Below are 57,671 nucleotides of genomic sequence, written 5' to 3'. Positions count from 1 at the left end.
TAACTGCTAGCTCCATTCTCCGCACACTCGCAAGCGCGGGAAAAGATTCCAGCACCATCCCTGTATTCCATAACTTAACCAGCTGTCCAACCTGCAAATCCTTAAAGCTGATGGTCTCTCCAGCTTCATTAAACATTTCAGATTTCGCATTGAAAGTGAACCAGTAAGATGGATCTTCGTTACCAGGTTCAAGGATTAGAATCCGCTTCGCCTGTTTAGTGTCGATATCAACGATTGTACCTACTACATGCGGATCACCAATTTCTGAAATATCATAGGTCAACATCTTTGGATCGATCCACTTCTCAATTTCAAGCTTAGCTGCTTCCGCATCATCAGACGGAATGGTAATAGTTACTTTATTACCAATCGTATCTACACCAGAGCCGTAGAGATTCAGTTTCTGGTATAGTTCTTGTTCATGCAACAATTCTTGAGCAGCTAATAACTCTTGCATCGTATATTTCACATCATGAAGCTCATAAGTACCAGCAGTGAAAGTCTGAGCAAGGCTTTGCTCAATCTCCGAGTTCAAACCTACAATATTAATATGAACCTTGTTATCTTGCAGATAAATATCTCCGTTAGGAATCTTCTGAGCTGATAAGAAAGTCTTAACCGCGCCTGGATCATCCATTGCGGGGTTCGTAGAAGCTAAAATTTGTGGTTCTGAACTAATCACAGGAGTTGGAACCGGCTCCTTATTCGCTTGTTGAGCCTCTGAACAGCCACTGATTAACAAAATAACAACGGGAATCCATATCCAACCAATAATTATCTTACGCATCCTATTAACACCTCCACTCTTCATCTTCTCAAACGAAGACCGGAAGTGATAGGTTGCAGATTCAGGAAGAATTCTCTAATCCAAAGTGTAAGGAGCAAGACCGATTGGAAGTGCCGCAGGACGAGTGCAGGTGCTTTCCATTTCGTAGAATGAATGAGCATCAGAAGAATCATGGAAAGCCCACATTGCTTCTAATACGTGATAAGCCAGTTCTCCACTGGCACGATGCCCTCTACCCGTCCGAATGGCGTAAGCCATATCTGCTGGTCCAATCCCGCGGGTATTCTGATCATACCCTGACAACAACGGCTGTTCCGTCCACTCATTCTCACCCATAAGCCGGAGTTTCACGGGACCCCCAAAGTTATTCGGGTCTGGAACTTGAATCGTTCCTAGCGTTCCGTAGATTTCTATATGCGGCAGGTTGCTCCCGCCAAAGATATCAAAGCTTGTAATCAACGTTGCAATGGCACCATTTTCAAATCGTAAGGTTCCGGCTACGTGAGTTGGAATTTGGACAGGAATTATATTCCCAAATTTCTTCTCACTTGTAATCGTACGTTCTTCCAGCGCTTTCCCAGTCATTCCACTAACCGTATGAATAGGACCCAGCAGCTGCACCAAAGCCGTCAAATAGTAAGGACCCATATCGAACATTGGACCTCCACCAGCGGCATAATAAAATTCCGGATCTGGATGCCAATGCTCATGTCCACGGCCCATCATAAACGAAGTAGCTGCAACGGGTGCGCCAATTACTCCTTCATCTATCAGCTTCAATACCGTTTGAATTCCCGCTCCGAAGAACGTCTCCGGTGCACTGCCCACAAGTACTCCCTTTTCCCGCGCCGCAGTCAGAACTTTGCGTCCTTCTTCTCTCGTCACAGCTAGAGGTTTCTCAACGTATACATGTTTACCCGCTTCAATAGCTTTCAGGCATACTTCCGCATGAACAGCTGGTATCGTTAAGTTGATTACGATTTCTATCTCTGGATCGTTCAGTAATTGTTCTGTGGTATAGACGTTTGGAATATTGTATTTATCCGCTTGTTCTTGTGCTCTCACCAAATCCAAATCCGCACATGCAACTAGATCAAGGATCTCGAACTTTTTACAGTTCTCCATATAGATACTACTGATTTTACCGCATCCGATAATACCAACTTTAACTTTATCCATTCGCTGATCGCTCCCAGAATTTATTGACTGTCTGCCATTCCACTATAGCTATTCCTAACCCCCGAAACATTGGATAATGCTTGCGCTTTACCTTCAGCTGCCCATATTAATCCTCTGCGCATCATTTCACGCACTTGCGGCTGATCTACAATGTCCGCATGATGCCCCAGTGAATTATAATAAACTCTGCCCAAGCCCCAACGTTTTGTCCAAGCTACTGGCATATCAACAGCCTTATTATACGAATGAGGCCCTTCAACTACTGGAAAACGAGTCGTAGCAAGAACTTCAACAGCTGGATCTACATGCAGATAATATTGCTCTGAGCAAACGCTGAAATCTTCTAATCCTTCTACCAGAGGAGTTGAGCTTTGACAAATCTCTACGGTATAGTTAACGCCGTCATTACCAGGATGAGCTACCCATTGTCCACCCGTCATAAACTGCCAATCTACATTATTACGAAAAGAATCACACATCCCGCCATGGCAACCGGCAAGACCTGTTCCATGCTGTACAGCTGCTGAGACATTATTCACAAGTTCCTGCTCGATTGTGCCCATTGTCCATACCGGCACGATCAAATCTAGTCCAAGAAGCTTATCTGCATCAGCAAAAGCCTCCAGAGTATTTGATACTTCAACTTCAAACTGTTCCTCTTGCAACATTTTAGCGATTATATCAGCTACCTGCTCAGGCTCATGACCATCCCAACCGCCCCAAACAATCAATGCTTTTCTCATTTTCAGCACTCCTTCTAAGGTTAGATTACATTTCGGATAAATCGACCCAACGGCGTTCATCAATAGAACGTTCTACAGCCTCTAACACCGCTTGGCATTTCACTCCATCATTGAAATTTGGTTCTGGCTGACGACCTTCTTCAATTGCGTTAGAAAGCTCCAGCATTTCGTGAATAAACGTATGTTCAAAACCAATCGTATGACCAGGCGGCCACCAAGCCTCTGCATACTCATGAGCAGGATCGGTCGCCAACACACGACGAAAACCTTGTACATCCTCGGCATCCGAGGTCAAATAAACTTCTAATTCATTCATACGTTCGAAGTCGAATTTCACACTACCAAGACTCCCATTGATCTCAAAAGAATTGGTAGAGCGATGACCCGCTGCGAATCTTGTAGCTTCAAAGTTGCCCAGAGCACCATTATCAAAACGGGCTAAAAACAAGGTGGCATCGTCAACGGTAACCTTACCCTTGGGTGCATCTTTATCTCCTTTAGCGCTTAAACCAGTCATTTCAGCGGCAAGCGGACGCTCTTTTATGAAGGTCTCGCTCATGCCGATTACTTCCTTCATATCGCCTACTAAGAAATGAGCCAAATCTATAAGATGCGCCCCCAAATCTCCATGCGAACCTGAACCGGCGATATCCTTCTGCAGTCTCCATACTAAAGGGAAATCCGGATCTATTATCCAATCTTGTAGAAACCAAGCCCGAAAATGATAAATCTTTCCCAGACGCCCACTCTCTATGAGCTTCTTAGCCAGTCGAACTGCCGGAGAAAAGCGATAATTAAAACCAACCATATGTGTAACTCCCGCGTCTTCAGCAGCTTGCAGCATTTCACGGGAATCTGCCAAGGTCAGCGCAAGTGGTTTTTCACAAAAAATATGTTTACCTGCTTTGGCTGCTGCCAAAGCTATCTCCTTGTGCGCGTTGCTGGGAGCATTAATATCTATAAGATCAATATCCTCTCGAGCGATCAGATCCTTCCAATCCGTAACACAATCCGCCCAGCCTAACTGCGATGCAGCTTCTTCAAGCGCTTCACTATTACGTCCACAGATTACAGACATTTCCGGTTTAAGCGCCTTCGGGAAAAACATAGGCAAACTGCGATAAGCATTACTGTGGGCTTTACCCATAAATTTATAACCGATCATTCCAATGCGAAGCTGTTTCATCTTATTCCTCCTAAGTGTTGATAGATTTAGATGAAGCTCGTATAACTAGTTCTGTCGGTAATTTGATCTGTACGGCTGGTGCGGGTATATCTGCCAGATTGTTTCCCAGCAATTCAATGATTTGGGCTGCGGCAAGTTCACCTAGTTCGTAAAAGGGAACCCGCACACTGCTTAATGCAGGTGTGGTAAGCTCCGCAGCTTCCGAATCATCATAACCCACAATAGCTGGCAGGCGATCCCTTGGTATTCCTAGCTCCTGCAGCCCTTGCTGCAAACCAATGGCCATCCGATCATTGGCGACCATAATCGCATCAATCTCATCCAGCAGAGGCAACATTTCTTTGGCAGCTATAATCCCGCTTTTCCGGCTGAAGTTACCTTCGAACAAAAGTGAAGAATCTACAGAAAGATTCACCTCTGCCAAAGCGCGGGCATACCCCGTTAGACGATCTCGGCTGTTGGAATAAGATTCAGGCCCATTTAGAAAAGCAATCCTCGTAAAACCTTGTTCCAGTAAGTGTTTAGCCGCTTGCCAGCTTCCTTCGACATGATCGGCATCCACCTCGTGAAAAGCTTCCCCTGCAAAATGCTGATTAATCAGACAAAAAGGATGGTTTTCTTCCTTCAAACGGCGGAGTGAGGCTAGCTCACCTGGCTCTTCTTTAGCGCCAAGCACAATGCAAGCATCGATCTTCCGCATCTTAAACAACCCGCTATAATCCATTGGCTCTTCGGCATTTCGAAACAGCATTAACAGATCATAACCCTCTTCTCGCGCCTTGCTCCCTATTCCACTTAATATTTCTGAAAAATAATAAGTGGAGAACAAGCGGGCTTTAGGCAAATAAGGCATCACTACACCCAAGTTCCCGCTCCGTCTACGTGCAAAGCTCTGTGCGAGTGAACTAGGGGTATAGCCTAGCTTCAGTGCAGCTGCCAACACACGTTCCTTCGTTTCTTCCTTAATCGGACCAACGTTATTTAACACGCGAGATACTGTGGCTTCTGAGACACCTGCAAGCTCGGCAACCTCTTTACGGCTGGCGATATAAATTCCTCCTTCTCATAGGTTATGAACAGTGACATTTAGCCTCGTTCAATATACTATTCGAAAACGCATTCATTTAATGTACGCGCGTACATTTTCTCATGAACAAGGCTCTTCGTCAACCCTAAGATTGGATAAATTCAAAAGACGTTCATATACACTAAGAAGAAGAACGTCTTTCTATTTCTTTTCAACTATCCGCGAGGTACTAGCAATAGGACACCAAGTAAAATGATAATCAGAAATAAGTAACTCTCAAATTTCTTAGCAGGAATACGTTTATTCACATATACACCAAGCACTGTAGCTAAGATAATTGCTGGAATAGAATATCCATAAAGAACAAGAGCATCCGCAGTCCACAATCCCCCGATAGCATGACCAGTTACAACAAGTACACCAGAAATAAGAAAATGAGCTTGCAACGTACCCCGAAAGCGATCAGGATTCCACTGTCGTAAAGTACCATAGATCACGACCGGGACACCATTAAAGTTATAAGCACCGCCAAGTACACCCGAAGCGAATCCGAAGGGATACACCCAGCCTTTTGCCTTAAGCAAGGGATGATCGATCGTCTTAACTATTCTCTTCTTAATCACTGAATAAACTCCATAAACAATCAAAAATATACCAAGTCCAGTCATCATTACACTTGCAGGTGCTAAATAAAGCATGACTAGTCCTACAGGAATTCCTATCACTGTTGAGAGTGCTAATCGAATCAGAATAGGTCGTTCTATATGCCGCCACCCACTCACAACTGTAAGTGAGGCAACCGTGAGGCCTGCCAATCCAATCAAAGAAACTGAGGTATGTATAGGAATCGGGAGCAGTGCAAGCAGTGGCATGCTCACAATCGCTTCACCAAAACCAAACATGGTTCTCATCAAGGCACCTATAAATACTGCTAATACGACTAGTGTAATAATTGTAACGCAATCGTTTATCCCCCTCCTAATCTCATCCATCCGTAATTGTGTATAAAATCATCACATAGACAGATCATCTGGAATACATTTCTTTTTCCCACTCTTCTAATTATAACATATCATTCGCTAAAAAACAGATATCGTTAGAGAACAAACGCGCATTTTAACATCCATAGAATCCATCACATTGCCGTTATAACTACACAATAATGGATATATACATATATTTAATGAAAAACCTTTAAAATCGATTACAGAGGCCAGTGTGTATTTCCCTTTTTCTAAAAAACAACTAAGTATCTAAAAAAAAACTGATTCCCCTAACGTTGATGAGGTATCAGTTTCTTATTTTTTGACGTATTTATTTAGGCGTTATCTTTCAGCCACACTTGCACATGCTTTAGAAATTTTTTGGTGACGGGAGAAGCGTATTTCATAGAGTGGACAGCAATTCCTAACGATCTGAAACTTCGTTCCTCTAATTCTAACATGGCTACATTATAATTTTGCCGGGTTAAGACAAGCTCTGGCAAAATACTAATCCCAAGCCCCTTCTCCACCATAGACATAATGGCATAGTCATCACCTGCTGAGAATTTAACATTAGGTTTAATACCCGCCTTATCCAGCACACGTCTAACATCATAATCCGAACCTGCTTTCGGGATAATGAAATCCTCTTTAGCAATTTGCGATAAGGAAAGAAAGGGCTCCGTGCTTAGCGGATTCTCTTTAGATACAATCCCTAACATCCGGTCTTTTTTTAAAGGAATTACGTCAAACTTCTCACGTGTAGGCAGTGAAATAAAACCGCAGTCTACGACTCCAGCCTCTATCCATTGCTCAACCTCCAAATAACCGCCTTCCATCAGCTTGATTTCTATATAAGGGTATTCACTGCGAAATTGCTTAATCATCCCTGGCAGCCAATGCACAGACACACTGGTGAACGTACCGATGGTAATCGTGCCAATCTCTAGCCCGTGGATGTCCGCTACCTCCTGCTTCAATTTCTCGTTCCACTTCAAGATTTCACGGATAGGCTGCAGAACTTGTTCTCCGTTTACCGTCAATTTCACACCGGATCTATTTCTAATTAATAACGCGAACCCAAACTCCATCTCCAAGCTGCTAATGGTGTGACTAATTCCGGATTGCGTAAAACCCAGTACATCTGCTGCTTTTGTTAAGCTGCCTAGCTCCACAACTTTCAGAAAAATCTCATATTTATTAATGCTCAACCTCTGTTCCCACCCTTATAAATTGCATAAGTTTTACTCATGTATTCTATGATAAACATTCAGTTACCTTATGTATAGAGCCGTATTATACTATATTGAGTTGAAATTGAAGAAGGATGGATGAAGAGATGAAACCGCTCAAAGCTGAGCTGCTGCTGTTAGTTGTAACATTATTTTGGGGCTCCTCCTACATATTTATGAAAATGGGGTTAGGTACGTTAGGCGAATTCAATCTGATTGCACTGCGCTTCGGACTTGCTTTTATATTAGCCGCTATGATATTCCACAAACGATTAAGACGAGTAGACATCAAAACATTAAAATATGGCGCCCTACTCGGATTCCTCCTGCTCGGCGTATTCACATGTATAACCTTCGGACTTCAAACAACCACCACCTCAAACGCAGGATTCCTAGTTGCGTTGACGGTTATTTTTGTACCGATCTTGGATCGAGTTATTTTCAAAAAAAGAGTTGCACCTCCACAAGTGTTCGGCTCCATCCTCGCCATAGCCGGGATTGGACTCCTTACCTTAAATGCAACCTTAACTATTCAGCCGGGTGATTTCCTGTGTATCCTTTCGGCAGTGTTCTACGCGGTACAGATCTTATTTACAGGCAAGGCGGTAAAAGAATGTGATTCCCTGAATATCGGAATCTTGCAGTTAGGATTTGCCGGAGGGTTGGCCTTAGTGTTGTCCGCACTCTTCGAGACACCTGCGCTACCGTCTACTTTGCCAGGTTGGACTGCAATTCTTGCGCTTGGTATCTTATGCAGTGCCTGTGGCTTCATCCTGCAACCTATTGCTCAAAAATATACATCACCGACCCGCACCGGACTAATCTTCTCCCTTGAGCCGGTCTTCGCTGCGATGTTTGGTTATTGGTTCGCTGCTGAGAAGTTATCGATGCAGGGTTATGCTGGCGCAGCGCTTGTTCTGCTCGGAATCGTGGCTTCTGAATTGCTTGGTAAAGCAACACTCCCCGCATCGTGGGCTCAGAAGAAACCAGAGCATTTATAACAATAAAGGCGTCGTTCAACTATACAAGCTGAACGACGCCTTTTCTATGTTTATTGGTTCAATTAATGCCCCATCATCATCGCCGCATCTGCCTTCTGTCCCTCTCCAGAGGAAGGATCGCCAGCGGAAAGCTTAGGCTTGCGCAAAATAATACTCATTAATATACCTACCACACCTATGCAGCCAGACAGGAAGAACACATCATCAAAACCACTAACTGCGGCTGTCAAAGGATTACTTCCCGCTTTCAGTGCTCCCATATGAACAGCGATCTGACTAGTCAGGTAACCTGTCATTCCAGCTATAGCAAATGAAACAACGACTTGTTGAGCAGCAGCAGTAAGTGAAGTTACACTTCCCACCCATTCACGTGGAGCAGCATTCAAGACATGAGTATTCAAAGGCATCATCGTTAGACCCATACCAAAACCTAAGAAACCCAGGTATGTCATAATTAACGATAAATTTGTTGTAACACTAATTCCGGATAACAGGAACAAGGTGACCGTAATGATACTAAGTCCAACAAACGCCAGCGGACGAGCCCCGATCTTATCAAACAACCTGCCGCCAATCGGCATTCCGATTGCTGAAGCTAAAGCCTGCGGAAGTAGAATCAGGCCGGTCTCCAGCGGGGTATAGCTTCTAATCTGCTGCAGATAAAGGGGCACAAATAACATGGACCCAAACAAAGCGGCTTGCATAACCCAAGTTAAAATAATACCCCGAGTGAAATCCGACGAACGGAAAACTCGCAGTTGTAAAAGCGGATTTTTGTGAAGCAGCTCCACAATGACAAGAAGGATCAATGCAACCCCTCCAACAGATAAGCCAACAATAGCGGGAGTAGACGACCAGCTTGTTCCACCGCCTTCATTCACCCCATAAGCCAACATAGAGAAGGCAATTGGGGCAAGGATAATGCCTAGGATATCGAGTCTACCTTTGCTCTTTTTTTCAGACTTCGGCAAATATTTAACACCAAGAATAATGCCAACGATTCCAATAGGGACATTAATCAGAAAGATCCAGTGCCAGCTTACGTACTCCACCAGCCAACCGGATAAGACTGGACCGAGTGCCGGAGCTAAGAGCATTGGAATACCAAGCATCCCCATAATAGAACCTCGACGTTCTACTGGAGCTAATTTAAAAACCATCGCCATCCCAATGGGAGCAACCATCCCCCCGCCAAGACCTTGAATGACTCGAAAAATAATGAGCTGAGATGAGCTTTGTGCAACCGAACATAACATAGAGCCAAGAATAAACATCGTAAGAGTTGTCAGAAAAACTTGTTTCGATCCAAAACGATCGGTCATCCAGCCCGCGAGTGGGATTACAGCCGCTAAAGCTAAAGTATAACCCGTAATCGCCCACTGAATCGTTTTGAGATCGGAAGCAAAATAATCAACCAGCTTGGGAACGGCCACATTCACAACAGTACCATCCAGAATAACCATAATCATACCGACAATAATAGCAAGAAGCGGGGGGATGATTGCTTTTAACGAAAAGGGTTGATCTTCTGCAGTACTCATTCCAGTCATAGTTTTTGTCATCCAGTACTCCACTCATTTCTCTAATTTAATTAAATGCTTTATTGATTATTTCAAATTTTAATTTACATTCGATGAATCTGGAAGTCAACAAATAAAACCATTTTTTCCATTAAAAACACATCGAGTTTACGATACCCTTCAGAAATTATCTTGAAATGTATATTAGAACAGCAAAAAGACTATGCATAATCCCCTTAAATCTTCTCGCTTGGGAAATGTGCATAGTCATCATGGAATCATTTTCCGATTAGAGCGTTTCTCTTAATTCTATAATTTTGCCCGATGTGTTCAATATAATTTCAAGTGGAATCTCTATCTCTGCAAAATCCAATACACAGCGAATAGAAAATTGATCCTCGTTATAGCTACTTTTTGTAGATTTAATCCCATGATAATTCCCGGCTTTTACCGTAATTTGCTTCCAGTCTTCCAGTAATCCATTTGAGCTCGGCTTATTTACGACCACATCATAATGATATCGCTCCGATAATTCATTATATTTACCGCCGACCAGTAACCCCGCTATAACGCTCGCTGTCACTTCAGGGGTATACACTTCAACTTGATTGGAATCACCATCATATATGGTTACTAAACCAATAGTCTTAAAAAAAGAGATTGGAACGTAGATATGATCCTCTCTGAATTCGATATCATCTTTAAAAAACAACTCTTGTGCATCATTGATGCTAACCAAATGTTCGTTAAGCTTCCATTTAATTATTTCATTTATCCTTGTTAGTGTTATAGTTTCCGAACTTTTTTGATATGTTGTTTTATATTTCAATGCATTAGAAGCCTCTCTGAGCGGAATCATGACTGTGGAACCCTTGTTGAAGGCTGAATGGGGATCAGTATCCAGTACTTTCCCATTCAAAATTACGCTAACCTGGCCGGAGTCTGCCCATACTGTTGGAGCGGCAAATCCACCAAATCCATTAGTTAAAAATAGAACACCTAACACAACAACCGCTGCCATTTTGATCATCCGTTCGAAACCTCCCTTTTAGTTATTACAAATATTATGTGCGTTTCCAGCATGTGCTAATCCTAATGATAATCAAGACAAGCAAAAAAAAGAAGCCGTTCAACATTATGTTGGGCCGCTTCTTTTAAATAACTATTCCACTTTGAAGTCAAAATACTGCTTAGGAAAAGGTTCTTTTATCAGCGTAAAATGCCACCATTCCTTACTATAAGGTTTAAAGCCTTGCTTCACCATAACCTCTTTGAGAATTGCGCGATTTGCTTTCTGAGTCTTGGTGATTAACGATGTATCATAAAAAGAGATATCTCCGAAAAAATCAAACGGGCTGCCCATATCTACATCTACACCGGTCTCTTTATTGACGATCGTTAAATCGATGGTACTGCCACGGGAATGTCCTGATTTTTTCGCTATAAATCCGAGTTTGAATAAATTACGTTTATCCAGTAGCGGGTAATATTGCTGCTTCATCTTAGTATCCGCGGAATTCTGTGACCATCTTACAAAATGATTCACCGCGGTCTGCGGACGATAAGCATCATAGATTTTTAGGATATATCCTTTTTTGGCTAAATCCTCACTTACTGCCTTCAAGGCTGTAGCCGCAGTCCTTGAAAAGATCGCTAAAGGCGCTTTATATCCATCAATCCGCTCCCCTACAAAATTATTGTCTCCGTAATAACGAATTTCAAAATGGGCAGTAGGAATCACTTCATCCAAATAGACAAATCCTTGCGGCAGACGGTGTTTCTTCTCCAGCTGCATTTGCTGCAGTACATTGTCTGTAGATGATCCAACGTAAGCTGCATCTGCGCTGCCCATAACAATAGTGTTTGTCCATAACAACAGCACAAATGCGAAAACTATGATTTTTGTTCCTCTAAATCCGGTTCTCAATAGATCCCGCCTCTTCATTTCGAATTAACCGTTTGATTCAGAAATTTTTCCACTTCAGGTGTGAGTTTATTATTCGTGGAATCAAGTAACTGCAGTAATTTTTCTAAAATCATTAGGATTCTGGTGTCGCCTTTGTTTCCTTTTAATGCATTCTCATACGCCTTTTTCACTTCAGGTTTGATTATTTGCTCATCATAGTCATAAGCTGGTGTGTTGCTTGACCCATATAATAAGCGTGAAGTTGCATTAAGCAGCTCTTTTTGAAGAACGGTTGACCGATTGGAAGCTGGATATTTCGTCACAAAATCCTCCAGTGCTAGCGCCCTGTTCGTTAACTCTGTCCAACTAATCACAATAGCTGCATCAAATACACTTGGTTGATTCGATTCAGTGGCCATGATGTCAATGTAAGCTGCGATGTCCTTCGTGACATACGGCTTAAAGCTTTTGAAGCCCTCATAATGCATCACTGGATAGTACATGCCCTCACTAGTCTGCAGCTTATATCCCTTATCCCGTCCTTCAATTAACATATTGCGTACATTGGCATCTTTGATCGAATTAAGGAGTGTGCTGTAGGTTAGATTTTTGCTTTTGGATAAAGCATTATTTATCTCTTTCTGAACATTCTCCGGAAAAACCTTCTCAGAGTACACAGGTAAATATGCCTTCTGTGCATTTTCGAGCTGGAGTGTCATCTGAGTTGCTGTCCAGGTATCCACTTCTTTGATATGGTTAATCAAATAATTCCGTGCGTTAGCCAGAGATGCCGGCTTCTGTACATATTGCTGGAATTGATTATAGACTTTTGCAGATTCTTTCACAGTTGCGGCAGCTACAGTATCTGTTGTATGTATACTCCCAAACCCTCCCATAGAGCCTAGGGCAAAGGCAACACTTAACAAGCCTGTTTTTTTCCATCCCATTAAAAGACCTCCCTTAAGTATTCATACTTAATAATTAGACATACGAGAGGATCCTGAATCTAACTTAGTACAGTATTATTCTGGACGCCTCCAATGTCCTTCCTACGATAAATACCCATCAGAAGTCCAATAGCCGCATATTCAAACCACACATGACTCCCATAGCTCAGGAAAGGGAACGGGATAGAAGTCAGCATCATTCCACCGCTCAAAATAGCAAGACCATAGGTTAGTCTTATCGCTAGCAAAAATGCCAAACCCAACACTAGAGCTTGTCCATAGGTCTCACGAATCGCTCGTATCGTAGATAGAAGCTTGATGAAGAACCAGGAGATAACTGCCAGCAAAAGCAGTGCCCCCGCCCAACCAAAACAATGAATAAGATAGACAGGCAACATATCTGAGTAGACATACGGCAGCTTTTGTTCTACTGCTCCGAATCCGTGCCCCCACCAACCCGCTGAACTAATAACTTCACGCATTACTTGGTATATATAGCCATAACCGTCTGGATCTAAAGAGGGATTTATAGCACTAATGATTCTGACCATCAGGTAGTCGCTATTGAAGATGAACATTAGTCCAACTATTACAAAGAATCCTAATAATACTACACTCTTAATCCAATCGCGAGTAATCCATACATATAATACTAATGAAGAAATTAGATACACCACAAGCTCTGGAAGAGAGTTTAAAGAGATAAGAAGCAAGGCAGGTGCTAACAGAATGCTTATGTTGAACAAACCACTCCGCCAAGTTTTCTTTTTAGCCGATTCCTTACGATTCACTAAAATCCCTGCTAACGCGACTATCAATACATAAGGACGATAGGATGTCATATCAGGTAAGATCAAAAAAATCCTAGGACCATAATTCACTCCATTTATTGTTATCCCCCAGAATATACTCGACAGAATTCCGGCTATTGATGTTCCGTATAATACCCACGAGAAACTTTTCAGCTTTCTGAAATCGATAAAATACAATCCAAACATCAATACAATTCCAATGAGTATATTTATCGCTTGGCGTCTAAACGCATTATCCAAAAAAGAACCCTTAACGATATCACTGTAGCCTACATCCACAGAACTCATTCCGATCAGACTGATCGCGGATAACAAAGCTACAACTCCAAACAATCCCCAAGGTACATGTGGTTTATGTATTAGATGAAGTTCCTTCCCTAACGTTTGCGGGCTCCCCATTTGTTCGATCGCCCAAGCTATGGCTTCTTCCCGTGATACACCGTCGGCTTCTTTTTCACAAATTAAATCTTCTAGATGACTAGCTAATTCTTGACGTATCTCTGGGTGAGTTTTTTTCGCTTTAATCTCTGCACACACTACATCCAAAAATTGCTGCTGCCTCTCTTTCATCATACACCACCCTCTCCCAGAACGGAGTCAACTGCACCTTTGAACATAACCCATTCTGCTTTTTTCTCCTTGAGTTTCTCTTTACCTTCATCCAGGATTCTATAGTACTTACGCTTCCTTCCTTCTACCTCCATCCAGTAAGCCTCCACCCAGCGCTCACTTTCCATCGCATGCAGAATCGGATACAAGGTTCCTTCTTTTAATGAAAAAACACCCTGAGATCTCAGCTCCAGTGCTTTGATTAACTCATAACCATATAATGGCTTCTCCAGTAAAAGAGTCAGAATCAACGTACCCGTACTGCCCTTCAGCATCTCTTTACTTACTTTCAACGGCTAACACCTCCTAAATTCTAAACTTTACAATTGGCGTGGATGTATCTGATCCACTAAACAAATTTCACTCATCATAGTAGTTGATCTGCATCCTTGGACCGGATTCGGCTCATTCTACGGGATTTATACCGTTGATTTGCACCCCCGGGCCGGCGTGGGCTTAATCTACGGGATTTATACCGTTGATTTGCACCCCTGGGCCGGCGTGGGCTTAATCTACGGGATTTATACCGTTGATTTGCACCCCCGGGCCGGCGTGGGCTTAATCTACGGGATTTATACCGTTGATTTGCTTCCTCGGTCCGGATTCGGCTCATTCTACGGGATTTATACCGTTGATTTGCACCCCCGGGCCGGCGTGGGCTTAATCTACGGGATTTATACCGTTGATTTGCCTCCTCGGTCCGGATTCGGCTCATTCTACGGGATTTATACCGTTGATTTGCACCCCCGGGCCGGCGTGGACTTAATCTACGGGATTTATACCGTTGATTTGCTTCCTCGGTCCGGATTCGGCTCATTCTACGGGATTTATACCGTTGATTTGCTTCCTCCGTCCGGATTCGGCTCATTCTACGGGATTTATACCGTTGATTTGCTTCTTCGTCCAATGACTAATATCTGTATACATGAATATTATTTATCCTTTTATACCTAGGACAACTATACATCGTAAATCTATGTATGTAAAGTTCCTCTTATTCCCCCCCCCTTATTCCATCCCTATTCCCCACTCTCCCATGTATAATAATGGTAATACAAGCGACATTTTGAGGAGATCTACCATGCAAAAAACAACAATAGCCATCTGGAGTTTTTCGTTCTTTTCAAAGTTATTTTCGTTGGATATATGCTCCATAACAATTCTTTGACCTATTATGAGGCGTGGAAGATAAATTGGGGAATAGCGATCTCTAAACCTACAGAGTCAAAAGTGATATTTGAAAGTCCACCCAGTTTCCATGGGGATGGCGAAAGCTATTACGTATTAAATTACAACGAAAAGCAATTCATAGAAATCAAAGACGCAGCATTTTGGCATCCCCTCAATGTTGAATCCATTGACCCCTTAAAAGAGAGAATATCAAGCTTCAAAGATTCCGTGATGGCCATTTATCCAAATGAAAAAGCCAAATACGAAAAATTATTTTGGGCGAACCTTATAGAACTCGAAGAAAGTGGATTATATTACTATAAGAAAAAGATGATGATAGCTACTGTATCGTGATCCTTAACGTGGAATTAAAACGAGTATATATGATGGAATGGACACAATGATTGACGACAAAAAAGGAGTGCTAGAACTGTTGCCAGTTAGCACTCCTTTTAATCGAATTCCTCTAATTATTAATGCATTGGAGTATTCATTTTATGATTAACAACTACTCTTTTTATGAAGAAAGCAAGAATTAGTCCTACAATCGCCATACTCATTCCGAAAATAAAAGCATTTTGTACACCGTTCGTAAACGCAGGTAACATATTAGCTGGATCTGCTGGGTTCTCTACAGTTTTCATATAGCTTTTTGAACCCGCGGACATAATGCTGACTGCTAATGCAGTACCAATTGCACCAGCAACCTGCTGCAGTGTATTCATGATAGCTGTACCATCTGGATATAGCTCTAGTGGTAACTGGTTAATACCATTTGTTTGTGCCGGCATAAATACCATCGAAATACCAATCATAAGCGTACTGTGAAGTACGATTACGAACACAACCGTAGAAGCTACACTAATACTGGAGAAGAACCACAAGGCTACCGCTGCAATAATCAGACCTGGAATAACGAGCCATTTCGGACCGTATTTATCAAACATACGACCCATAATTGGGGACATCAATCCGTTTATAATTCCGCCTGGAAGCAGCAATAGACCCGCTTTGAAAGCTGTATAACCTTGTCCTTGTTGAAGGTACATCGGAAGAATCAGCATGGAGGACAGAATAACCATCATACAGATAAATACCATAGCTACACCAATAGCGAACATTGGATATTTAAAAGCACGCAGATTAATCATTGGCTCCTTCATCTTCATTTGACGAAGTCCAAACAATAACAATGCTACTACACCTACGATGATCGCAATGATCACTTTCGGACTTCCCCAGCCCGCTTCTTCACCCGCGCTGCTGAAACCAAACACGATACCGCCAAACCCGAGTGAAGATAACACAATGGAGAGGATATCAATTTTCGGTTTCGTCACCTTTGTTACATTCTGCATGAACAGAATCCCAAATATCAATGCAATCACTAAGAATGGCAATGACAACCAGAAAATCCAGTGCCAGCTGAGGCTTTCAATTAGAAGTCCAGCAATGGTAGGTCCAATCGCCGGAGCAACCATGATAACCAGTCCGATCATCCCCATTGCAGCCCCCCGTTTTTCAGGAGCAATGATGATAAGGATTGTATTAAACATCAGTGGCAACAGAAGAGCTGTTCCCATAGCTTGAACCACTCTTGCTGTAAGTAAGAACTCAAAGTTAGGTGAGACTGCTGCTAGGAATGTTCCTAGGATTGAAAAACATAAAGCCGCTATAAACAGCTGTCTCGTCGAGAACCATTGAAGCAGCATCCCCGAAATTGGTACTAATATACCCAGTGTAAGCAGATAAGCTGTTGTCAACCATTGTGCTGTTGCTGGGGTAATTTGTAAGACATTCATTAGATCGCTTAAAGCAACATTTAATGCCGTTTCACTGAACATTCCGATAAAACCTGCTAGTAATAAAGAGACAAGAATCGGAATAGTCTTAAACTTCTTGACCTCTTTTTGTTGATTCCCTTGCATAGTTGCTTCCACCCTTAATCCTCCTGATAATCTTGTCTATTTGTCTGTATCTAACCAAGTATTGCTGGGATAATCTTTGCCGCCGCGAGAAGCGGTTGTTCATCCCGAAAAGTCAGCGTCTGGAGAAGCGCCCCTTCAAATAAAGAGATTACCACTGAAGCCTTATCGGCCGCGGGCTTGTTCTCTACGCCTTCATCCAAAAGACGTTTCTTGATCACATCCTGCAAGTCCATAAACACAGATTTACATGCTGTCCGCAGCTCTTCACTAATACAGGATGTTTCCGCCGCCAACCAAAAACTAAACGGAACTATCCCCTCGTATGAGGATTCCACTGCATCTTTAGCCATTCCTAGAATGAAATCCTCCATTGCCTCAGACGCACTCTTGCTGTTCTCCATATGATGTCTAAGCTTCTGAGCGACAACTTCACTAGTCCGGTTAATACATGTTAAAGCCAGTTCTTCTTTGCCGTGGGGAAAGTAGTAATAAAGAGATCCCTTCGGCGAGTCGCTGTCTTTAATAATCTGATTCAGTCCTGTTGCATGATATCCCTGAGAAAAAAACAATTTTGAAGCTGTGTCCAAAATCGCCTCACGCGTATTCGGCTTGTTCGACAAGCTGACACTTCCTTTGCATTATAACAATTGGTCTACATAATAAAACCATATTTTAAAGAGATATGTCAACACATAAATTACTTAAATTCAAAGTAATTTTGGTGGAAGATCGTGGAGGTTGGTTTGGTTTAGCTCCATCCTCCCTATCGGACTCAGATGCAGCTATTTGTGATAAAACGGGCTTTTGGACACATTTTCGGACCTGAGCGACGCTATTCCGCTCATAGGGAGCTGATTTCCTCCCTTTTTGTGCTCATAGTTGCATTGGGGTCCGTTAATCTTTCAAAAGGTTACTTTTCGAGCAAATAAGGACTCTGGGGTCCGATCGCTCCTAACTTCGAGCATCCTTCTACATCACATTTACTTCCCATCGAGCTATTAGCTTCGTTAGTTCTTACACTTGTCCCACACTATTTCCGCGCGTGCATTTGTCCGTGTACTCCCTTGCTTCGCACTTACTCCCACACTTTTGTTTTCCATGTACTACACTTTGCTCTCAAGCTAACATTTCTATCGGACTCAGATGCAGCTATTTGCGCTAAATCAGGCTTTTGGACACATTTTCGGACCTCACCGTCGCTATTCCACTCAAACCGGGCTGTTTTCATTCCTTTTTGTGCTCATAGCTGCATTGGGGTCCGTTAATCATTCAGAAGGTTACTTTTCGAGCAAATAAGGACTCTGGAGTCCTATGGAGTGAAGGAGATGGAGTGGATCAGTTGGACTGAAGGAAATGGAGTGAACCAGATGCGGTAAAGGAGAGAAGGCCCAATGTGCTGTCGAGAGGAGATGAGGACGTAACATGCTAGGTGGGTGGGATGCTATTAATGTCCATCTGTATTTTCTCAATAAATTACCACCTGCCTCCATCCAGCCCATCTGCTCCATCTGCTCCATCTGCTCCATCCAGCCCATCTGCTCCATCAGCTCCATCAGCTCCATCTGCCCCCATTCGCTCCATCTGCTCCACCTACCTCCATCCGCCCCATCTTCCCCATCCGCTTCCAGCCATCTCCATACCTTCTCCATCCCTCACTAATCCACTCTCGCACGAAATTATCTACTTCCCATTCCCACAATCCCAGCGTATACTATAATTATTCCAATGAGAAAGGTGTGAATAAAATGCAAAACGTGCCCAAAGGAATCGCCCGGCCATTAGTAAAAACTAATCAGGCGTTTATCGTCATTTCTGTAATATTAACATGGCTAACAGGACAACACTGGATACTAGCGCTGCCCTTGTTTGCCGGATTGCTCGGTCTTTTGTTCGGTTATAATCCCATCATTAAGCTAGCTGCCAGGTTTCTGACAAAAGAGCGTTCCCACTATGTACTCGAAGACTGGTCACAACAACAGTTTAATCAAAGCATAGCTGTCTTCTGCCTCGCAGGGGGTCTGATCAGCTTCATCGTTGGCTGGACGATCGCAGCTTACATTTTCACAGCGCTCGTTGCAGTGGCTGCCACTGTGGCGATTTTTGGTTTTTGTATCGGATGTTTTATCCATTATCAATGGAGAATGTACAATTACAGACGTAAACAAAGCAGCACAAATTAAATTTGTTAATTCTTAATCTTTCTCTTCTCCAACAACATCCCAGCGATGGCGAAATTTTAGTAACCGTGGATGCAGTGATGAAGGTGCAGCTGGCAACAATAACCGAATCTTTACAATCCACTCTTCAAAAGAAGAATAAGACGCAAACTGATTCGCCACCTCAGGCGTTAAATACAGAAAAATCGGCGAAGGATAGATCTCCAAAAGATGCCGCAGCGCAGAATCAAGCGGAGTATACTTTTTTCGCTTCCCTTCCAAACTCTCTACCGTGATAAAGCTACGTCCTTGCTCTCTTTTCCATTCATGCAGCCGGTCCTCTCGCTTATAATAAGCACTCACCGGCTCTTTGGTCATCCGTCGCACCGTTTCCTCATGAAGTGGATATAACACCAGTTTAGTGAAACGCCGGTCTGCTGCAGTTTTTGCCGCCACTTCAAGCTCTTGATCTGTTATATGTTCAAAAGAATCGTAAAACACTAAAGTCCCTTTACGTTGCTCAACTGGTTGCTCATAGCCATAGGGTACATGCTGAATGTCTCTTTTCAATGAAATCCCTCCTGCTTGTTCTATTTATTAATCATATCATGTGACAACAGCAGGGCTATCATTCTTATCTTACAGCTGAAGATGAATGGTTAATGAAATCCTGAACTTTTGAAATCAAAGCTGGGTATATCAAGGGATACGTCAGCTCTTTTGGTATCTCAGTAAATCCTCTGATTTCTGCCATCTCATAAGGAGGAAGTTCTGCGAACTGTTCCACATTTGCAAAATATAACTTACCATAATTTTCTGGAGCGTCGATACTAGTGACCCTATAAATAGCTATTGGAAAAAGTGAGAATTGTTCCGCACCCGTTTCTTCATATAATTCTCTGGCAGCAGCCTGCTCCGGGATTTCGCCAACCTCTATATGCCCTCCGGCAAACTCCCACGTCGAACGGTCCTGATGTCTCGCTAAGATCCATTCTTCACCATGTTTAACCATAATAACAACGTACTTCAGCACAACTTCTTTTTCCTTATCCAACTCAAAAAAGTTTACCTGCAATTATATCCCTCGCCTTCCCACCAGCCTCAAACATTTTTTGCCGCATCCCAAGCCAATTTAAATTCTGCTACATTCCGATACCGCTGCTCCCTCACCGCACTGACGGCCCGTAAAGCTACCTCGTAGAGGGCTTGACTGGTTTCCCATTTTACAAACGATCGATCGGATGCTCCTCCTAATAAAACAAATGCTGTGGCGCCCATATTAAATACATTCGTAACTTCATCAATCGGCGCATCCAAGCTAAACTCTTCCGGTGACTTGAATCTGGATGAACCCCAGAAGTTCTCTCCCAGATCATTTACAGTAGGCTTTAGTCTATAATAATCAATATCACAAATTTTAGTTCCATCGTTTACAAAATCATATAAAATACTTCCGTCATAAAAATCCACAGCTACATACCCTCGATACTCAACATGTTCATGAAACAAAAAGATTACATCTAATGAAGACAGACGTTTTTCAACGGATAATTGCTTATAACGAAAAAAAGGCGACTCCGGATGACTCAGCTTCGCTTCTCCCGCAAATAGCCAATGCGAATGTAAACATTCACCTGCAAACCAATCAAAGACTGCTACATACCCTGACTCAACCTCATAATGCGACAGTAGCGTGATCAGTGCATCAGATCTAAGTTCGTTATATAACGGAATAGCTTCAATTAAACGGTTAACAGCATCCTGAGGATTGCCGGCATAAGTCAAAGGTCTCGCTCCAGCAAATTTCACAAAAAACTTCTTTCCATCCTGCTCCACACCAAAAGAAAAATTTCCGGAGTCTTGCTGATCGAACACTTTAAACACTTTTCCCAGCTTAGTTAACCAAGCAAAATCACAAGCTTCCTGCAATTGAAAAGTTACCGCATCGATTTCATATGTATAATTTTTTTCGCGCAAATTAACCTCCTGCATTCACTATCTAGATTAAATTTATAAGCTTCATTCATTGTCTTGTTCGATATTTAATCACTAGAATAATAACCAGCAATACAACACATAAAGACATCGTATTTGTAATCAAAAAAGCTAATCCAACCCCCGTAACCGCCAAACTAATCGCATAAGCTTCCATTAGACTAATCCCGAGCAGCATAAGTAAATACGATTTTAGATTTAAATCGGCTACGGATTTTGATTTGAGGATTTGAACAATCTGCGGGATCCATCCCAAAGAAAGAATCACTCCACCTATTAATTGCATGATTGCAAACATAAGAGCACCTCCACGGATTTTATACAGTTGTATTCCGGGCGGCTCAATCTGGTTCCATTTCATGTAAAAAAAACAAATAACACTAAGCAAAGTTTAATTTTCCTGCATCTTGCAGCTTATTATACGCATAAGAGGCCGCACCTATTGTTCCTGCCCGACTCCCAAGCTCTGCTTGAACAATTTTACACTTAATGCTTGATAGCTTCAACGCATGCTGATGCACAGTCTCTCTTACGGGTTGGAGCAATTTATCTCCCGCCGCTGCCATTCCCCCACCTACAATAATAAGATCCGGGTTGAGGATATTCACAACATTCGCTAATCCAAATCCAAGTATAGCTCCAGTCTCCTGCATTACTTCCATAGAGAGAGCGTCTCCAAGTTCGTAAGCTTCAGATATCATTAACGCGGTAATTTGCTCTTCTTGTTCCTTAGTCCAAGTCTGAATAATACTTGTTCGTCCTTCTTTCAGCTTCTCTTTAAAAGTATTCACCATGCCAATCGCGGACACATATCGCCCTAAACAACCGGAGCTTCCACATTTGCAGGGACGTCCGTTCCTGTACATATTCATATGCCCAATTTCACCAGCGCTATAAGACGTACCGTAGATCACTTTTCCGTCATTCACGATACCTGACCCTAATCCCGTTCCCAATGTAATCAGAACCAGATTGTTATACCCTCTTCCTGCACCTTGTTGCCATTCACCATAAAGATTAACCCTAACATCATTATCAATAAAAGTAGGAAAGTCATAGAATTTTTTCATCTCATCTACAACATGTACATGCTCCCAATCCGGAAAATTCGGTGAAAAAAAAGAAATTCCCGCTACCGGATCAAGTAATCCTGGCACTCCGATTCCCATTCCTTCTACCAAATCTAATGGAATATTCGCTTCATCCGTGATTAAACGTACGGCTTCTCTAATCCGTCCCAACACATGGGCTGGGCCCTTAGCAGCCTCTGTTGGTATAGATCTTTCTTTAACAGCTATAAAATCAGTATCGTAAATCCCTGCTTTAATATTGGTTCCGCCAAGATCAATGCCTAACATATACCGTTTCATAAAAACCTCCAGAATTAGATAATCTATCGCTTTCGATTAAGTTCTAGTACTAACTGCCGCTTCCGTTTCAGCTAACATCAAGCGGTTCACACCCACCTTAATCTGATTCTCGGTGAGATTAGAATAACCAAGTAGAAAGACAGGACCTTGAGGTTTACTGCCCACAAAATAAGAAGACGCAGGATAGACCCGAACTCCATATCGTAACGCCAATTCAGCTATACGATGCTCTTCGGCACCAGATTCCAGCTCAATTAATAAATGAAGACCCGCCTCTTCCCCATAATAGCGGACACGACTGCCAAATTCAGCATCCAAACTTTTTACTAGACAAGCCCTGCGGGCAGCATAAAGTTTCCCCATCTGCGTAACATGCCTCGCATAATGTCCATTCTGAATAAATTCCGCCAACGCTTCCTGATCCAAAGCAGAAGACATACGATCTGTTATCCATTTGACCGCCAAAAAAGGTTGAATCAAAGTCGGAGGCAATACAACATAACCTATGCGCAGAGAAGGAAATAACACTTTACTAAAACTGCCTACATAAATTACTCTACCGTCAACATCTAGTCCAGCAAGCGATGATAGCTTCGGACCCTCGTACCTGTATTCACTGTCATAATCATCTTCAATAATAAAAGCTTGATTGGCTTTGGCCCATTCCAGTAACTGCACTCTTCGTTTCATCGACAGGGTCACCCCGAAAGGAAACTGATGCGAAGGAGTGACATAAGCTAGTTTTGGTTTTTTATGAGGACCTTCTTTGATGTGATCACAGCTTGCTTGGAGCTCATCTACACAGATTCCCTCTAGGTCAACCCTGATGGGTGTAACCACCGCTCCAGCGAACGAAAAAATCTCCCGCACAACGTTATGTGATGGATCTTCAACAATAACATCATCACCTTTTGAAACAAAAATTCTCGATAATATATCCAATGCCTGCGTTGCCCCGGATGTAATCACAATTTGCTCCGGAACCACGGGCATCGAACGTGTGGACCGTAATAAACGTGCAATCTCTTGGCGTAGTCCCAAAGAGCCCTCGACCGGGCCGTAACCCAAAGTATCAGGAGATGCACGACGACAGGCATTCATTAATGCTTTTTGCCACTGATCCATTGGAAAAGCGTCCCATGCAGGTACACCGTGCCGAAAATTACATAATACTGTGTTCAAGTCGTTTTCTATAATAGAAGAAGGATTGAGTGTAAGGAAATCAGGACCCTTCGTTATAAAATTGTAAGGGTTATCAGAATCCTGGGGGTCTTTCTCCTCCACCGGCAGCCCCGCTATATAGGTACCTGCCCCTTTTCTCATCTCCAGATAACCCTCTGCTTGAAGTAGCTCGTAGGATTGAAGAATTACACTTCTGGATACTTCCAGTTGATTGGCCAAAGTTCTTGATGGAGGTAGCGAATCTCCCCCACTTAAAGCTCCTGAATGGATAGCATTACGAACCTGCTCATAAATTTGACGGCTTAATGGAATGGGTCTTTGTTTATCGAGAGTAATCAGCAATTCATGCTTCATAAGATTTCCTACCCTTCTAATCCGGGTTTTCTTAATGGTTCATAGTAAGGATTTTTACAATTATTGCTGCAGAAACAGCACCTAAGATCACGAGTAACAGCGGGATTTTCCTAATTAATACCAGTATAACAGCGACTATACCCGAAGCGATACCTACAAGATTGTCATCTGCGTCCACCTGAAATATCCCAGGAACCGTTAGAGCACTAAGAACCGCGATAGGCAAATATTCCAACAAAGCTTGGACTTTGGAAGAGCCATTCGTATGCTTTGTCAGCAGCAAAGGTACAAAACGAAATGAAAATGTAAGGATTGCCATCCCGATAATGATCAAAATAGTCATACGGATACCTCCTTTTCTACTTCAGCTTGCTCTGGAAATAAGGAGCCTACTGCCATACCAATTAACATAGCTGCAAGTATCGAGGAGTTTCCAAGTACGGGATGTAGGAGCCATGAAGAACCCGCCGCTGCTAAACATATGGCCAAATTCCGAATGCTTCCCTTTAGTTGTGGCACTATTAGTGCTATCAGTAAGGCATATAATGAGGTGTTCAAAGCAGGTAAGTATATAGCCGGAATGTAGGATGCCAGCGATATTCCCGCAGCTGTTGCCAGTAAATTTGCTATATACGGAGGAATTTGTAGACCCAGCAAATATGGAAGAGTTATATTTTCTTTTGAATGATTGCGGGGGATCATACTAACAGCGTACACTTCTTCTGTTAAACTAAACCCAATCCAGACTTTGGCCAGAGGATTGATTGTACGGTCAAGCTGACCCCCAAAAGATAGGCTGATAAACAAATATCTTAAATTAATGATCAACGTAAGCAGCAGGATCATTGGAGCGGCGGCCCCAGCAGCAAGCATTTTCACGCCAATAAATTGGCTGGCTCCCGCAAATACGAGCGCTGACAATAAGAACACTTCCAGACTCCCTAGGCCTAATCCCTTACCGACCAATCCAAACGTAAAACAAGCAGGAATAAATCCTGCAACAATAGCTACAGAATCCTTAAGACCCTTTCTAAACATCACTTTCTGATCACTCATAAGTTTCTCTCTCCCTTATCGTTGTCCCTAGAGAGAGCATACTTGGATACAATTCTTGTGGAAATAACCGCATGGGTGCGTATGTACCATACCAATTTCTTGACATAGAAAAAAGACCGCCCGCTAAGAGAGCGATCTTTAATGAAGGTTAAACCTCCTGAGGACTTTCCACAATCCCGCTGATTTCTTGTTGAATTTGGGATTTAATCTGATCTACATGGTCAAAATCTGTAGCGGCGGCATAGATTGTCTTTAACTCATCCAAAAATACTTTGGCATCTGTCAGATGTTGAATGGATCGTTTCATGGTGCTGGAATATCGCTCTTTAATACCTGCGATGGCTTCGGCAAAAGCTTCATCCGTACCTGACTGTATGCACCGTGAATACATATCAACAATCTCGTCGGTGGCACGGTCAGGGAAATACTCATGCGGAGCTGTGCTGTCAAAAATAGCAAACCCAAGCTCGCGTACGATAATCATATCAAGACTGTTCGGATCGAAACCACAGTGGTAAATCTCAACATTGACACCACGTTTTATTCCTTCAGCTGCCAATTTTTTTAAAAGTGTAGATTTACCGGATCCCGCGCGACCTTTTACAAGATATCTTTTTAGTCCTGCGGTTAAATTAGGTACAAAATCCACTGCACCCTTAGGCGTAGCTGCACCTAAAAAACGGTGATCCACCCGGCTTACTTTTTCGAAGTTCTGATCACCATACAGAAGTTGAATATACTCCTGAGTCAGCTCATCAGCGGCTTGGAAATTCATTGTCGCAATATAAATCGCTTCCCACTCGTCATGAATGCGGAGTGCTTCAGCAAAGCCTGAATAAGCGAGTTCATGCTCTTCCGTGTACTGATCAACTAAGCTGTCGATCTCAACACAACGCTGGCTTAACTGGAGCGTATCGACGGCCTGCTCCAAATTCACATGTACGATGGCCTCTTCAGGCAATTCTGGCTTAATGACCCGTGGAGCAGTACCATCTATAATTCCTACTTTTAATTCAGGAATAACCACTCCGTCGAGTGAATCATTATCTGACGCTGCGTGAATTAACCAGATCTCATAACCTTGTTGAGCCAGAAGATCTCCGATTTCTCGAATGATTCTAGTTTTCCCCGTACCGGGGCCTCCTTTTAAAACAAACAAACGCGTTAAATCTTGCAATGACGACTCATAGAGGTTAGAGAAGCCGTGAGCTGTGTTGCCGCCAGCAAAGAAATTCAGGATTGTTCCGTCCATAATCGCACACCTTTCCGGGCTGATGTCATGTTTCATTGTTCATCTTATTAATGTACCCAGGGAAAGGTGACGCTTTGAGTGAGATGTGGTTTCGTTAGCCGGTTCAGTTACAAACAAAACGATCCATAAACCTCTTAATGACGGGAACATCTGGAGGAGACAGCTCGCTTGGCAATTCTTCATAACTAAAAAAACGCAATTCTTGCACCTCAATTCCATCTACTTTTAGCGCCCCATCAAAGTCCGTGCATAGATACGCAGCTACAACATTATATACTTCATCACCGTGCGGGTATTTATAATAAAGATCTTTTCCAGAGAACATGTCGAACAAATCAAGAACTTTGGCTGTTAAGCCTGTTTCCTCAAAAAGCTCCCTCTTAGCGACCTCTTCTAAAGTCTCCCCAAGCTCCATTGAACCACCTGGCAAACCCCAGCACCCGTTGTCCGTTCTACGTTGCAATAATAATTGATGATTGCTGCACAATAAAACACAGGCTCCTGCCATTATAAGCGGTCTGGTACCTACCAGCTTTCTTAACTCCATAATATAATCGCTCAATAAACTATCCCCTGTCTTCTAATAGGCTCAAATACCCTACGTTAATAGAAGTTCATTTCTTTTTCTGCACATGAAAACCTTTGTCTTGCGCGTAATTTTCAATGCTCCAAATACCTATTCCCCGCTCTCGCGCCTTATCCTGAATCGCTCTAAATTGATCAACATATTTTGTGTTAGGTGCAAATACATAGGCTACACGTGCATAACCCTGCTCTAGCAGAATCTCATTGAACATTTTCCCATCTATATAGAGGTAACAAAGTAGGCGGCCATATTTGTCCCGCTCCGATACATCTAGTTCAATTTGTACATCTTTATCCGTAAGCATCTTTTTGGCGAAATCAGAAGCTTCTAGCGAAAATGGCTGTGGTTCGGGGATATTCGGATTCACTGACTCTGGAGTATCGACCAGCAATAAACGAATGGTTTCCTTTTTGCCGCCTATAGTCAGCTTCATGGTGTCACCATCGACTACTCGTGTTACCTTTGCATCTATTAAACGTTTGTTGTCCTCTGTTGTATTGTCTGGCGTAGAATCTAATCCAGAACTGGAATCGGCCGTAATCGTTGGAACTGGTTCTAAAGTAATCTGCTCGGCTAAGTTGCAGGCAGTTGTTGTTCCAAGTAAGAGTGTGATAGCTAGAAAGCTTTTTAATAGATAAATCTTATTCATTGATAACCTCTTTCTTATACACGTATGTAATTTCATGGGGTCTAATAAAAATAAATTAAAAAACTTAAAAACACAAGACTGTAATACTAATCATAGAAAACAGCGACAGCCATGTACCAGAAAAAAGATACTTGGCTATCGCTGTTTCGCCTTTACTCTACTTCCACCACGTTTAATTTGGAAATCTTTATTTTGATTATGATCGATAAGAAAGCAAGCAGGGAAAACATAATTCCGATCCAGATGAGTTGATGTATTCCTGCATGAGAAATAAACCAACCACCGATAGCAGTCCCTATAGTAATTCCAAGGTTAGAAAATGAGATAAACAAGCTGTTACCGAATTCGGGAGCTTCTTTCGCTTCGGTCGTTAACCATGCTTGACTGACAATCAGTCCGCCGGAATGCACTGCCCCCCAAATGATTATGATAACAACCATCGGAAGGAAATAAGAACCTAGATAATATACGAATAAGTAAGTTACCGCATATAACAATGGAAACATGATAACGGTCTTTGTAATGCCTTTATGCAAAAGGCTTCCAAATAAAAAATTCCCAAAAATCATGATTATCCCAAAGGCCATCAACATGATACTAATCCATGACCCGTTCATATGTGTTACCTGCCCAAGATATTCAGCAAAGTAACTGTACACAGAAAACATAGCTGCAAAGATAAAAATAACTGCCACAATATTTAACCACAATAGGGGTTTGCGTAAAATACCAAGTTGTTTACCATAAGACATTTTTTCTTTAACTGGCATGGAAGGAAGCCAAGCTAGTATTCCTAAAAAGGCAATTATACTTACGACAGCTCCAAAGAGAAAAGCGACTTCTAAAGAAATTTTGTCCGCGAGATAAGAAGTCAAAGGCACACCAAAAGCAAACCCGACCGTTATTCCGGCGAAAACCTTTGTAACTGCTTTGGTGCTCTTTTCCGGAGGGACAAGTTGGGCAGCGGTAACAAGTGCAACTGAAAAAAATACGGGATGAAAAATAGCAGGGATAATACGAAAAATCAGCATTACTTCAAACATGGTCGTATACGCATAAACAATATTTGAAATTGCAAAAATAAGTACAGCAGTTAATAGAATTACTTTACGATTAATTCCAGAAGCCAATAAGGTCAGAAATGGACCTGAAATAGCAACAACTAAAGCAAATATACTTACAAGCCATCCAGACTGAGAAGTTGATATATTAAATTTTTGAGTTACCTGTGGCAGAACACCTATAATCCCCATTTCCGTTGTAATAATGCCAAATACGCCTAAAGCCAAAATAATAATAAGTAAAGGGTTAACCTTTTTCATTTTAAAATAATCCTCCGTTTATATTTACATATTTAGATTTGTAGATATGTATTATCAAAAAAAAGCCCTTCCTCCTCTCTCCTATAGTTTCTCTTTAATATAATCGGAAAATTCTTGAATTATCTTTTCGTTTCGACGATAATACGTCCACTTCCCAATTCGCTCAGATTCCAGCAAACCAGCTTTTTGCATGGTCAATAGATAGCTCGAAATAACCGACTGTGCAAGCCCCGCTTTAGCTTGAATATCGCCCACGCAAATCCCGATTTGAAAATTTAGGCCTTGTTGTAAATAAGGCTTTTCATCAAAAAATTCCTCGGGAGTTTTTAGCCACATCATAATTTGACTACGAGTCTCGTTAGACAACGCTTTGAATATCATTAAAGGTTCCATGTGTTCCATTATATCTATTTTTATAGATTTGTAAATACAAAAGATGCCGATGTCTCGTTGTTGCAATAACATTATGTAGATTCATGTTTCGTATCGAATTGTTCGTTTAGTGAATTAAATATTTCCAAATCAACCAGCAAAGCAGTACGGATACCCACGAAATGAAACCGAAAATCATCACGATTTTGTTCTCACTCCATCCGTATTTTAAGCTAAAGTGGTAATGGATCGGAGCCATCCGGAATAGCCGCAGCTTCGTCCGTTTGTAGTACCAAACTTGTAAAATGACCGACAACTGCTCCGCAAAATAAACGAAAAACAAAATTGGAAACAAAAGCTCAACCTTTTCAATGACAGCCAGAACGGAAAGGGAGCCCCCGATCGCCAGTGATCCAGTATCGCCCATAAACGCTCTTGCAGGATAAATATTGTAAAGCAAAAGCCCTAGCAGACAACCGATCATAACAAGTGAAAATGTCTGCACTTCAGGTTTGTCCGAAATCATAAAAAAGAAAAAATACGACGGTATGGCAACATTGATCAGTAGCCCATCGAGACCATCTGTAAAATTGATGGCATTCGCGGAGCCGACCACAAACAGCAAAATGATGGCCACATAAAGGTACACAGGCAACTGCAGATTTTGCCCTTTAAATAACTCGATATCACTCGTCAGGCCGAACGAATGGAACAACACATATAATATAATTCCAGTAAAAAGAAATTGAAGCACTAGTTTTGAGCGGCCGCTGATGCCGGAAGGATTTTGCCAAAAAGCCTTTTTGAAATCATCCAAAAATCCGACTGAACTAAACAACAAAAACGTAACGCATAAGAGTAACATTAGAGGCCCGGGTTGAAACTGCAGCGAAATCGCTATCCCGATAAGCAGGATCAACCCTGCCATTAGTGGTGTACCCCGTTTGGCCTGATGATCTGCTGGAAGCTCGGCACGAATCGGCTGCGTTAACCTCAGTCTATGCAGCGTCCAGATTAATAGAGGTGTAAATACCGCCACCAGAAGAAAAGACAGGCCGGAAACAGCCAGAATTCCATACATACAACGAACTCCCCTCTTTGGAAAAGATCATTTATAATACTCACAAAATATTTCTAGAGTTAATGAGGTCGTCTGTAATTATGTACTCTTTTCATCTGTTGATAAAGAGAAATTATTCTATTTTTATTTCCTGTTTTCTGCTGTGTAACAGCTGAGAGTTTTCTATAAGCAGATCCCAAAGCATAAACTTGCCCAATGAGAAAGTTTGCACTTTGGGCAAGTTTACATTAGTATATAGTCAGTAATCCTAATCTTCACCACAAAAACAGCCGTATGGGAGGTGTATACATAAAGTTATGATTAAACAAACTTTGAGAGATTTCAAAAAAGAAGCCACTGAAAAAGCGCTAGCTGAAGCGGCATTCGAACTTGCACTTGAACATGGGTTGGACGGTTTTGTTGTTGAAGATATCGTGCAAAAAGCCGGCTACTCCAGAAGAACTTTCGCAAACTATTTCACATGCAAGGAAGAGGCAGTTGCGATGGGAGCAGTTACCGTACGGAACACGAATGAGTATGAAGAATTGCTCACCAAAATCCCTGAAAATGCCTCCCTGCTGGATACCTTATATCAACTAATTAAGATGCAACTTACAGCTGAGCTTATAGGGAGGTTGCGTGAGCTTTCATTACTTTCCCGAAAATTCCCAGCCCTCGAGCCCCATTATTTAAGAGCAATACACCTTACGCAAACTGGAGCACAAAAAACATTGTTGCACTTGTCAAATGGTAAGTATGACGAGGTTTATACTTATCTGCTTATAAATTCGGTTTACGGAACTGTACTTCCCTTAATTGACGGAAAACTTAATGTGCTGCTTCCGGGACAAACGACGAGCGACGATCCAAGTCCTGAAACTCTTACGTTCGATCAATTTTTGGAAACTATTTACGGATATTTACGCAACGGATTCTAATAGGCTAACAATCAGTTTTCATCATCGAGGGAGTGTAAAATAGATACATGTCAACATTATTATACAGAGTGGGAAAAACCGCTTATCGTAAACCTGGGTACTTCATTTTAGGTTGGATTTTAATTTTAGGAATTGTCATCTCTATGATCAGCATGAATGGTATTCATATCAGTTCGGAAATGAAGATTGAAGGCACGGAATCGCAAAAGATTTTGGATCAATTAGCAACAGAACTTCCGGCTGCATCTGGTGGACAAGGAAGTGTCGTGTTCAAAGCACCTCAAAGCGAGCGATTGGATACGCCAGAACGTTTGGCAGCGATCACTAAGGGTATTAATGAGGTTTACGGTATAAACGAAGTGATTAATCCTGCGGATTATGCAGCGGAAGCAAGTAGTTCAACTACTGAAGCAACTCAGGCTGCCAGTATGGATCAGTCTGCAACAGCCACAGCACCCCCTTCCTATGGTCCTCTGATGGCAGATGGTGTTCCGGTGCCTGGTGTTATTCTTTCCGCAGACGGTAGAATTGCATTGTTCCAATTCCAGTTTACCATTGAGCAATCAGCTATCTCTCAAGATATTTTTGATTCTGTAATTGATACCGTCATGAATGTCGAGAAAGATACCAACATTACTGTACTGCCGGGTGAGACACTCAAATCAGTATCTATCGGTGTAGGATCAGCTGAGATTGTCGGACTTGTCATTGCTGCAATTGTTTTGCTGGTGACGCTTGGCTCTGTCGTTGCAGCAGGGCTGCCCCTTATAACTGCACTGCTTGGAGTCGGCATCGGTGTGGGTGGAGCATTTTCTATTTCCAAATTCATTGAAATGCCTAGTGTCACTTCCGTCTTGGCGCTTATGATTGGATTAGCCGTCGGAATCGATTATGCTCTTTTCATTGTAAATCGCCAACGCCGGATGATTATTGATCAAGGATTAAGCGCACAAGAAGCTGCGGCTAGAGCAATTGGCACATCCGGCAGCGCCGTATTTTTCGCCGGTTTGACGGTTATTATCGCTCTCTGCGGTATGCTTGTAATCGGGCTTACTTTCTTATCTACGATGGCGTTAGTAGCAGCAGCTACCGTCCTCATCAACGTATTTGTTGCCTTAACCCTATTGCCGGCATTGCTCGGATTGGTGGGTGAACGCATCTGTTCGCCTAAAGCTCGCAAGAAAAACAAGGATCATCATAAAACGGGTAACCGCGGTATAGCTGATAGATGGGTTAAATTTATCATCAAGTATCGTTGGGTCACTATTGTTGCCATCGTCCTGGTACTTGGCGTAGCAGCAACCCCCATAGCGAAAATGGAAATGGGCATTCCCGGAGCTGCCTCAGCGAATTTGGACACGGTAGCAAGACAAAGTTATGATGCTATATCCGAGGGTTTTGGAGAGGGATTTAACGGACCGCTTATTCTGGTTGCAGAACCAAAGAATTCTTCCACTCCAGTCACCCCGGAACTCCTAGGAAATCTTGTAAAAGAGCTCCAAGCTCAAAAGAATGTCGCGCAGGTCACTCCTCTGGGCATGACTAAGGATTTAGCTATCTTCAGTCTGATTCCAGAAACGGGTCCTAGCGATATAACAACCAAAAATCTGGTGAATGATTTACGGGCTACGGAATCTAGTATCGCTCAAAGTAATGATGTTAAACTCGGGGTTACCGGCTTTACCGCTGTTAACATCGATATGTCGGCCAAACTGGCAGATGTATTTCCCATTTATGTAGGAATCATCATTCTCCTATCGCTCATTATTCTTCTGTTGGTATTTCGTTCGATTATCGTTCCTATCAAAGCTACGATCGGTTTTCTGCTTAGCATTCTCGCTACCTTCGGGATCACCACAGCCGTGTTCCAATGGGGCTGGCTCCATACTCTCTTCGGTTTCGACACCGGTGGCCCATTGCTAAGCTTTATGCCAATCATCGTTACGGGTATCCTATATGGGCTCGCGATGGACTATCAGGTTTTCCTTGTCAGTTCCATGCGTGAATCGTACGTTCATGGTCATGAGGGATCAGAGTCCGTTGTTCATGGATACAACCAGGTGAGTCGTGTCGTAGTAGGCGCTGCTATAATTATGATCTCCGTTTTTGCAGGGTTTATTTTTACGGATGATGTCATGATTAAACAAATCGGCTTTACACTGGCCGTAGGGATCTTAATCGATGCTTTCATTATTCGAATGGGATTAGTTCCTGCTGTAATGTCTATTTTCGGCAACAAAGCTTGGGCACTTCCAAAATGGCTCGACCGTATTCTGCCAAACCTGGATGTCGAAGGCGAGAAACTGATTGCTACACTCAATGCTAAAGACAAATCTAATTCCATGAAATAGAAACAATAATAAACAGCCTGAGCCATGTATTCCTAGGGGTTCAGGCTGTTTTGTTTCTGTGGTAAGATTCGCTTCCCATGAAACGATGTTGGAGAAAGAGCTTAATAATTAAGGATTATAGCGGGGCGCACACCGTAACAAGCTAAGTTTACATGTCCGTAACTGCGAATACTGCTACGGGTACCTACAAAATACGCACGTGAAGAAATCGCAGGTTGAGTTCTCAGCCACCACCATGAGCAGCCAAACTCTTCATCCTTCTCAAGGATATAATCAGCTTTGACTTTTTTATCATACACATACAATTTACATCCATCGTTCTTTTTCACTTTGGAGAATCCCGTTCCTATCGCCCTACGCTTCGCACGTAAAGTATCTTCACCAAGTTTAAAGGTCAATTCATTCGCCTCCGAAACACTGAGCAGAAAAATCTTATCTTCCGTGTTTATACTTCCCTCTCCGTTATCTGTGCATTGTGTAGTCTTGATGAGCCTGTGCTCGGAGTCATTAAAAGCGGCATTATAAAAATCATCGTTCAACCACTTTCGCAAATCGGAGTCATGCCATGTAACATCAACATATTCACTGTGATACCGCCTGCAGTCCAAAATGTACTCGCTTAAAATGAACAGCTCTCTACCTGAATTTTGCAGCACCCGCCACTTTATCGGCATTTTTTCTGCTCCGTCCGCCATTTGCGGATAAGAGCCAAAAGTAATTATTTCGCCGGGTTTTGCCCGCTCATACATGGGAGTAAGATTATCATTTTCATTACAAATCATAATAATAAATTCTGTAGTTCCTTTAACGATTTCAGCTTCCCGGCTAAATCCTAGTTTTTCATACAAGCGTATCGCTCTATCGTTGAACTTCGCCACTGTCAGCCGCTTTGGTTTTTCCTCGAATCTCTCATTAATATAGTTAAGGACTGTTGTGAAAAATAGAGTCCCATTCCCCTGTCCGGTTAACTCTGGCTTCATTCCTAAACCCACATCTATAAAATCCTGAGAATATGTATATTTATCATTTGGAACCTGTGCCGGACTTCCTACACAGAAGAATCCGATCAATTGTTTATTTGCATCAAGTACAGAAAAAAATGCTTCCTCTAGCATTTCACTTATAGCTTCAGGAGTTGTTTCATTATTGTAAAAATCATAGGGTGGATCATATTGCCAGCTTAAAATATCCCTAGCAGCATCAGCATTCAGCTTTTCCACGTAAAGTTCCATTTCGCATCCCCCTTTGTTTTCAAAATCGATAAGTCCCTAAGAGTCTAGCTTTGCTAACTCCTGAAGAATTGTCTCTACATCACCATCAGGATTTAACGCTTTGATCATCTCTTTGGTAATGACTGCACCCTCATAAACTTGTGCAACGACCTCTAAAGGGAGTGTGAGTTCAAAATAACCTTCGGCAAATTCCACAAAATCCTCAGCTGTGCGGAAAATAGTCCCTAGCAAAAAGTCCGAACCATCTTCTGCCCCCGCTGGAATCTCTACCTCTCCCTTCTGCCACGCCATGTCGTTATTTTCACGCCAAAAACAAAAAGTAACATCATCCTTAGCTATCGCCTCATCTTCCAGTAAAGACAATAGCGAGGTTGGGACCTCTTCATAGATTCCTGGCCAAACTTCATGTTCGTCACGCGCATATGGACTTACTTCGGACTCATGATCAAAACCTTTAATTATCGTTCCTTGAGGTGTAAAAATAATAAACAAATTATCACCTGAGCCATTATCGATCGATGCTAGAGAAACATTCTTATCAAATATAGAATCAAAACTATGATAGCGAAGCCAGTCCTCTGGACATAAGACAATATTTAGAGAAGCAAGTATTTTCATAAGTTTTTTTAAGTTTTCGGGTGCTGGTAAAATATCTAACACATTCATCTATGATTCCTCCCCAATGTAGATATTAATGATTTTAGCATATTCATGAATTCCGGGTAAAAAAAAGACTACCCGAAGGTAGCCTTTCCAACTTAACAAAACACTAGCCTAACTTAAGACCCCGCACCCTTATATCTTCGTACGCCATAACTCCAGGCTAACAAACCAATCCCCAGGAATATAGCGCCTACTACAGGTGTCATCAGAGCAAGGCTGGTCATCTCCTCCCGCTGCAGAAAAAGCGCGGCTGGATACACTCCGACGAATGCAAATGGAATGATCCAAGTAAGCAATACCTGTATAGCACGATTGTAAATCGTTACCGGGTAACGGCCATAAGTCTGAATGTTGTACATTAACGGAAGAATCCCAGTAGGAGCATCCGAATAGAAAGACAATGAAGTCAACGTTGTATAAATCCCCGTATAGATGGCGACCGCACTTAACGTCAGAATGATCAGAGCCGGTATCGTCCACCATTCAAAGGGAAGACCCAGATTGCTGCCACTGATGGCCATAATAATAATACCTATGAATGAGCCCATAAGTGCTGGTGGATCAACATTTTCCAAAAAGATCTGGAACAAATTATGAGCTGGGCGTGTCAAAATACGGTCCATCTCACCTTTAACGATGTAACGTTCACTAAATCCCCATAGATTCACAAAACAACTAAACACCCCAAAAGGCACCATAAAGAATCCATAAACGAACACTACTTCATTCTGATTCCAACCGCCCAGGCTATCTGTATGCATAAAAATTACGAGAATAAAGATAAAGTTGGTAGCTTGAAAAAGCAAGTCTGAAATGACCTCTACCCAAAAGTCAGCGCGATAGGTGAGCCGGCTCTTCATATAGTTTTTGATATATTCAATTAATAATCCCAGGTAATACATGTTTCCTCAACCTCCCTGCACGAAGAGACGCTGCCGCGCCGCATGATATAACCAGACAATTGGAATCAGCAATACCAGGAACCAAATAATTTGTATCCCTAATACATTCCATATTCCAACCCCTTGCACCCGTCCCGTAAACACTGAACCTGGCAAGTAGGTAATCGCCTGAAACGGCAGCACCTCAAGTACGGAAGATAACCAGTTAGGAAACAGACTGATCGGTACGATTAAGCCGGAGAATAAGTCTACAATTACCCGCTTCATTCGCATCATGCCTTCATTATTTTCCACGAAAAAAGCCGAGAGCCCTGTAATGATATTGATCTGTGAATTAATTAAAAAGCTGAAAAAGAGCATCACCAGGAACCCCGCCCAAGCAGATGGCGCTGTTGGCAATTGTACTGGGAACAGCAGCATCGCTATGGCCATGCCGGGAATCATAAATAAGAGGAAGCGGAACATTCCCTCTCCAAGACCTTGCATCATTTTGACTAAGACATAGTTATAGGGCCTTATAAACTGGATAGCGATACTTCCATCACGGATATCCGTAGAGATCTCGCGGTCTAGGTTATTAAAATAAAAGGCTCTAGCCATCCACGACACAGCAACATATGATGTCATTTGCGTTGCAGTAAATCCACCCAATGAATCCCCATTACCATAGATGGCCATCCAAGTGAAATAGTTAACCCCAATATTCAGTGAATAGATAAGAATACCTGAGTAGTAGTTAATTCGATAAGCAAGCATGGTAAGGAAACGGATGCGTATAAAATCTAAGTAAGCCCCGAATAGTAATTTACGGCTATTCTCCTGAGGACCACCAGAAGACGCGCCTCCTGAGGAGGAGGACATAGCCGTTGCAGGATTAAGCTTATCAGACATGTAAAGCCTCTCTTTCATCCTTCAGAGCGGCAGCCATTTCATCAGGCTTGTCTGCAGACCCGGATTGATAAATACTGCGAACAATATCGTCCGTATTGGTCTCTATGATTTTGATATCAGTAATGTCTGCTTTTCCCACTACTCTGCTTAATACATCCGATACATTTATATCTAGCGGTATCCAGACAGATGCCCCTAGATCGTTCTCCGCAGACCAAGTAACAGGCAACCCCTCAGTCCATAACTCAAGTTGCTGACGTTTCGTTGCATTTCCAAATTGAAATTGAACCTCACGTCCGGTTCCCCAACGCTGCTTCAGGTCTTCCAGTCCTCCGTCATAAATGATACGGCCATCATCAAGCATTATCACTCGGGAGCAAAGCGCCTCAATATCTTGCAGGTCATGTGTAGTCAGCAGTATGGTTGTCCCATGCTCGCGGTTCATATCTTTTAGGAATTCACGGATCTCTGACTTCACCACAATATCTAAGCCAATGGTCGGTTCATCCAGAAATACAATCGACGGATTATGAAGCAATGCTGCTACTAATTCACAACGCATCCGCTGACCTAGACTAAGCTTACGAACCGGACGATTCAGCAGTTCTTGCAGCTGCAGCCGTTCGACCAATTCATCCAGCCGTTTCTTGAAATCTTGTTCAGACACCCGGTAAACCTTGCGCAGGAGCTGGAACGACTCAATCACCCCAATGTCCCACCATAGCTGACTGCGTTGCCCGAATACCACGCCGATATTTTTCACGAATTTCTCGCGCTCCAAATACGGAACATAACCACCTACTGTCAGATTTCCGGAAGTCGGCACGAGAATACCTGTGAGCATTTTGATCGTGGTCGATTTCCCAGCACCGTTCTCGCCGATATAACCACAGATCTCCCCTTCAGGAATGGAAAAGGAAATGTCCTTCACTGCAGTCACTTCCGTATATTCCCTTTTAAACAAATCAGCGAAGGCCCCTTTGAGACCCTCGCGGTTTTTTTGTACTTTAAATGTTTTGCGTAAGTCTTGTACTTGAATAGCAGTCATATTGTACCTCACTAAGCTTAGAGTTGGTTCCCAGTACCCCATTATAATAGAAGAAGCGCAAAAGCACTACTTCAATCTTTACTTAGCCAGTCTTTCATTTAGCGAATGGGTGTCCTTCACAGCTTCTAAATGCCCTGAGCGAGCGACTTTAGTCCGCAAATATTTCTCGTTAAAAGAAGATACATCTCCCCATAACGCTACTCTTTTCACGGCATTCATCCCTGCAGCCTTGAGCGCATCCAATTTCTTCGGATTATTCGTGATCAGCGTCACTGGTTTGTGACGTAAAGTTTGCAGAACACTGATTGCTTCTTCGTAGTTTCTTGAATCATCAGCAAATCCCAACTCTAAATTAGCCTCAACTGTATCGTATCCTTCTTCCTGTAAAAGATACGCTAAAGATTTGCTGAACAGGCCAATGCCTCTTCCTTCATGATTCGCGAGATAAAATAATGCCCCAGAGCCATGCTCAACAATCATTTTCATGGATTGATGCAGCTGGAATCCGCAATCGCAACGTTTACTGCCAAAAATATCGCCAGTATGGCAGATGCTATGCATCCGGATCAATGCATCCTCAGACCCTTCGAAATCGCCATATACCAACACACTGGATTGTTGTCCTTCTGCTAAGTTCATGGATGGCAAACGTGAAATTAAAGCTGCCGTTGCTTTACTGCTATCCTCTTGAAGAAGCTCTGCATCAGTTGTATTCAGCCAGTTGTACCATTTAAAAACAACGGTCTCGCCGTCTAAATTCACGGGTAACGTGATGGGTCCAACCAATATATTTGTGGAATTTGCTAAAGGAATTCGCGTGATTTTATTCTGTAAAATAGAAGTGATTTCTGGTTTAATCATAATTACACCTTCCTCATTGTTCATCAATGCTTAGATAGAGCTAAGCATAAGGATAAAATATTAGTTAAATTATAAGTAACTATTTGTAAGTAAGTTTATCATTGTAATATAACTTCGTCAAGTTATAATATATATTTAAATATTTATAATTACTTTATGTAAGTTTATGATATAATGAATGTCGAGGTGATATTATGAATGATTTCAACATGTGTCCTCGCTTTGAAAAAGCGGTAGACTTGCTAAGTAAACGTTGGGTCGCGCTGATCGTTTTCGTGCTTATGCCAGGGCCACGCCGTTTTGGTGAAATTGAGAGCTGTCTGTCCAATCTCAGTGGCAAGGTGTTATCTGACCGATTGAAGGAAATGGAAACCGAAGGCATTATAGAGCGAACTGTATATCCTGAAATGCCAGTACGTATTGAGTACTCTCTGACTCCAAAAGGCACAGCGCTTGCTCCTATACTTGGTGAAATTGGAAACTGGTCTACCGAATGGATTGAGCTTGGTATTAAGAAATGATTCCCGCTACACAACACAAAGAGCCCTAATTGTCCCGATCATAAGACAAGAGGGCTCTTTTTGGATTAACATCCCCTTTATAAGTCTTTTCGCTCGAAGCGAAGGAGACCTATAACAAAAGCTAACAGGGTATATCCTAGCGCATAAAAAATAAACATATTTGACGGAACCGTATTAAAATCCAGCAATCCATTCATGCTGCCGAACAATCCCATCATTCCACTCATTTCATTAGCGCTGAACAGGACGGCGGTCATTTTCCGCTGTAAACCATCCACTGGCATAAGCAGTGCCATCATTCCTGACAGATTATTTAATGTGTCAAGAACATCGGGTTCTAATCTAAGCGATCCTCCGATCTTATCAATCATCCCACCTAACCAGCCCGCTCCATATAACATTGTCATAAAGACGCCATTCCCCACTGCTGAGAAGAATCCAGAACCCAGCATAGAAATCGTAATTAGCAAAGGCACTATAGAGGAGAATAACAAAAATGATTTCAATAGGACTACGGCATCTCTAGGAACGGTTGCATGGATCTCAGTAATCCATAAAATAGAAATAAATAAAATCAGGGCATAACCAATCCCAAGCGTCACATATCCAAGCCAGCGACCTATGTACCATTTCCACCGCGGCAGCGGTCTTGGCAGTAAAGCCTGCATAACCCCTTGTTCCGCTTCACCTGCAATAGCTGAGAAGGAACTGAAGATCGCCAAAAAGGCGATTACAAAAGCGCCAAAAAAGAATCCAAGTGATAATATAAAAGCACCATTTGTAAAATTAGCTAAGAGATGCTCGCCACTGCTAATATCTGTTCTATTCGGTATTCCACTTTGTCCAATCGTATTTGCCACAAACCAAAATCCTATAAGAAAGACAATGGTCATAAGCAGTGTTAATATCATCACTCGTTTTCGCAGCAATTCCTTCCAGGTCATTCCCATGATTATTCTCATTCGTGTTCACCTCTGTGACTTAGGCCGGATACAGCACTCATAAACCAGTCTTCCAGACGTTCTTGCTTTCGTGAGACTTCATATAAGGTCATTCCTTGTTCAATAATTAACGTGTTCAGCCAGCCTACTTGCTCCTCATTCTCCAGTTCCGCTTCCAGCCAAACTGTGCTACTTTCCAATGTAGCTGGGATTGAAGCTCCTTTTTCAGATTGAGATCCAATATCCGCTGAAACTTTGATCTTAAGATCAGTACTATCCTGTAGCCAAGACAACAAAATAGGCGTAAAACCGCCCACTTTAAAATGCCAGCTTGTTCGCTTATTTAAGATCTCAGATACTTTCCCATGCCGCAGTATAACTCCGTTATTCAGCAGTGCCATACGGTCGCAGATGAGTTCAACATCCTCCAGTAGATGAGAGTTAAGAAATATCGTAACTCCCTTCTCTTTTAGCCTCTGCAAAATATTCCGAACTTCCTGACGTCCAATCGGGTCTAGCGCCGATGAGGGCTCATCCAGAAAAACGATGGCCGGATTGTTTACAAGAGCACAAGCAAGCCCTAATCTCTGCTGCATCCCTTTGGAATAATGTTTCACACGATCCCGTCCACGGTTTCCAATTCCAACTTCCGCTAGAAGCTCTGGAACTCTTTTATCGGCTACAGATCGCTCTACACGGCACAGCTTGGCATGCAGTCTTACTACTTCTTCCCCGGTAAGCCATTCTTGATAGCGATATAATTCCGGTAAATATCCGATTTGAGACTTGGCTTCAAGTGAACCGATCTTATGGCCTAATAGAGTAGCACTACCACTCGATGGACGAATGAGACCTACCAACATTTTGACAAAGGTACTTTTCCCCGCACCATTAGGGCCGAGGAAGCCAAAGGCTTCCCCTTTCCCAACAGTAATCGTTACATCACGGCAACCACGTCCGTTATCATATTCTTTGGTCAAAGACTTCGCTTCTATTGCAGCAACCGTCATTATTCAATCAACTCCTCTAGCTTCTCTAAGAATACAGCTTTATCTGTATACACGCTTCCCCCGTTGAAATCGAACAATTGCCCGTTCTGTACCCAAATGGCCGAGTATACAATCCCTTGACTATATTCATTCTGATTCAGTAGAACCGTAGTATCTTTAATCTTTATTTGATCGGTATTCAGGCCTTTTACCAGTGGCAGAGGAATTTCACCTGATAAAATGCGGCTCTGCTTTAAGCTGGATTTCAGATAATCTGGCAGCAATGGAAAATCGATTATAGCTTCCAAAGCTTCATCAACCTTTATAGTTGGATCTACAGTAATTAAAGGAGTCTTCGTCTGTGTAAGATTAGCCCATTTATCATTATCCATCGAAAGATCATAATTCACGATCTCCGAAAGATCTAATTTAATTTCTTTCCCATCTATGGCCTCTGGAAGAAGCTGTTTTGCACCCAATCTTTTCATTGCTTTATTAACCGCTTCAATATTAAGCTTCAAGGTTATTTCTTGTGAATTGGTTATATATGCGCTCTTCACATTCTTGAGCAAAGTTCCGCTTGGAAGTGTAAAACCTAGAGTCTCTTCCACCTGATTTAGCGGAATAATCCCTTTATTTGAACCAAAAGTACTTGTAAACACACCAAATTTGTTCATAGCTTCATTCATGGATTGACTTTCATTTACCTGATAAAAAATATCCCGAATATCATTTTCATTCACAACTGTAACTTCTTCCATCCGAAACTGATTCAGCAGCGATGCCATAGCCGTATTTCCTACTGGAGTTCCAAGTATAACCGCAACGATCGCGGCACCTGCCACTGCTACTCCCCACTTACGCCGACGATTCATGCGAGGTCGCTTGGATCGGCGATTAGTTATCGGATTGTCATCTGTAGATTGAGGCTGGCCCATTTCTGGGTGTGGTATATCATCATCTTTCATAACATCCACTGCCAACTGCTGACTCCACACAGCCCATTTAGGACTTGCAGGCTCAGACGCTAACTTGTTTTGCAATTTGGCCCAGGCTTCATCTGTATATTGCTTATTATGATCTTGATTTAGCGGTTGTTTAGTCATTAGTAAACCCTCCTAAATAATTTGGAGCTTCGTTTATCTCGGTTTGTTAATCTGACTGAGATAGTGATTTTGCTGCATTTTGTCTTAACCTCTGGGTCGCACGGTGCAGTAATGTCCCTACTACGGGAGGTCTTAGACCAAGCTCGCCTGCTATTTCCGCATAACTATAACCAGAGTATCTAAGCAGAAGCGCTTGTCTATCCCTGTCAGGCAGCTCGTTCAACCATTCATGAACATCCTCCTGATCCAGCTTACTGATTAAGACTTCCTCTCCTGAAGGAGGTGATTCCCCAACTTCGTATAACTGTTCTTGTTTATTTTGCAGCCGCCGTTCCCTTGCTTTTTTGTCCAGATAATCATATCCAATACGAGTAAGGACTCTATGAAGCCAGGCACCCAGCGCTGCTGGATCATCTGGGGGGTTACGATACAATCTCAGAAAAACTTCTTGTGCCAAATCATCTGCTGCCGACTCATCACGAACCAAAGCGGTCAGCTTACGTCTGACAATAGGATAATGTTCATAGAATATTGCTTTAAAAATTTCAGATTCCGGAATTTCCATCTTGTAAATCCTCCTTATCAGCTGCAGCTATAAGTAAGACGACTATCAATGCATTTTTGTATCAAGATTACGTAAAAAAAGACAGCCCCTAAATTAATAAGGAAACTGTCTTTTAGTGTTTACCTAATTCGAATGTAACGATTAAGAATCTTTTTTGATAAAATACTTCGTTCCAGCCTAAGCTCCCAGAGCTGCTCTTTCCACTGAAACTGTTGCTCTGAATGTTCATTCTCACGTAGCTTCTCAAACAGCTTCATGATCATTATGTTAATGGCGTCAAATCTTGACCATAATTCTATTACACTTTCTTCTTGAATCTGAGGACTTTCCTCTGCTGCACTAAGATTCTTTAAGCGCTCAATGATGTCAGCCTGCCACTGTCCATCTTTAATCGCCTTGGCGTAATTTAAAAGATCCAAATAATCATCGACTGACATGTGTACCGACTCCTTTGCCTACTTATACCAAGTATTATACTAGGCATTATCTATAAAGCAACCCTTTATCTCTGGACACAGCAAAAAAACAGGTCTGGTATAAGAACCAGCCCTGTTTAATGAATTTAACATGATCAATTTAGTTATAACAGCTTTTGAATATCATCTTTAATTTGCTCTGATTTTGGACCAAATACGATCTGCACAGCTCCTTGACCCAGTCTCATGACACCGGAAGCTCCGAGCTGTTTCAATGCGGAATCTTTAACGGCTTTTTCGTCATTAACAATCAGACGAAGGCGTGTGATACATGCATCGATATTGCGGATGTTCGATGGACCGCCGATGTTCTCAAGAATTTGAGCAGCTTTAGAAGACGATGAAGGCGTTCCATTACCTCCAGGTGGTGCTAACAGACTTTCTTCATCATCATCTTCACGTCCAGGTGTTTTTAGCTTGAACAATGAGATAATAAAGCGGAATAGTACATAATACAAGACGAAGAATCCAAGACCCACAGGAATAAGTATCCATGCATTAGTAGACAGTTTCAGGTTTACAAGATAATCGATCAAACCTGCGGAGAAACCAAAACCAAGCTTAACATCTAAAATGTACATCAAGGCCATGGAGAATCCTGTTAATAAAGCATGAACTCCGTACAAGAGTGGTGCTACGAACATAAAGGAGAACTCAAGTGGTTCAGTGATCCCTGTTAAGAAAGAAGCAATGGCAGAACCGATGAAGATGGAAGCAACCATTTTACGTTTTTCCGGTTTAGCTGTATGAATAAATGCAAGTGCTGCACCTGGAAGCGCAAACATCATAATTGGGAAGAATCCAGTCATAAACATCCCAGCAGTTTTATCTCCAGCGAAGAAGCGGTACAAGTCACCATGCACCAGTTCACCAGCTGCATTCGTAAAATCACCAATTTGGAACCAAGCAATCGTATTAAGCACGTGGTGAAGACCGAACGGAATCAGCAAGCGGTTAGCTGTACCGAAGATGAATGCTCCAACAGCCCCCAGTGACACAACCCAGTTCCCGAAGTCACTAATAACATCTTGTATCGGACTCCAGATCATACCCACAAATACAGCAAGAACCATCATAGAAGCTGCCGTAATGATTGGGACAAAACGTTTACCTGCAAAAAATCCGAGCCAATCAGGCATTTTTATATTGTGATATCTCTTGTATAAGAACGCTGCCCAAGCACCGGCAAAAATACCACCAAGCACACCCATGTTCAATACAACATCATCATTGATGAAAGAGAATTGAAGCGGTACGATAAGCAGAATCTTAGTCAGTACCATGTAAGAAATTACTGCTGACAAAGCTGCTACGGCGTCACCGGCAAATCCAATGGCAACCCCTACCGCGAAGATTAAGGCTAGGTTACCGAAGATCGCATTCGCTCCGGCGTTTAGAAATGGAGCAAAGTATTGATTCAGAAATCCACCAATGGTCGCTCCTAGCGGAATATCTTTTTCGTAGTTAAGCAAACCAAACCCTTGAAGAATAGCTGCCGCCGGCATGGTTGCAACAGGAAGCATTAACGACTTACCTAGTTTTTGTAGAAAAGCCAACATTAAAAATCATCCTTTCGGTTCAATAGTAGTAGTGCTCTATAAACCATTTACTTTGAAGCCACGGTAAGAATCAGATCCTGTCCTGCTGTAACCTGACCAAAATGTCCGCTTACTTGAGGTGGATTCTCCTCTGTACTGGTCACGATTACAGGCGAAATTGTGTCACAACCTGCCGCGCGAATTACGTCCAGATCAAATTCGATTAGGGTTTGACCTGCTTTTACTTGATCTCCAGAGGTTATATGACTGACAAAACCGTTGCCCTTGAGGCTGACAGTATCGATTCCGATATGTAATAGCAATTGCATACCGGAGGAATGTTCCAGAATGACTGCATGACTCGATTTCACGATATGAGCAACCTTACCGTCAAAAGGCGCTTTCAAAATTCCCTCAGATGGTTTTATTGCAATTCCGTTACCCATATGACCGCCAGCAAAGGTTTCATCCGGAACCTGTGCTAGTGGAACTGACTCCCCGCTGATTGGTGCCATGATTTCGATGGTATGTTCAGTATGTTTCTCTTCTTTTTTTGATTTCCATTTGGAAAACATATGCTCCACTCCTCTTAAGATGTTAATTTGATTTCACTAAGGTCTGAAATAACCGGTGCAAATGCATGGCTAGAAAACATAGTTCTTCTTCCGGGATTTCGACTTCAAGCGACCTTTGCATTACTTTACCGAGCTTTTGAGCCAGCTTGTATTCCTCTTTGTATTCTTTCTTAATATGTTTCACAAAGGGATTATCTATTAGTGATCCTTTTAAAATACGTTCCAGCGAAAAACGCAAGTGGATCATTAATCGGATATGATTCATACTGCCATGCTCAAAAGTTATCTTTCGTTCTTGCTGAATCATGTCTAGAAGCTCATTGACAATATTAGAGGCCTTGACTAACTGACCAACCGATACATTATTGACTGCTGAATACACATGATAAGTAAGAAATCCAATCTCATCTTCGGGGATTTGCACTTGAAATTCAGCATTGATTTTCTCCGATGCCTTGTAAGCGATCTCAAATTCCTTCGGAAATGACATTTTGGTTTCTTGCAAAAACGGATTAATAATATCCATCCCGTTGCGCAGACGGTAGATGGTGAACTGTATGTGGCTCGGGAGTGCCAGATAAATCTTGTCGTTTAACTTGTCAGGAAATTGACTTTGGATATCTGCAATTATCTCATCAGTTATTTTCATTACCTTAGGATCTATATCTTCCAGCAAAACTTGATATTGGCTCCAGGCTTCGCGATCTTCTAGACGAAACAATTTCTCAATCCGAGCATCATTTCCTTCGATCACACCAGAACCCTTCACTGCAAATCCAATACCTTTGCCAATGATGACATATTCCTTCCCGTTTTTGCTTCCCTGAACCATTACAACGTTATTCCCTATTACACGCTGTACTTGAAATTGCTCGATCTCTCGCGACAAGCTCATCACTCCTCTCCCTAATTATCGTCAAATTGGAACAAAAAAAGCCAAGAATTGTCTAATGGAAATAAAGACAATTCTTGGCTCATGCCCTTAACGGTAACACGCCACTAAAATATAAATGATCATTTATGAACATATCATAATTCATGAACTGCTAACTCGTCAATGGTAAATTTAGAAATGTCAAGCGGAACTCCCTTTACACCAAACAACTCCTTATAAAAACTCTTCCACGCGAGGAAGCTTATCTTTAAGCTGGCGGACGTTAGTCTCAAGCCTCAGAATAACCTCTTCCAATTCTTTTGGATCAATGCCTCGGGAAACAGGTACCTGGATTACCTCTGTTTTGGTTTCTGCCTTTAATTCCCGCATTTCCAGCTGCTGCTCTTGCCATTTATCCATCAGATCAGCGATCGTCGCATAGAAACGTTCGTAATCCTTGATTACGCTGTCCAGAAATGTATCTACTTCCTCCGCATCGTAGCCACGCAGCTTCATGCTGAATTCTTTTTCATGTATGGTTAGAGCGTCTAATGTGATGCCGAGTTGACTGAACAGCTTCCGCTGTTTGTCTAACCGACGTTTCATATGTTCATCCATCTTTTGCTACCTCCAAGTATATACTGCAATCATCCGGCAGTAACCATTATAACAGGGTGAGAGCATCCTGAAAATATTACTATAGTTGCAGTTCTAATAGTTGTCCACAACAGCTTTATTCAAAATGCCTAAGCAGCGGTCAAGATCTGTCTTTACCTGCTTTTTATATAACTTTGCTTTCTCTTCTCCATCTGAAGTGAAATGGTAAAGTACGATTTCTTGAAAATCCACTTTAGGGTCATTGCCTTTCAGCTGCTTGGTACGATATAAAATCCCTTGCTGCACCAGCTCATGCAGGGCGCGATAGATTTCACTCTGTGGAGGGGAATAACCATGGGCTTTGAAATCCCGACGTAAATCCTCCAGCATTTGATATCCGTAACCGCGGTGTTGTTCTACCATTGTTATAAGATACACCTTGATAAACGCTCGTTGAGCAATCATAAACGCCATATAAACCCTCCTCATGTTGTAAATGTTGTTGGCTAATCTTTCCTTCTATTACTCTAGTATAAGCACTATTTTCCAACTTTCACAACCTGAAATTTGATAGAGGGTTCACTTATTCCGTTGTTTATAGAGATTTGGTGGTATGTAGGATGATTTATGTGGATGTGAGCAGGGAGAGTGTAGTTTTTTCTGGTCTTCTATTGTGAATTTTTCATATGATGAAAGTATGGAATAAATGGCTGTACATCGTTGATTGCGTTGAATGATTCCTCGAAGAAGTAGGTCCGCATACTTCAGCACGCCCCCCCTCCCATTCTTTGTTTGGTTTGATCAGTTTTGCTCGTTCGAGCTACTGTTTTTGCTTGTTGGAGCTACTTTCGGACCCAGTTGACCCTATTTGCTGCTTTTCCCCACTTTTGCTGTGCTATCGGACCCCATGGGCGCTATTGGCATAAAAAGTAACATTAATACAGCTATTCTTGGGGAATAGCTGCACTGGTGTCCGATACTACTCTGAAAAAGCTTAATATTTGCAAATAGCGTCTTCTGAGTCCGCAAGCTTCAGCGAGAACCAAACTCTATCTGAATCCACATGCTTCAGCACGCCCCCCCTCCCATTCTTTGTTGGTTTGATCAGTTGCTCGTTCGAGCTACTATCGGACCCCATTGACTCTATTCGCTGCTTTTCCCCACTTTTGGTGTGTTATCGGACCCCATGGGCACTATTGGCATAAAAAGTAACATATATACAGCTAAACTAGAGGAATAGCTGCACTGGAGTCCGATACTACTCTGTAAAAGCTTAATATTTGCAAATAGCGTCTTCTGAGTCCGCAAGCTTCAATAGAACATCGATCCACAAAACGAAACGCAAAAAAGCGATCCTCCAGTTATTGAAGAATCGCATTCCAAGTAGCCTCTCCTAATCACTATTTCATAGCGTTTTTCTCCATAAATTCATCCTTCGTCAATCCAAACAACAGTAAGTCTAAATACTGTCCATTTGTATAAATTACTTTCCGGCGCACGCCTTCTTGGACACAGCCCACTTTTCTGAGCATAGCTGCTGAGGGTTCGTTACCTTCGAGCGCACATTCGTTAAACTTGTTGAGTCTTAGCTCCAAAAAAGCATACTTCAACAGGATGTTGATAGCTCTTGTCCCATACCCCTTACCTCGATGATCTCTATCCACTTGCACGCCTATACTGAACGTACCATTTTTCTCGTCTATGCTATTAAGATTTACTCCACCCACATATTCGCCATTTAGATTCTCGATCGTAAACATCAGCCGCTGTGATGAGAATTCTGCAAATGTATCTACAAATTTTCGGGATTCAGCTATGGTAGGTGGTAGTTCAACAGTACACTCTAAAAGTCGCCGCGCTGGTGTATCGAAACGGTTGATGTAATGACCTTCCCAATCCTCTTCCTGAACGGATCTTAGTCTTATTTTCTCATCCTGCCAAAAATAATGACTGTAATCTACCTCTCTCATCTTGTACCTCCGAGTTTAATAATTTAGAGATTATGATAACACATCTACAGGATTATATTGGTATAGTATTTTTAAAATCAACTTTACGGTTTAAAAGCATAGTATTATATATTCATAAAACGCGATTCCCGAAATCATCTGAAATAGAGGTATATACTATGAATGAATATCAATTGATTAGCGATTATAAACACATCGATAAATATAAGCTTAGCTTCAATTCTTTAGCCCAATCAATCTTTGGTATTGATTTTAAACCTTGGTATGAACAAGGGGGCTGGAATGACAAATATATTTGTTATTCCTTTATCGATGAAGATCACGTCATTGCGAATGCATCTATTAATAAAATGACTATTCTCATCAACAAAAAAGAATACAACGCCATCCAAATTGGGACGGTGATGACACATCCTGATTATCGTATGCAAGGTTTATCCAGAAAATTAATAGACCACATTATCGCTAAGTACGAACATGAATACGACTTCCTCTACTTATTTGCTAATGAGCGCGCTTTGGATTTTTATCCTAAATTCGGGTTTGAACGCATGCAAGAAAGCAGCTTTTCACTTAACGTTGCTCATCTTAGCAATCAGCCAACTACAACCTACTCTGTGCGGCCTTTATCTATAGGTAACCCCGTTGATTTTAGCATGATCAAAAATTTTGCAGTCAAAAGAACACCGGTATCCTCCGCGCTAAGTGTGATAAATAATGAACATCAGCTGCTGTTTTATTTTATTCTTCCTTTTCATGATTCCTTTTATTATATTGAAGAGGCTGACGTTATTGTGATCTTTAAACATGAGGATCATCAGCTTCATATTTTTGATATTATCAGTACAACAAGTTTTGATATCAACACAGTATTGAAAAGCATTATTTCTCCGGAAACTGAGGTTATACATTTTTATTTCACACCAGATTATCCAATCGATCAAGTTAAGGCAGAATTAATTTTCCAAAGTGAAGATACCTTATTTATACGTCCGCTATTAAAAGAACTCCCTCAACATTTCATGTTTCCTATTACCTCTCATGCCTAGTTAACGAAAAGAAAGGCTGCCACATGGCAGCCTTTCTTAATCGTGCATAGGAATATACATACTCTGTATCTCTTGTACTCCAGGGACAAATCCTAGATTTAAATAAACAGACTCCGCGTCATTACCTTCCATGACATATAACCTTAGGATCGGATACTTATCTTTCAGGAGATTAAGTCCTCTTTTCAACATCCGTGTAGCAATCCCTTTTCCTCTGTAAGCAGGTATTACACCAATACTGTAAACTGCTGCGTAATCATCTTGTAAACCCAAGAGACAATTCGCAATTAGCTGTCCCGATTTCTTATCATACACAAGCGTGGACGCTGTAAGTAATACTTCATTTGTATAATTAGGTTCTTCACTTGGGATAAAATCTTCATAAGAGAATTTCTTTCTTCTTGTTGCCTCAAGACTTCCATCAAAGCTCGCATAGTTACATTCGGCGATCTGCTCTTCAAGAATAAATCGTTTAGCGCCCATACCATTATCTTCGATCTGAGGACTTTCAATCCTTAACTCTTCGTTCCATTCGACCTCAAAATGATCTGTAGGACGGTGCATCCAACGGCATCTGAACTCATCAGGCCAAAACCCTGCCCGCGCAAATAATTGAACCTGGTCTGGCAGAACCTCGAAGGTTTTTATAGGTTTTGTGCTATCTGACCAATAAATCAAAAGCTTTTTTAATAGCTTCAGCACCACAAATGTATCGTTAAAAGGTGGAATAACAAATAAATGATATATCCGATTAGGCGACATCCTTACTCCACCTATTTTTGACTCCCCTCTATAGATCCAAAAAGCGTTTCTTTGGGCAGAATTGAACCCTTCTTCTTTAAAAAAACCATTATATTGCATATTATAATAAATGGAACAGTACAGTCCCCATTCTTCCGAGTCTGCCATACGAATAGAATAATCATTATTTAAGTCATATGAAATCTCGTATTCAGACCATGCCATTAATTGCATTTACATTTCCTCCTCGCTAGTCCTATCACCTTCTGTATTCCATAGTATCACTTCTTAAAGTAAATGTTTGGTAATAAACTGTTATATTAATCTTTTGCCGATTTAAAGCAAATGCTTTTCTTTTATCATAGAAACGGCTTGTACCCGGTTTTTAACCTCAACGATTAGCATAGGGCTGAAAGATTCTCTCAATTGCGGTATGCAAACTTAACCAGAACCGTACAAGATGGTTATCTGCAAGTTCCAGTGACAACCATGCAACCTCATCGGAATGAGTGCGAGCCCATTCAGCCGCAAGTGTCGTTTTTCCAAATCCAGCTGAGGCGGCAATAAGCGTTACTTTAGCACGGTTTTCATCCATGAGTTTGGACATTAATCTTATGCGCTGAACATAATAAGGAGCTTGCTTTGGAATGGTGACTCGTGAGGCAATTATAGATTGTTGAGAATAAGTGAGCGCACGTTGGTTCGGTGTAGGAGAATTCATTGGAACCTTCCTCTTTTTAAAAAAATTCAATTTTTAACCATCTATTAAGTACTAACATTACATTGTAGCTTTCTGACGTCCAATATCCAAAAAAAAGACCGCCAATTGGCAGTCTTTTTTCTAATATATTCTCGAGCATAACCAAAAAGCAGAACCCACTGCGAGAATGCCTGCCATAGTTACAAACAGGACATACCCTTTCTTTGTTCTAGTAACGGCGTGCTTATCATAAAACTCTGGTTTTCGAACAATTCCAAACCATAGATCAGCAATTAAATTCACGACTACTAAAGAAAAATTCTTTAATTTACTCATGTCATCTCTCCTTCTACATGTAAGGATTCATCTCTCTAACCCTTCAAACTCTGAGCAAAACCTGACCTCCATGACGGGTAAGATGGGCTCCATCCGTAATCCATTCGAGCTTTTGTATTGGACGCCCCCCGTTCCCAGCCTTCTCTGCCCATTTGCGAAGCAGGTCCAGGAGCTCCCAAGAGTTCTGAAAAAACAGGCATCCAATCTATTCCTCGCGCAGGTTCATTATCCACAATATTGACTGGACCAGAAGGCCAGTTCAGAGCAAGCGCCGCCGCGTTAGCTGCATCCTCCACATGAAGGAATGACGTAACTGCTTCTGTTGCTGTCAGTCTTCCATGCCGAATTTCTTCTGTCATTAATCCTGCAGAATCATACCAAGTCCCTTGGCCGTACAACATTCCGTACCGCAAAATCACATGATTAGGAATCTCAGCGACTGCTTTTTCAAGGGAGCGGATACCCTCAATGGTTCTCATCCGTGATTCAGAAGCATTAGTATCTAATGGAGTATTCTCCGTGGCAGGTCCCTCACCAGCTTCATATGCCCAAGAGATACTTTGGGCAATGATCTGTTCAACCCCGGATGCCAATGAAGCATCGACAATATTTCGTGTTCCTTCTATTCTTATCCTTGAATTATCTGCAAAATTCCGCTGACTTAGTGAAGTCAGCTGATGAATCACCACTTCAGGTTGAGCTGCGCGAATAGCCGCAAATATAGACTCACGCTCATACACATCCGCGATTACCGCTTGTGCCCCAATGCTCTCAAGGATTGTTTTGTTTTCTTCTTTATGGGTCAGACCGATAACCTCATGCCCCGCTTGAAGTAACTTAGGAAGCAATAGCCGTCCAATCACACCTGCAGCACCTGCAACAAAGATTTTCATCTATTCCCTCCTTTTTGCTGTACCGTATCTTATGGCATAGCTAGAGTTAAAGCATAATTTGAATGATTATCCATATGATACCACATATGCAAAAAAGACTGCACCTCACAGCATGCTAAGAGGTGCAATCTTTGAGTTGAATCATTATCATAAAGTGTTTTTATCCAAAAATAGCAGCTTGTCTTTTATAAAGATCTTCCAATACCAAGCAAGCCATTGCTTCAACAACCGGCACGATTCTCGGACAGATACATGGATCATGTCTGCCCTCCGTTTTAATCTCTACTTCTTCACCATTCGTGTTTATGGTCTGTTGAGTAACAGAAATCGATGATGTAGGCTTTACACTTATTCGAAAAATAATTTCTTCTCCTGTGCTAATTCCGCCTATAATCCCACCGGAATGGTTACTAAGAAATCCATCCTTATTCATCGCGTCATTATGTTCACTTCCAAGCATAGAGGCCGCTTCGAATCCAGCTCCAAACTCTATTCCTTTTACAGCACCGATAGATAACATCGCTTTAGCTAACTCTGCATCCAATTTATCAAATACGGGTTCTCCAAGACCCGGAATAACCCCTCTAATCCGACACTCCACGATACCTCCACAGCTGTCTCCAATCGAAGCTAAGTGTTCAATTTTTTTAATCATTTCAGCTCCTGCCTTAGCATCACAGGCGCGGACTGCATTTTGTTCAATGACATCTTCATCAAAGGTTTGGCACTTAATCCCTCCGACCTCTTGCGTGTAGGCCAGTACCTCAACTCCTCTTCTTTCAAGCAGTTTCCGAGCGATCGCTCCGCCAGCTACTCTTGCCGCTGTTTCCCTGCCTGATGCCCGCCCACTGCCTCTATGATCGCGAATTCCGTATTTCTGCAAAAAAGTATAATCCGCATGGCCGGGTCTAAATGAATGCTGAATATCGTTATAGGCCTCCGGTTTCATATCTTTGTTGTACAGGACCACAAAGAGTGGAGTTCCGGTTGTTTTCCCTTCGAATACTCCTGATTGTATTTGCACAACATCATATTCCTTACGCGGTGAAGTTACTGAGGACTGGCCTGGTTTCCTTCTATCCATCTGTTTCTGGATATATGCTTCATCAATTTCAACATTAGGTGTAACTCCATCCACTATGACCCCAACCGCTGCACCATGTGACTCTCCAAAGGTAGTAATTTTAAATACTTCCCCAAATGTGTTACCTGCCATAATATTCAAACCTCCATTGCCGACTCTTTTATTATTTATCTATCCAAATTATAATAAGATTGTTGCAATTAATGAAATCACATTTTCAATAGACTGTCATAGAGGTGATCTATATCAAATTCTTTAATCTTGAATGGTATCGCATTTTTTTATATACGGCTCGTTACAAAAATCTAACAAAGGCTGCAAATGAATTGCATATTACACAGCCATCCGTAAGTTATGCCATTAAACAAATGGAGGATTCTTTAGGACTCAAATTATTTCATCGTTTATCTAAAGGTGTAGAGCTAACTGAGGAAGGACTGGCGTTATTGGAATATGTTGAGCCCTCACTAGTCATGCTGGATTCTGCACAAAAGCATCTTCACAATCTAAAGCAGTTAAACGAAGGAGAAGTTCGGATTGGAGCGAGTGATTCCCTTATTAAAAATCTTTTGCTTCCGCAATTGAACGCATTCCACAAACAATATCCCGGTATACGAATTCGGCTATCACACGGAAAAACGCATGAGATCACCAAACGTTTGAAAGAAGGCGAAATAGACTGTGCGCTCGTCCATATGCCTATTGACGATCCACAATTAAATATTCAGACGCTTGCCACCCTTGAAGATTGTTTTGTAGTGGGACGAGCCTTTCAGCAACTGGCAAACCGTTCGCTTACGGCAAAAGAACTTGCAGAGTTACCTTTTATTTTATTATCCCCAGAAAGCAGCACCAGACTGTTTGTTGATCATTGGTTTGCTGGTAAGAGTTTGTCCGTTAAACCAGATATAGAGCTGGGCAGCATCGATTTACTCTCTGAATTCGCAAGACTTGGTTACGGGGTAGCGTTTATTAGCCGTTCTTTTGTAATTGAGGAGATTCAAAAAGGAGAACTTTTCGAGCTGCAATTAGATGATCCGCCTCCACCCCGGAATATAGGATTCGCAATCCATCGCGATATGAGGTTATCCGTAGCAGCTGATTCTTTCGTCCGCATGCTTCGTATCCTTGATTAAGATCGTGCACGTAGCAGCACATATGGACACTGCGGAACGGGGCATATGCTTAGCAACCATAAGGACGCTGCGGAACGGGGCGATTTCGTAGCTGCAAACCGGGGGCGTATGCTCAGTAGGATAAGGACACAGAGTCCGGGTGCGCTTACGTAGCAATATAAGGACACAGTGGAACGATGCACGTATGTATAGCAAAAGGACACAGTGATCGGGTGCGCATACATAGCAGTACAAAGACAACACGTGCGTAGCAGCATAAGGACTCTAGGGAACCCTGCATGTACGTAACAGCATTAGGACACAGCGGAACGATGCACCTCCAGCATAAGGACACAGTGATCGGGTACGCATACATAGCAGTACAATGACAGCACGTGCGTAGCAGTATAGGGACACTGCGAAATGGGGCACGTTCGGAGTTGCAATCCGATGCGAATACTCTGTAGCATAAGGACACGTGACCGGGTGCGCTTACGTAGCAATACAAGGACAGCACGTGCGTAGCAGCATAAGGACACTCCGAAACGATGCAGGTACGTAGTGGGAAAGGACACAGTGATCGGGCGTGTACGTAGCAGTACAAAGACAGCACGTGGCGTAGCAGCATAGGGACACTCCGAAACGATGCAGGTACGTATTAGCAAAGGACACAGGGGACCTTAAACGCAATATTATTCAATATTTGGAGCCCTATCGGACCCCATTGCAGCTATTGGCAAAAAAAACAGCAAATAAGAGCCTCATTCTATAGAATAGCGTCCATGGAGTCCGAAATCCTGCTGCAAAGGCTAAAAATTAGCCAATAGCGTCCTCTGGGTCCCTATGCCTCAAAAGTGGATGAGTTATGGGTGATTCCATGAGACGCGATGGACTAAAAACGCAAAGGAGCGATTCTCCATTAATCGGAGAATCGCTCCTTGTAACCTTTTACCGCTTTTAAAGCAGGTTATTATAATGATTATATTTTATCGCGGTTGTAGACTTCAGCCGTCCGATCCGCTCTGTTAGCCATCGAATTTCCTAGTCTAGTGTCTTCGTTATAGACGCCTTCGTAACGCTGAGTATTCAGCGAACGGTTGCCGCGGAACACATCATGCGCTTGATAGCCGCGTCCATTATCATCGACTAGTACAAGGATTTTGCCGCTTTCCACATAACCTTCGTACTCTTTAGCCTCATCCTCAGGAATACCGAGTCCGATCAAGCCGCCGACTAATCCACCTGCGCCTGCACCAACTGCTGCACCTGTAAGGGTAGCAACTATTGGCCCTGCCGCCAGGATCGGTCCAATCCCCGGAATCGCCAATGCTCCGATCCCTGCTAATAATCCGGCAACGCCGCCAACTACACCACCTGTAGCAGCGCCTGTCGCCACTCCTTCTGGAGCTTTTGTGCCTGTATCCTCTGAGATGTTTCTAAGCTCATCACGATCACGTGTGATTACTGATATTTCATCATTACTAAATCCTTGATTGTGAAGTCCTTCAATTGCTCTGGTTGCTTCTTGTTCTGTGTCGAAAATACCTACGATTTTTTTAGTCACTTGAAGCCCTCCTTAGTAATTGTCTTCGCTAGTAATTACCCTTTAAACGGGAGACCAAACATCTAAGGGAAAATTTCAAGAGCATATGTACCATAAATTATTTTACGGGACGTGTACGATTAGTCGGAATGGCCTGTAATGGGTCATCTGGCCAATAGTGCTTCGGGTACCGTCCTTTCAAATCTTTTCTGACCTCAAAATAGGTCCCCCGCCAAAAACTTGCTAGATCAGAGGTTACCTGCACAGGTCGTCTAGCTGGTGACAAAAGATGCAGCAATACCGGCACCTTCCCCCCTCCAATTCGAGGTGTGTCCAGCTGTCCAAACATCTCTTGCAATCTTACTGCCAATACCGGGGCAGCAGGATTAGTATAATCTACGGGCACACGCGAGCCACTAGGAACAGATATATGTGTAGGTGCTTCCTTTTCCAGCATCTGCCGCTGATTCCAGTCCAACATCCCCTCAAGCGCCCGTGCTAACGGTACACGCTGAAGGTCGCGGAGGTTCTTCATACCCTGAAGATATGGCAAAAGCCATTCATCCAACGTAGCAATTAAAGCAACATCTGAGACATCCGGCCAATCTGAACGTAAGGTATGCATAAACATCAAACGTTCGCGAAGCTGTAAGGTTCCCTTCTCCCACGGTAGTATTTCAATGCCATCAGTAGCGATGACACTTAACAGTACATTTGCCGTTTCTTCCGCGGAGGGTCTTTCATGTGAAGTTTCTTTTAAGACCAACGCGCCGAGCATTGTGCGACGA

Annotated in this window: 63 protein-coding genes (2 of these 63 cut by a window edge); 9 read left to right on the top strand and 54 right to left on the bottom strand. The window is 42.3% G+C overall.

The annotated features are described in order from the left end of the window. The 7 genes from NSQ50_RS13815 to NSQ50_RS13785 form a co-directional block, all read right to left on the bottom strand. On the bottom strand, window positions 1-787 hold the 5' portion of the coding sequence (locus NSQ50_RS13815; RefSeq protein ID WP_076222654.1) for a hypothetical protein. It extends 8 nt beyond the left edge of the window; only the first 787 of its 795 coding nucleotides appear in the window; it begins with the start codon at window positions 785-787; its stop codon lies off the left edge, out of view. A gap of 75 nt (window positions 788-862) precedes the next feature. Next, window positions 863-1,966 (bottom strand): Gfo/Idh/MocA family protein, encoded by a 1,104-nt coding sequence (locus tag NSQ50_RS13810; RefSeq protein WP_076222657.1) that lies wholly within the window; start codon window positions 1,964-1,966, stop codon window positions 863-865. A gap of 20 nt (window positions 1,967-1,986) precedes the next feature. Then, on the bottom strand, window positions 1,987-2,709 hold the full coding sequence (locus NSQ50_RS13805; protein WP_036678300.1) for a ThuA domain-containing protein: 723 nt from the start codon (window positions 2,707-2,709) through the stop codon (window positions 1,987-1,989). A gap of 25 nt (window positions 2,710-2,734) precedes the next feature. Beyond that, window positions 2,735-3,895: a Gfo/Idh/MocA family protein gene (locus NSQ50_RS13800; protein WP_036678303.1), complete on the bottom strand. Its 1,161-nt coding sequence runs from the start codon at window positions 3,893-3,895 to the stop codon at window positions 2,735-2,737. 10 nt (window positions 3,896-3,905) lie between these two features. Then, the gene (locus tag NSQ50_RS13795; RefSeq protein ID WP_036678305.1) at window positions 3,906-4,949 is read right to left on the bottom strand and encodes a LacI family DNA-binding transcriptional regulator; all 1,044 of its coding nucleotides are present in this window, start codon (window positions 4,947-4,949) and stop codon (window positions 3,906-3,908) included. Between the two features lie 188 nt (window positions 4,950-5,137). Further along, window positions 5,138-5,914: a sulfite exporter TauE/SafE family protein gene (locus NSQ50_RS13790; RefSeq protein WP_076222659.1), complete on the bottom strand. Its 777-nt coding sequence runs from the start codon at window positions 5,912-5,914 to the stop codon at window positions 5,138-5,140. Window positions 5,915-6,240: 326 nt separating this feature from the next. Next, complete coding sequence (locus NSQ50_RS13785) at window positions 6,241-7,116, bottom strand: LysR family transcriptional regulator (protein WP_038570683.1); 876 nt, start codon at window positions 7,114-7,116, stop codon at window positions 6,241-6,243. Window positions 7,117-7,244: 128 nt separating this feature from the next. Between NSQ50_RS13785 and NSQ50_RS13780 the strand changes: the two genes are divergently transcribed. Further along, window positions 7,245-8,138 (top strand): DMT family transporter, encoded by an 894-nt coding sequence (locus tag NSQ50_RS13780; RefSeq protein ID WP_076213250.1) that lies wholly within the window; start codon window positions 7,245-7,247, stop codon window positions 8,136-8,138. 62 nt (window positions 8,139-8,200) lie between these two features. Here the strand turns inward: NSQ50_RS13780 and NSQ50_RS13775 are convergent, their stop codons facing one another. From NSQ50_RS13775 to NSQ50_RS13750, 6 genes are all read right to left on the bottom strand, one after another. Further along, window positions 8,201-9,700, bottom strand: a complete 1,500-nt coding sequence (locus NSQ50_RS13775; protein WP_081386838.1) for an MDR family MFS transporter — start codon at window positions 9,698-9,700, stop codon at window positions 8,201-8,203. Between the two features lie 247 nt (window positions 9,701-9,947). Continuing rightward, window positions 9,948-10,688: a copper amine oxidase N-terminal domain-containing protein gene (locus NSQ50_RS13770; protein WP_036678314.1), complete on the bottom strand. Its 741-nt coding sequence runs from the start codon at window positions 10,686-10,688 to the stop codon at window positions 9,948-9,950. 132 nt (window positions 10,689-10,820) lie between these two features. After that, the gene (locus NSQ50_RS13765) at window positions 10,821-11,585 is read right to left on the bottom strand and encodes a M15 family metallopeptidase (protein ID WP_200870206.1); all 765 of its coding nucleotides are present in this window, start codon (window positions 11,583-11,585) and stop codon (window positions 10,821-10,823) included. Window positions 11,586-11,599: 14 nt separating this feature from the next. Further along, window positions 11,600-12,511 (bottom strand): hypothetical protein, encoded by a 912-nt coding sequence (locus NSQ50_RS13760; RefSeq protein ID WP_076222661.1) that lies wholly within the window; start codon window positions 12,509-12,511, stop codon window positions 11,600-11,602. Window positions 12,512-12,570: 59 nt separating this feature from the next. Then, on the bottom strand, window positions 12,571-13,896 hold the full coding sequence (locus tag NSQ50_RS13755; protein ID WP_076222663.1) for an FtsW/RodA/SpoVE family cell cycle protein: 1,326 nt from the start codon (window positions 13,894-13,896) through the stop codon (window positions 12,571-12,573). Continuing rightward, complete coding sequence (locus tag NSQ50_RS13750) at window positions 13,893-14,225, bottom strand: PadR family transcriptional regulator (RefSeq protein ID WP_076141697.1); 333 nt, start codon at window positions 14,223-14,225, stop codon at window positions 13,893-13,895. The genes NSQ50_RS13755 and NSQ50_RS13750 overlap by 4 nt, the downstream gene beginning before the upstream one ends. A gap of 157 nt (window positions 14,226-14,382) precedes the next feature. Here NSQ50_RS13750 and NSQ50_RS13745 point away from each other — a divergent pair, with 157 nt between their 5' ends. Beyond that, window positions 14,383-14,886, top strand: a complete 504-nt coding sequence (locus NSQ50_RS13745; protein ID WP_340949579.1) for a hypothetical protein — start codon at window positions 14,383-14,385, stop codon at window positions 14,884-14,886. Between the two features lie 210 nt (window positions 14,887-15,096). After that, window positions 15,097-15,456, top strand: coding sequence for a hypothetical protein (locus tag NSQ50_RS13740; protein ID WP_141118520.1), 360 nt, complete (start codon window positions 15,097-15,099; stop codon window positions 15,454-15,456). Window positions 15,457-15,575: 119 nt separating this feature from the next. Here NSQ50_RS13740 and NSQ50_RS13735 read toward each other — a convergent pair whose 3' ends face one another. From NSQ50_RS13735 to NSQ50_RS13725, 3 genes are all read right to left on the bottom strand, one after another. Then, window positions 15,576-17,030 carry a DHA2 family efflux MFS transporter permease subunit gene (locus NSQ50_RS13735; RefSeq protein WP_036685000.1) on the bottom strand — a complete coding sequence of 485 codons (1,455 nt, stop codon included), beginning with the start codon at window positions 17,028-17,030 and terminating at the stop codon, window positions 15,576-15,578. A gap of 50 nt (window positions 17,031-17,080) precedes the next feature. Further along, window positions 17,081-17,650, bottom strand: a complete 570-nt coding sequence (locus tag NSQ50_RS13730; protein ID WP_076100919.1) for a TetR/AcrR family transcriptional regulator — start codon at window positions 17,648-17,650, stop codon at window positions 17,081-17,083. 657 nt (window positions 17,651-18,307) lie between these two features. Then, window positions 18,308-18,679: a hypothetical protein gene (locus NSQ50_RS13725; protein ID WP_179087759.1), complete on the bottom strand. Its 372-nt coding sequence runs from the start codon at window positions 18,677-18,679 to the stop codon at window positions 18,308-18,310. A gap of 96 nt (window positions 18,680-18,775) precedes the next feature. On the opposite strand from NSQ50_RS13725, the gene NSQ50_RS13720 reads away from it, so the two are divergent. Continuing rightward, window positions 18,776-19,210: a DUF4395 domain-containing protein gene (locus NSQ50_RS13720; RefSeq protein ID WP_038570671.1), complete on the top strand. Its 435-nt coding sequence runs from the start codon at window positions 18,776-18,778 to the stop codon at window positions 19,208-19,210. 12 nt (window positions 19,211-19,222) lie between these two features. Here the strand turns inward: NSQ50_RS13720 and NSQ50_RS13715 are convergent, their stop codons facing one another. The 14 genes from NSQ50_RS13715 to mraY form a co-directional block, all read right to left on the bottom strand. Further along, complete coding sequence (locus NSQ50_RS13715; RefSeq protein ID WP_038570668.1) at window positions 19,223-19,756, bottom strand: hypothetical protein; 534 nt, start codon at window positions 19,754-19,756, stop codon at window positions 19,223-19,225. A 64-nt stretch (window positions 19,757-19,820) separates the two neighbouring features. Continuing rightward, window positions 19,821-20,240: an NUDIX hydrolase gene (locus NSQ50_RS13710; RefSeq protein WP_143758684.1), complete on the bottom strand. Its 420-nt coding sequence runs from the start codon at window positions 20,238-20,240 to the stop codon at window positions 19,821-19,823. Window positions 20,241-20,287: 47 nt separating this feature from the next. Next, on the bottom strand, window positions 20,288-21,163 hold the full coding sequence (locus NSQ50_RS13705; RefSeq protein ID WP_370510585.1) for a serine/threonine protein kinase: 876 nt from the start codon (window positions 21,161-21,163) through the stop codon (window positions 20,288-20,290). Between the two features lie 46 nt (window positions 21,164-21,209). Beyond that, the gene (locus tag NSQ50_RS13700) at window positions 21,210-21,479 is read right to left on the bottom strand and encodes a PQ-loop domain-containing transporter (protein WP_036686720.1); all 270 of its coding nucleotides are present in this window, start codon (window positions 21,477-21,479) and stop codon (window positions 21,210-21,212) included. 82 nt (window positions 21,480-21,561) lie between these two features. Further along, on the bottom strand, window positions 21,562-22,551 hold the full coding sequence (locus NSQ50_RS13695) for an ROK family protein (RefSeq protein ID WP_076224179.1): 990 nt from the start codon (window positions 22,549-22,551) through the stop codon (window positions 21,562-21,564). 36 nt (window positions 22,552-22,587) lie between these two features. Then, entirely contained in the window at window positions 22,588-24,087 is a 1,500-nt protein-coding gene (pdxR, locus tag NSQ50_RS13690) for a MocR-like pyridoxine biosynthesis transcription factor PdxR (protein ID WP_076224177.1), read from the bottom strand. A 31-nt stretch (window positions 24,088-24,118) separates the two neighbouring features. Beyond that, window positions 24,119-24,430, bottom strand: a complete 312-nt coding sequence (locus NSQ50_RS13685) for an AzlD domain-containing protein (RefSeq protein WP_038570653.1) — start codon at window positions 24,428-24,430, stop codon at window positions 24,119-24,121. Beyond that, complete coding sequence (locus NSQ50_RS13680) at window positions 24,427-25,143, bottom strand: AzlC family ABC transporter permease (RefSeq protein ID WP_038570649.1); 717 nt, start codon at window positions 25,141-25,143, stop codon at window positions 24,427-24,429. Before NSQ50_RS13680 ends, NSQ50_RS13685 begins: the two co-directional genes overlap by 4 nt. Before the next feature lie 148 nt (window positions 25,144-25,291). Then, entirely contained in the window at window positions 25,292-26,395 is a 1,104-nt protein-coding gene (locus NSQ50_RS13675) for a PRK06851 family protein (RefSeq protein ID WP_076100927.1), read from the bottom strand. Between the two features lie 103 nt (window positions 26,396-26,498). Beyond that, on the bottom strand, window positions 26,499-26,942 hold the full coding sequence (locus tag NSQ50_RS13670) for an NUDIX hydrolase (protein WP_038574424.1): 444 nt from the start codon (window positions 26,940-26,942) through the stop codon (window positions 26,499-26,501). Between the two features lie 67 nt (window positions 26,943-27,009). Next, complete coding sequence (locus NSQ50_RS13665) at window positions 27,010-27,630, bottom strand: thermonuclease family protein (RefSeq protein ID WP_076100928.1); 621 nt, start codon at window positions 27,628-27,630, stop codon at window positions 27,010-27,012. Between the two features lie 152 nt (window positions 27,631-27,782). Further along, window positions 27,783-28,952 (bottom strand): MFS transporter, encoded by a 1,170-nt coding sequence (locus tag NSQ50_RS13660; protein ID WP_036686708.1) that lies wholly within the window; start codon window positions 28,950-28,952, stop codon window positions 27,783-27,785. 81 nt (window positions 28,953-29,033) lie between these two features. Next, on the bottom strand, window positions 29,034-29,345 hold the full coding sequence (locus NSQ50_RS13655) for an ArsR/SmtB family transcription factor (RefSeq protein WP_051491476.1): 312 nt from the start codon (window positions 29,343-29,345) through the stop codon (window positions 29,034-29,036). Between the two features lie 106 nt (window positions 29,346-29,451). Next, entirely contained in the window at window positions 29,452-30,405 is a 954-nt protein-coding gene (gene mraY / locus NSQ50_RS13650) for a phospho-N-acetylmuramoyl-pentapeptide-transferase (protein ID WP_038570646.1), read from the bottom strand. 296 nt (window positions 30,406-30,701) lie between these two features. Between mraY and NSQ50_RS13645 the strand changes: the two genes are divergently transcribed. Both NSQ50_RS13645 and NSQ50_RS13640 read left to right on the top strand, forming a co-directional pair. Then, window positions 30,702-31,322 carry a TetR/AcrR family transcriptional regulator gene (locus NSQ50_RS13645; protein WP_036686703.1) on the top strand — a complete coding sequence of 207 codons (621 nt, stop codon included), beginning with the start codon at window positions 30,702-30,704 and terminating at the stop codon, window positions 31,320-31,322. A 47-nt stretch (window positions 31,323-31,369) separates the two neighbouring features. Further along, entirely contained in the window at window positions 31,370-33,673 is a 2,304-nt protein-coding gene (locus NSQ50_RS13640) for an MMPL family transporter (RefSeq protein ID WP_038570643.1), read from the top strand. Between the two features lie 101 nt (window positions 33,674-33,774). Here NSQ50_RS13640 and NSQ50_RS13635 read toward each other — a convergent pair whose 3' ends face one another. From NSQ50_RS13635 to NSQ50_RS13610, 6 genes are all read right to left on the bottom strand, one after another. After that, the gene (locus NSQ50_RS13635; protein ID WP_080742484.1) at window positions 33,775-34,905 is read right to left on the bottom strand and encodes a GNAT family N-acetyltransferase; all 1,131 of its coding nucleotides are present in this window, start codon (window positions 34,903-34,905) and stop codon (window positions 33,775-33,777) included. 36 nt (window positions 34,906-34,941) lie between these two features. Further along, window positions 34,942-35,571, bottom strand: coding sequence for a hypothetical protein (locus NSQ50_RS13630; protein ID WP_038570641.1), 630 nt, complete (start codon window positions 35,569-35,571; stop codon window positions 34,942-34,944). A gap of 113 nt (window positions 35,572-35,684) precedes the next feature. Next, entirely contained in the window at window positions 35,685-36,470 is a 786-nt protein-coding gene (locus tag NSQ50_RS13625; RefSeq protein ID WP_036686696.1) for an ABC transporter permease, read from the bottom strand. Window positions 36,471-36,476: 6 nt separating this feature from the next. Beyond that, window positions 36,477-37,226 (bottom strand): ABC transporter permease, encoded by a 750-nt coding sequence (locus tag NSQ50_RS13620; RefSeq protein WP_051491475.1) that lies wholly within the window; start codon window positions 37,224-37,226, stop codon window positions 36,477-36,479. A gap of 127 nt (window positions 37,227-37,353) precedes the next feature. Further along, entirely contained in the window at window positions 37,354-38,409 is a 1,056-nt protein-coding gene (locus NSQ50_RS13615) for an ABC transporter ATP-binding protein (RefSeq protein WP_038570639.1), read from the bottom strand. 78 nt (window positions 38,410-38,487) lie between these two features. Then, complete coding sequence (locus tag NSQ50_RS13610; RefSeq protein ID WP_036686690.1) at window positions 38,488-39,270, bottom strand: GTP cyclohydrolase II; 783 nt, start codon at window positions 39,268-39,270, stop codon at window positions 38,488-38,490. Window positions 39,271-39,464: 194 nt separating this feature from the next. Here NSQ50_RS13610 and NSQ50_RS13605 point away from each other — a divergent pair, with 194 nt between their 5' ends. After that, entirely contained in the window at window positions 39,465-39,791 is a 327-nt protein-coding gene (locus NSQ50_RS13605; protein WP_036686688.1) for a winged helix-turn-helix transcriptional regulator, read from the top strand. A 77-nt stretch (window positions 39,792-39,868) separates the two neighbouring features. Here NSQ50_RS13605 and NSQ50_RS13600 read toward each other — a convergent pair whose 3' ends face one another. The 11 genes from NSQ50_RS13600 to NSQ50_RS13550 all read right to left on the bottom strand — a co-directional run bounded on the left by NSQ50_RS13600 (window position 39,869) and on the right by NSQ50_RS13550 (window position 49,422). After that, window positions 39,869-40,753 (bottom strand): ABC transporter permease subunit, encoded by an 885-nt coding sequence (locus NSQ50_RS13600; RefSeq protein ID WP_038570635.1) that lies wholly within the window; start codon window positions 40,751-40,753, stop codon window positions 39,869-39,871. Continuing rightward, window positions 40,750-41,742: an ABC transporter ATP-binding protein gene (locus NSQ50_RS13595; protein WP_038570632.1), complete on the bottom strand. Its 993-nt coding sequence runs from the start codon at window positions 41,740-41,742 to the stop codon at window positions 40,750-40,752. The genes NSQ50_RS13600 and NSQ50_RS13595 overlap by 4 nt, the downstream gene beginning before the upstream one ends. Then, window positions 41,742-42,827, bottom strand: coding sequence for a hypothetical protein (locus NSQ50_RS13590; protein ID WP_038570629.1), 1,086 nt, complete (start codon window positions 42,825-42,827; stop codon window positions 41,742-41,744). The genes NSQ50_RS13595 and NSQ50_RS13590 overlap by 1 nt, the downstream gene beginning before the upstream one ends. 46 nt (window positions 42,828-42,873) lie before the next feature. Further along, the gene (locus tag NSQ50_RS13585; protein ID WP_038570626.1) at window positions 42,874-43,392 is read right to left on the bottom strand and encodes a sigma-70 family RNA polymerase sigma factor; all 519 of its coding nucleotides are present in this window, start codon (window positions 43,390-43,392) and stop codon (window positions 42,874-42,876) included. 119 nt (window positions 43,393-43,511) lie between these two features. Beyond that, a complete protein-coding gene (locus tag NSQ50_RS13580) occupies window positions 43,512-43,829 on the bottom strand; it encodes a hypothetical protein (RefSeq protein WP_076143974.1) in 318 nt (105 codons plus the stop codon). A 143-nt stretch (window positions 43,830-43,972) separates the two neighbouring features. Next, a complete protein-coding gene (nagE, locus tag NSQ50_RS13575) occupies window positions 43,973-45,427 on the bottom strand; it encodes an N-acetylglucosamine-specific PTS transporter subunit IIBC (protein WP_036686675.1) in 1,455 nt (484 codons plus the stop codon). A gap of 47 nt (window positions 45,428-45,474) precedes the next feature. Beyond that, entirely contained in the window at window positions 45,475-45,981 is a 507-nt protein-coding gene (locus tag NSQ50_RS13570; RefSeq protein WP_076224174.1) for a PTS sugar transporter subunit IIA, read from the bottom strand. 22 nt (window positions 45,982-46,003) lie between these two features. Continuing rightward, window positions 46,004-46,876, bottom strand: a complete 873-nt coding sequence (locus NSQ50_RS13565; RefSeq protein WP_036686671.1) for a PRD domain-containing protein — start codon at window positions 46,874-46,876, stop codon at window positions 46,004-46,006. A 213-nt stretch (window positions 46,877-47,089) separates the two neighbouring features. Further along, the gene (locus NSQ50_RS13560) at window positions 47,090-47,473 is read right to left on the bottom strand and encodes a DivIVA domain-containing protein (RefSeq protein ID WP_036686669.1); all 384 of its coding nucleotides are present in this window, start codon (window positions 47,471-47,473) and stop codon (window positions 47,090-47,092) included. Between the two features lie 93 nt (window positions 47,474-47,566). Next, window positions 47,567-47,926, bottom strand: a complete 360-nt coding sequence (locus NSQ50_RS13555) for a helix-turn-helix transcriptional regulator (RefSeq protein WP_036686667.1) — start codon at window positions 47,924-47,926, stop codon at window positions 47,567-47,569. Window positions 47,927-48,852: 926 nt separating this feature from the next. Then, window positions 48,853-49,422 (bottom strand): GNAT family N-acetyltransferase, encoded by a 570-nt coding sequence (locus NSQ50_RS13550; RefSeq protein WP_076141468.1) that lies wholly within the window; start codon window positions 49,420-49,422, stop codon window positions 48,853-48,855. A gap of 158 nt (window positions 49,423-49,580) precedes the next feature. Here NSQ50_RS13550 and NSQ50_RS13545 point away from each other — a divergent pair, with 158 nt between their 5' ends. Further along, on the top strand, window positions 49,581-50,471 hold the full coding sequence (locus NSQ50_RS13545) for a GNAT family N-acetyltransferase (protein ID WP_076224171.1): 891 nt from the start codon (window positions 49,581-49,583) through the stop codon (window positions 50,469-50,471). A 36-nt stretch (window positions 50,472-50,507) separates the two neighbouring features. On the opposite strand, the gene NSQ50_RS13540 is transcribed toward NSQ50_RS13545, so the two are convergent. The 5 genes from NSQ50_RS13540 to aroC form a co-directional block, all read right to left on the bottom strand. After that, window positions 50,508-51,446, bottom strand: coding sequence for a GNAT family N-acetyltransferase (locus NSQ50_RS13540; protein ID WP_038570621.1), 939 nt, complete (start codon window positions 51,444-51,446; stop codon window positions 50,508-50,510). Window positions 51,447-51,603: 157 nt separating this feature from the next. Then, window positions 51,604-51,933, bottom strand: coding sequence for a hypothetical protein (locus NSQ50_RS13535; RefSeq protein ID WP_036686659.1), 330 nt, complete (start codon window positions 51,931-51,933; stop codon window positions 51,604-51,606). 120 nt (window positions 51,934-52,053) lie between these two features. Then, a complete protein-coding gene (locus tag NSQ50_RS13530) occupies window positions 52,054-52,248 on the bottom strand; it encodes a hypothetical protein (RefSeq protein ID WP_036686658.1) in 195 nt (64 codons plus the stop codon). Window positions 52,249-52,283: 35 nt separating this feature from the next. After that, entirely contained in the window at window positions 52,284-53,141 is an 858-nt protein-coding gene (locus NSQ50_RS13525) for an NAD-dependent epimerase/dehydratase family protein (RefSeq protein ID WP_038570616.1), read from the bottom strand. 160 nt (window positions 53,142-53,301) lie between these two features. Next, window positions 53,302-54,357: a chorismate synthase gene (aroC, locus tag NSQ50_RS13520; RefSeq protein WP_036686655.1), complete on the bottom strand. Its 1,056-nt coding sequence runs from the start codon at window positions 54,355-54,357 to the stop codon at window positions 53,302-53,304. A 104-nt stretch (window positions 54,358-54,461) separates the two neighbouring features. On the opposite strand from aroC, the gene NSQ50_RS13515 reads away from it, so the two are divergent. After that, complete coding sequence (locus NSQ50_RS13515) at window positions 54,462-55,361, top strand: LysR family transcriptional regulator (RefSeq protein ID WP_249267711.1); 900 nt, start codon at window positions 54,462-54,464, stop codon at window positions 55,359-55,361. Between the two features lie 958 nt (window positions 55,362-56,319). Here NSQ50_RS13515 and NSQ50_RS13510 read toward each other — a convergent pair. Beyond that, window positions 56,320-56,904, bottom strand: a complete 585-nt coding sequence (locus NSQ50_RS13510) for a general stress protein (protein ID WP_051491471.1) — start codon at window positions 56,902-56,904, stop codon at window positions 56,320-56,322. A 97-nt stretch (window positions 56,905-57,001) separates the two neighbouring features. Beyond that, a protein-coding gene (gene hrpB / locus NSQ50_RS13505) for an ATP-dependent helicase HrpB (protein ID WP_076224168.1) crosses the window boundary here: on the bottom strand, window positions 57,002-57,671 show its 3' portion. The gene runs 1,823 nt beyond the window's last position; only the last 670 of its 2,493 coding nucleotides appear in the window; its start codon lies beyond the right edge, outside the window; it ends in the stop codon at window positions 57,002-57,004.

Source organism: Paenibacillus sp. FSL R10-2788, assembly GCF_038003885.1.
GTDB classification, from domain to species: domain Bacteria; phylum Bacillota; class Bacilli; order Paenibacillales; family Paenibacillaceae; genus Paenibacillus_AQ; species Paenibacillus_AQ odorifer.
This window is presented reverse-complemented; position numbering and strand designations above follow the sequence as displayed.

Excerpts from the sequence above, each read along its gene's own strand:
- NSQ50_RS13810 (WP_076222657.1), bottom strand. The coding sequence starts at position 1,966 with ATGGATAAAGTTAAAGTTGGTATTATCGGATGCGGTAAAATCAGTAGT.
- NSQ50_RS13805 (WP_036678300.1), bottom strand. The coding sequence starts at position 2,709 with ATGAGAAAAGCATTGATTGTTTGGGGCGGTTGGGATGGTCATGAGCCT.
- NSQ50_RS13800 (WP_036678303.1), bottom strand. The coding sequence starts at position 3,895 with ATGAAACAGCTTCGCATTGGAATGATCGGTTATAAATTTATGGGTAAA.
- NSQ50_RS13790 (WP_076222659.1), bottom strand. The coding sequence starts at position 5,914 with ATGGATGAGATTAGGAGGGGGATAAACGATTGCGTTACAATTATTACA.
- NSQ50_RS13780 (WP_076213250.1), top strand. The coding sequence starts at position 7,245 with ATGAAACCGCTCAAAGCTGAGCTGCTGCTGTTAGTTGTAACATTATTT.
- NSQ50_RS13775 (WP_081386838.1), bottom strand. The coding sequence starts at position 9,700 with ATGACAAAAACTATGACTGGAATGAGTACTGCAGAAGATCAACCCTTT.
- NSQ50_RS13770 (WP_036678314.1), bottom strand. The coding sequence starts at position 10,688 with ATGATCAAAATGGCAGCGGTTGTTGTGTTAGGTGTTCTATTTTTAACT.
- NSQ50_RS13760 (WP_076222661.1), bottom strand. The coding sequence starts at position 12,511 with ATGGGATGGAAAAAAACAGGCTTGTTAAGTGTTGCCTTTGCCCTAGGC.
- NSQ50_RS13755 (WP_076222663.1), bottom strand. The coding sequence starts at position 13,896 with ATGATGAAAGAGAGGCAGCAGCAATTTTTGGATGTAGTGTGTGCAGAG.
- NSQ50_RS13735 (WP_036685000.1), bottom strand. The coding sequence starts at position 17,030 with ATGCAAGGGAATCAACAAAAAGAGGTCAAGAAGTTTAAGACTATTCCG.
- NSQ50_RS13725 (WP_179087759.1), bottom strand. The coding sequence starts at position 18,679 with ATGGAGAAGGTATGGAGATGGCTGGAAGCGGATGGGGAAGATGGGGCG.
- NSQ50_RS13720 (WP_038570671.1), top strand. The coding sequence starts at position 18,776 with ATGCAAAACGTGCCCAAAGGAATCGCCCGGCCATTAGTAAAAACTAAT.
- NSQ50_RS13700 (WP_036686720.1), bottom strand. The coding sequence starts at position 21,479 with ATGTTTGCAATCATGCAATTAATAGGTGGAGTGATTCTTTCTTTGGGA.
- NSQ50_RS13695 (WP_076224179.1), bottom strand. The coding sequence starts at position 22,551 with ATGAAACGGTATATGTTAGGCATTGATCTTGGCGGAACCAATATTAAA.
- pdxR (WP_076224177.1), bottom strand. The coding sequence starts at position 24,087 with ATGAAGCATGAATTGCTGATTACTCTCGATAAACAAAGACCCATTCCA.
- NSQ50_RS13685 (WP_038570653.1), bottom strand. The coding sequence starts at position 24,430 with ATGACTATTTTGATCATTATCGGGATGGCAATCCTTACATTTTCATTT.
- NSQ50_RS13680 (WP_038570649.1), bottom strand. The coding sequence starts at position 25,143 with ATGAGTGATCAGAAAGTGATGTTTAGAAAGGGTCTTAAGGATTCTGTA.
- NSQ50_RS13675 (WP_076100927.1), bottom strand. The coding sequence starts at position 26,395 with ATGGACGGAACAATCCTGAATTTCTTTGCTGGCGGCAACACAGCTCAC.
- NSQ50_RS13670 (WP_038574424.1), bottom strand. The coding sequence starts at position 26,942 with ATGGAGTTAAGAAAGCTGGTAGGTACCAGACCGCTTATAATGGCAGGA.
- NSQ50_RS13665 (WP_076100928.1), bottom strand. The coding sequence starts at position 27,630 with ATGAATAAGATTTATCTATTAAAAAGCTTTCTAGCTATCACACTCTTA.
- NSQ50_RS13660 (WP_036686708.1), bottom strand. The coding sequence starts at position 28,952 with ATGAAAAAGGTTAACCCTTTACTTATTATTATTTTGGCTTTAGGCGTA.
- NSQ50_RS13655 (WP_051491476.1), bottom strand. The coding sequence starts at position 29,345 with ATGGAACCTTTAATGATATTCAAAGCGTTGTCTAACGAGACTCGTAGT.
- mraY (WP_038570646.1), bottom strand. The coding sequence starts at position 30,405 with ATGTATGGAATTCTGGCTGTTTCCGGCCTGTCTTTTCTTCTGGTGGCG.
- NSQ50_RS13645 (WP_036686703.1), top strand. The coding sequence starts at position 30,702 with ATGATTAAACAAACTTTGAGAGATTTCAAAAAAGAAGCCACTGAAAAA.
- NSQ50_RS13640 (WP_038570643.1), top strand. The coding sequence starts at position 31,370 with ATGTCAACATTATTATACAGAGTGGGAAAAACCGCTTATCGTAAACCT.
- NSQ50_RS13635 (WP_080742484.1), bottom strand. The coding sequence starts at position 34,905 with ATGGAACTTTACGTGGAAAAGCTGAATGCTGATGCTGCTAGGGATATT.
- NSQ50_RS13630 (WP_038570641.1), bottom strand. The coding sequence starts at position 35,571 with ATGAATGTGTTAGATATTTTACCAGCACCCGAAAACTTAAAAAAACTT.
- NSQ50_RS13625 (WP_036686696.1), bottom strand. The coding sequence starts at position 36,470 with ATGTATTACCTGGGATTATTAATTGAATATATCAAAAACTATATGAAG.
- NSQ50_RS13620 (WP_051491475.1), bottom strand. The coding sequence starts at position 37,226 with ATGCTTGCTTATCGAATTAACTACTACTCAGGTATTCTTATCTATTCA.
- NSQ50_RS13615 (WP_038570639.1), bottom strand. The coding sequence starts at position 38,409 with ATGACTGCTATTCAAGTACAAGACTTACGCAAAACATTTAAAGTACAA.
- NSQ50_RS13610 (WP_036686690.1), bottom strand. The coding sequence starts at position 39,270 with ATGATTAAACCAGAAATCACTTCTATTTTACAGAATAAAATCACGCGA.
- NSQ50_RS13605 (WP_036686688.1), top strand. The coding sequence starts at position 39,465 with ATGAATGATTTCAACATGTGTCCTCGCTTTGAAAAAGCGGTAGACTTG.
- NSQ50_RS13600 (WP_038570635.1), bottom strand. The coding sequence starts at position 40,753 with ATGAGAATAATCATGGGAATGACCTGGAAGGAATTGCTGCGAAAACGA.
- NSQ50_RS13595 (WP_038570632.1), bottom strand. The coding sequence starts at position 41,742 with ATGACGGTTGCTGCAATAGAAGCGAAGTCTTTGACCAAAGAATATGAT.
- NSQ50_RS13590 (WP_038570629.1), bottom strand. The coding sequence starts at position 42,827 with ATGACTAAACAACCGCTAAATCAAGATCATAATAAGCAATATACAGAT.
- NSQ50_RS13585 (WP_038570626.1), bottom strand. The coding sequence starts at position 43,392 with ATGGAAATTCCGGAATCTGAAATTTTTAAAGCAATATTCTATGAACAT.
- NSQ50_RS13580 (WP_076143974.1), bottom strand. The coding sequence starts at position 43,829 with ATGTCAGTCGATGATTATTTGGATCTTTTAAATTACGCCAAGGCGATT.
- nagE (WP_036686675.1), bottom strand. The coding sequence starts at position 45,427 with ATGTTGGCTTTTCTACAAAAACTAGGTAAGTCGTTAATGCTTCCTGTT.
- NSQ50_RS13570 (WP_076224174.1), bottom strand. The coding sequence starts at position 45,981 with ATGTTTTCCAAATGGAAATCAAAAAAAGAAGAGAAACATACTGAACAT.
- NSQ50_RS13565 (WP_036686671.1), bottom strand. The coding sequence starts at position 46,876 with ATGAGCTTGTCGCGAGAGATCGAGCAATTTCAAGTACAGCGTGTAATA.
- NSQ50_RS13560 (WP_036686669.1), bottom strand. The coding sequence starts at position 47,473 with ATGGATGAACATATGAAACGTCGGTTAGACAAACAGCGGAAGCTGTTC.
- NSQ50_RS13555 (WP_036686667.1), bottom strand. The coding sequence starts at position 47,926 with ATGGCGTTTATGATTGCTCAACGAGCGTTTATCAAGGTGTATCTTATA.
- NSQ50_RS13550 (WP_076141468.1), bottom strand. The coding sequence starts at position 49,422 with ATGAGAGAGGTAGATTACAGTCATTATTTTTGGCAGGATGAGAAAATA.
- NSQ50_RS13545 (WP_076224171.1), top strand. The coding sequence starts at position 49,581 with ATGAATGAATATCAATTGATTAGCGATTATAAACACATCGATAAATAT.
- NSQ50_RS13540 (WP_038570621.1), bottom strand. The coding sequence starts at position 51,446 with ATGCAATTAATGGCATGGTCTGAATACGAGATTTCATATGACTTAAAT.
- NSQ50_RS13535 (WP_036686659.1), bottom strand. The coding sequence starts at position 51,933 with ATGAATTCTCCTACACCGAACCAACGTGCGCTCACTTATTCTCAACAA.
- NSQ50_RS13530 (WP_036686658.1), bottom strand. The coding sequence starts at position 52,248 with ATGAGTAAATTAAAGAATTTTTCTTTAGTAGTCGTGAATTTAATTGCT.
- NSQ50_RS13525 (WP_038570616.1), bottom strand. The coding sequence starts at position 53,141 with ATGAAAATCTTTGTTGCAGGTGCTGCAGGTGTGATTGGACGGCTATTG.
- aroC (WP_036686655.1), bottom strand. The coding sequence starts at position 54,357 with ATGGCAGGTAACACATTTGGGGAAGTATTTAAAATTACTACCTTTGGA.